Origin of the sequence: Niveispirillum irakense DSM 11586 (genome assembly GCF_000429645.1) — a bacterium.
In the GTDB taxonomy this organism is placed as follows: domain Bacteria; phylum Pseudomonadota; class Alphaproteobacteria; order Azospirillales; family Azospirillaceae; genus Niveispirillum; species Niveispirillum irakense.
This window is the reverse complement of sequence record NZ_KE386933.1, coordinates 688,552-731,361: the sequence shown is the minus strand read 5'-3', so window position 1 is coordinate 731,361 and position 42,810 is coordinate 688,552. Positions and strand designations below refer to the sequence as shown.

General features: G+C 62.7%; 42 protein-coding genes (1 of these 42 only partly in view). 17 read left to right on the top strand and 25 right to left on the bottom strand.

Going from position 1 to position 42,810, the window contains the following annotated elements:
• The 3 genes from G473_RS29990 to G473_RS0117455 form a co-directional block, all read right to left on the bottom strand.
• On the bottom strand, positions 1-2,342 hold a 2,342-nt coding region (locus G473_RS29990), incomplete at its 3' end, for an alpha/beta fold hydrolase (RefSeq protein WP_035707624.1).
• A gap of 248 nt (positions 2,343-2,590) precedes the next feature.
• Positions 2,591-4,321, bottom strand: a complete 1,731-nt coding sequence (locus G473_RS27520; RefSeq protein ID WP_051330386.1) for a DEAD/DEAH box helicase — start codon at positions 4,319-4,321, stop codon at positions 2,591-2,593.
• A 372-nt stretch (positions 4,322-4,693) separates the two neighbouring features.
• The gene (locus G473_RS0117455; RefSeq protein WP_029014170.1) at positions 4,694-7,177 is read right to left on the bottom strand and encodes a glycogen/starch/alpha-glucan phosphorylase; all 2,484 of its coding nucleotides are present in this window, start codon (positions 7,175-7,177) and stop codon (positions 4,694-4,696) included.
• A gap of 350 nt (positions 7,178-7,527) precedes the next feature.
• On the opposite strand from G473_RS0117455, the gene G473_RS0117450 reads away from it, so the two are divergent.
• A complete protein-coding gene (locus G473_RS0117450; RefSeq protein ID WP_029014169.1) occupies positions 7,528-7,764 on the top strand; it encodes an anti-sigma factor family protein in 237 nt (78 codons plus the stop codon).
• Between the two features lie 69 nt (positions 7,765-7,833).
• On the opposite strand, the gene G473_RS0117445 is transcribed toward G473_RS0117450, so the two are convergent.
• Both G473_RS0117445 and G473_RS0117440 read right to left on the bottom strand, forming a co-directional pair.
• On the bottom strand, positions 7,834-8,373 hold the full coding sequence (locus tag G473_RS0117445; RefSeq protein WP_029014168.1) for a thioesterase family protein: 540 nt from the start codon (positions 8,371-8,373) through the stop codon (positions 7,834-7,836).
• Positions 8,374-8,468: 95 nt separating this feature from the next.
• Positions 8,469-8,939: a MaoC family dehydratase gene (locus G473_RS0117440; RefSeq protein ID WP_051330469.1), complete on the bottom strand. Its 471-nt coding sequence runs from the start codon at positions 8,937-8,939 to the stop codon at positions 8,469-8,471.
• Positions 8,940-9,150: 211 nt separating this feature from the next.
• On the opposite strand from G473_RS0117440, the gene G473_RS27515 reads away from it, so the two are divergent.
• Entirely contained in the window at positions 9,151-10,101 is a 951-nt protein-coding gene (locus G473_RS27515; RefSeq protein ID WP_051330385.1) for an alpha/beta fold hydrolase, read from the top strand.
• Positions 10,102-10,142: 41 nt separating this feature from the next.
• Here the strand turns inward: G473_RS27515 and G473_RS0117430 are convergent, their stop codons facing one another.
• Positions 10,143-10,880: a PhoH family protein gene (locus G473_RS0117430; protein ID WP_029014166.1), complete on the bottom strand. Its 738-nt coding sequence runs from the start codon at positions 10,878-10,880 to the stop codon at positions 10,143-10,145.
• Between the two features lie 718 nt (positions 10,881-11,598).
• On the opposite strand from G473_RS0117430, the gene minC reads away from it, so the two are divergent.
• The 4 genes from minC (at position 11,599) to G473_RS0117405 (ending at position 14,717) form a co-directional block, all read left to right on the top strand.
• On the top strand, positions 11,599-12,405 hold the full coding sequence (gene minC / locus G473_RS0117420; RefSeq protein WP_029014164.1) for a septum site-determining protein MinC: 807 nt from the start codon (positions 11,599-11,601) through the stop codon (positions 12,403-12,405).
• Positions 12,406-12,464: 59 nt separating this feature from the next.
• Entirely contained in the window at positions 12,465-13,280 is an 816-nt protein-coding gene (gene minD / locus G473_RS0117415; RefSeq protein ID WP_029014163.1) for a septum site-determining protein MinD, read from the top strand.
• Complete coding sequence (gene minE / locus G473_RS0117410; RefSeq protein ID WP_029014162.1) at positions 13,277-13,585, top strand: cell division topological specificity factor MinE; 309 nt, start codon at positions 13,277-13,279, stop codon at positions 13,583-13,585. Before minD ends, minE begins: the two co-directional genes overlap by 4 nt.
• A gap of 172 nt (positions 13,586-13,757) precedes the next feature.
• A complete protein-coding gene (locus G473_RS0117405) occupies positions 13,758-14,717 on the top strand; it encodes a bifunctional riboflavin kinase/FAD synthetase (RefSeq protein ID WP_029014161.1) in 960 nt (319 codons plus the stop codon).
• A gap of 53 nt (positions 14,718-14,770) precedes the next feature.
• Here G473_RS0117405 and G473_RS27510 read toward each other — a convergent pair whose 3' ends face one another.
• The 8 genes from G473_RS27510 to G473_RS27500 all read right to left on the bottom strand — a co-directional run bounded on the left by G473_RS27510 (position 14,771) and on the right by G473_RS27500 (position 22,228).
• Positions 14,771-16,393 carry a tetratricopeptide repeat protein gene (locus G473_RS27510; protein WP_051330384.1) on the bottom strand — a complete coding sequence of 541 codons (1,623 nt, stop codon included), beginning with the start codon at positions 16,391-16,393 and terminating at the stop codon, positions 14,771-14,773.
• A 208-nt stretch (positions 16,394-16,601) separates the two neighbouring features.
• Complete coding sequence (locus tag G473_RS0117395; protein ID WP_035707620.1) at positions 16,602-17,771, bottom strand: GNAT family N-acetyltransferase; 1,170 nt, start codon at positions 17,769-17,771, stop codon at positions 16,602-16,604.
• A gap of 139 nt (positions 17,772-17,910) precedes the next feature.
• A complete protein-coding gene (locus tag G473_RS0117390; protein WP_029014159.1) occupies positions 17,911-18,378 on the bottom strand; it encodes a RidA family protein in 468 nt (155 codons plus the stop codon).
• 113 nt (positions 18,379-18,491) lie between these two features.
• Complete coding sequence (locus tag G473_RS29480; protein ID WP_051330383.1) at positions 18,492-18,965, bottom strand: DUF6265 family protein; 474 nt, start codon at positions 18,963-18,965, stop codon at positions 18,492-18,494.
• A 62-nt stretch (positions 18,966-19,027) separates the two neighbouring features.
• Positions 19,028-19,909 carry a sigma-70 family RNA polymerase sigma factor gene (locus G473_RS0117380; RefSeq protein ID WP_029014158.1) on the bottom strand — a complete coding sequence of 294 codons (882 nt, stop codon included), beginning with the start codon at positions 19,907-19,909 and terminating at the stop codon, positions 19,028-19,030.
• The gene (locus tag G473_RS0117375) at positions 19,896-20,357 is read right to left on the bottom strand and encodes a carboxymuconolactone decarboxylase family protein (protein ID WP_029014157.1); all 462 of its coding nucleotides are present in this window, start codon (positions 20,355-20,357) and stop codon (positions 19,896-19,898) included. Before G473_RS0117375 ends, G473_RS0117380 begins: the two co-directional genes overlap by 14 nt.
• A 114-nt stretch (positions 20,358-20,471) precedes the next feature.
• Positions 20,472-21,068 carry a glutathione S-transferase family protein gene (locus tag G473_RS0117370; protein WP_029014156.1) on the bottom strand — a complete coding sequence of 199 codons (597 nt, stop codon included), beginning with the start codon at positions 21,066-21,068 and terminating at the stop codon, positions 20,472-20,474.
• Complete coding sequence (locus G473_RS27500) at positions 21,065-22,228, bottom strand: YbfB/YjiJ family MFS transporter (RefSeq protein ID WP_161631003.1); 1,164 nt, start codon at positions 22,226-22,228, stop codon at positions 21,065-21,067. Before G473_RS27500 ends, G473_RS0117370 begins: the two co-directional genes overlap by 4 nt.
• Before the next feature lie 101 nt (positions 22,229-22,329).
• Between G473_RS27500 and G473_RS0117360 the strand changes: the two genes are divergently transcribed.
• Complete coding sequence (locus G473_RS0117360) at positions 22,330-23,199, top strand: LysR family transcriptional regulator (protein WP_029014155.1); 870 nt, start codon at positions 22,330-22,332, stop codon at positions 23,197-23,199.
• Positions 23,200-23,289: 90 nt separating this feature from the next.
• Here G473_RS0117360 and panB read toward each other — a convergent pair whose 3' ends face one another.
• The 3 genes from panB to G473_RS0117345 all read right to left on the bottom strand — a co-directional run bounded on the left by panB (position 23,290) and on the right by G473_RS0117345 (position 27,527).
• Positions 23,290-24,114: a 3-methyl-2-oxobutanoate hydroxymethyltransferase gene (gene panB, locus G473_RS0117355; protein ID WP_029014154.1), complete on the bottom strand. Its 825-nt coding sequence runs from the start codon at positions 24,112-24,114 to the stop codon at positions 23,290-23,292.
• A gap of 108 nt (positions 24,115-24,222) precedes the next feature.
• A complete protein-coding gene (locus G473_RS27495) occupies positions 24,223-25,137 on the bottom strand; it encodes an RNA polymerase factor sigma-32 (protein ID WP_035707617.1) in 915 nt (304 codons plus the stop codon).
• A gap of 251 nt (positions 25,138-25,388) precedes the next feature.
• Positions 25,389-27,527 (bottom strand): protein-disulfide reductase DsbD family protein, encoded by a 2,139-nt coding sequence (locus G473_RS0117345; protein ID WP_029014153.1) that lies wholly within the window; start codon positions 27,525-27,527, stop codon positions 25,389-25,391.
• A gap of 259 nt (positions 27,528-27,786) precedes the next feature.
• Here G473_RS0117345 and trxB point away from each other — a divergent pair, with 259 nt between their 5' ends.
• The 3 genes from trxB to G473_RS29985 all read left to right on the top strand — a co-directional run bounded on the left by trxB (position 27,787) and on the right by G473_RS29985 (position 30,668).
• Positions 27,787-28,740, top strand: coding sequence for a thioredoxin-disulfide reductase (trxB, locus tag G473_RS0117340; protein ID WP_029014152.1), 954 nt, complete (start codon positions 27,787-27,789; stop codon positions 28,738-28,740).
• Between the two features lie 315 nt (positions 28,741-29,055).
• Positions 29,056-29,967, top strand: a complete 912-nt coding sequence (locus tag G473_RS0117335; RefSeq protein WP_029014151.1) for a LysR family transcriptional regulator — start codon at positions 29,056-29,058, stop codon at positions 29,965-29,967.
• Between the two features lie 341 nt (positions 29,968-30,308).
• Positions 30,309-30,668: a hypothetical protein gene (locus G473_RS29985; protein ID WP_084438256.1), complete on the top strand. Its 360-nt coding sequence runs from the start codon at positions 30,309-30,311 to the stop codon at positions 30,666-30,668.
• A 170-nt stretch (positions 30,669-30,838) separates the two neighbouring features.
• On the opposite strand, the gene G473_RS31105 is transcribed toward G473_RS29985, so the two are convergent.
• The 3 genes from G473_RS31105 to G473_RS27490 all read right to left on the bottom strand — a co-directional run bounded on the left by G473_RS31105 (position 30,839) and on the right by G473_RS27490 (position 32,282).
• Positions 30,839-30,973 carry a hypothetical protein gene (locus G473_RS31105; RefSeq protein WP_281169933.1) on the bottom strand — a complete coding sequence of 45 codons (135 nt, stop codon included), beginning with the start codon at positions 30,971-30,973 and terminating at the stop codon, positions 30,839-30,841.
• Positions 30,974-31,098: 125 nt separating this feature from the next.
• On the bottom strand, positions 31,099-31,659 hold the full coding sequence (locus tag G473_RS0117320) for a hypothetical protein (protein WP_029014150.1): 561 nt from the start codon (positions 31,657-31,659) through the stop codon (positions 31,099-31,101).
• Entirely contained in the window at positions 31,656-32,282 is a 627-nt protein-coding gene (locus G473_RS27490; RefSeq protein WP_051330381.1) for a hypothetical protein, read from the bottom strand. Before G473_RS27490 ends, G473_RS0117320 begins: the two co-directional genes overlap by 4 nt.
• 299 nt (positions 32,283-32,581) lie before the next feature.
• Here G473_RS27490 and G473_RS0117310 point away from each other — a divergent pair, with 299 nt between their 5' ends.
• From G473_RS0117310 to plsY, 5 genes are all read left to right on the top strand, one after another.
• Positions 32,582-33,112 (top strand): Dps family protein, encoded by a 531-nt coding sequence (locus tag G473_RS0117310; protein ID WP_051330380.1) that lies wholly within the window; start codon positions 32,582-32,584, stop codon positions 33,110-33,112.
• A gap of 206 nt (positions 33,113-33,318) precedes the next feature.
• Positions 33,319-34,851: an alkaline phosphatase D family protein gene (locus G473_RS0117300; protein WP_035707615.1), complete on the top strand. Its 1,533-nt coding sequence runs from the start codon at positions 33,319-33,321 to the stop codon at positions 34,849-34,851.
• 85 nt (positions 34,852-34,936) lie between these two features.
• A complete protein-coding gene (locus tag G473_RS0117295; RefSeq protein WP_051330379.1) occupies positions 34,937-35,902 on the top strand; it encodes an aspartate carbamoyltransferase catalytic subunit in 966 nt (321 codons plus the stop codon).
• Positions 35,903-35,915: 13 nt separating this feature from the next.
• The gene (gene pyrC / locus G473_RS0117290; RefSeq protein ID WP_029014146.1) at positions 35,916-37,208 is read left to right on the top strand and encodes a dihydroorotase; all 1,293 of its coding nucleotides are present in this window, start codon (positions 35,916-35,918) and stop codon (positions 37,206-37,208) included.
• Positions 37,209-37,258: 50 nt separating this feature from the next.
• Positions 37,259-37,885: a glycerol-3-phosphate 1-O-acyltransferase PlsY gene (gene plsY / locus G473_RS0117285; RefSeq protein ID WP_035707613.1), complete on the top strand. Its 627-nt coding sequence runs from the start codon at positions 37,259-37,261 to the stop codon at positions 37,883-37,885.
• A gap of 136 nt (positions 37,886-38,021) precedes the next feature.
• Here the strand turns inward: plsY and G473_RS0117280 are convergent, their stop codons facing one another.
• Positions 38,022-38,423, bottom strand: coding sequence for an NUDIX domain-containing protein (locus G473_RS0117280; RefSeq protein WP_035707610.1), 402 nt, complete (start codon positions 38,421-38,423; stop codon positions 38,022-38,024).
• 149 nt (positions 38,424-38,572) lie between these two features.
• Here G473_RS0117280 and G473_RS29475 point away from each other — a divergent pair, with 149 nt between their 5' ends.
• Complete coding sequence (locus tag G473_RS29475; RefSeq protein WP_051330378.1) at positions 38,573-39,001, top strand: phage tail protein; 429 nt, start codon at positions 38,573-38,575, stop codon at positions 38,999-39,001.
• Positions 39,002-39,019: 18 nt separating this feature from the next.
• Here G473_RS29475 and G473_RS0117270 read toward each other — a convergent pair whose 3' ends face one another.
• Positions 39,020-39,490 carry an Lrp/AsnC family transcriptional regulator gene (locus G473_RS0117270; RefSeq protein ID WP_035707607.1) on the bottom strand — a complete coding sequence of 157 codons (471 nt, stop codon included), beginning with the start codon at positions 39,488-39,490 and terminating at the stop codon, positions 39,020-39,022.
• Positions 39,491-39,617: 127 nt separating this feature from the next.
• On the opposite strand from G473_RS0117270, the gene ald reads away from it, so the two are divergent.
• Entirely contained in the window at positions 39,618-40,727 is a 1,110-nt protein-coding gene (gene ald, locus G473_RS0117265; RefSeq protein WP_029014142.1) for an alanine dehydrogenase, read from the top strand.
• 78 nt (positions 40,728-40,805) lie between these two features.
• Here the strand turns inward: ald and G473_RS0117260 are convergent, their stop codons facing one another.
• The 3 genes in view from G473_RS0117260 to G473_RS0117250 are tightly spaced (each overlapping or abutting the next) and all read right to left on the bottom strand, a layout consistent with a single transcriptional unit that may run on beyond the window.
• Positions 40,806-41,579 carry a nucleotidyltransferase family protein gene (locus G473_RS0117260; protein WP_029014141.1) on the bottom strand — a complete coding sequence of 258 codons (774 nt, stop codon included), beginning with the start codon at positions 41,577-41,579 and terminating at the stop codon, positions 40,806-40,808.
• On the bottom strand, positions 41,579-42,730 hold the full coding sequence (locus G473_RS0117255) for a hypothetical protein (RefSeq protein ID WP_035707601.1): 1,152 nt from the start codon (positions 42,728-42,730) through the stop codon (positions 41,579-41,581). Before G473_RS0117255 ends, G473_RS0117260 begins: the two co-directional genes overlap by 1 nt.
• On the bottom strand, positions 42,727-42,810 hold the 3' portion of the coding sequence (locus G473_RS0117250) for a sterol desaturase family protein (RefSeq protein ID WP_035707598.1). Its footprint extends 699 nt past the window's final position; only the last 84 of its 783 coding nucleotides appear in the window; the start codon falls outside the window, past its right edge — the gene reads right to left on this strand; its stop codon occupies positions 42,727-42,729. Before G473_RS0117250 ends, G473_RS0117255 begins: the two co-directional genes overlap by 4 nt.

Below are 42,810 nucleotides of genomic sequence, written 5' to 3'. Positions count from 1 at the left end.
TGCCGAAAAAGCACCAGGGCGGCGTCATAGCGTTGGCGCGCCGCATCAACCTGCCCAAGCCGAAATTCCAGATCACCAAGGCACCGCAGCGTATTCGCCTCGCCAAGCCTGTCCTGCTCCTGCCGACAAAGCACCAGGGCGGCGTCATAGCGTCGGCGCGCCGCATCAACCTGCCCAAGCAGACGTTCCAGATCACCAAGGCTCTGAAACATATTCGCCTCGCCAAGCCCGGCATCAACTAACTTGCAGAGAAGGGGGTAGCTCAGGGCAATACGGAATTGGTATAAATTGGTTAGGCGCCGGTTTATCTGCAGTATCCAATTATTGTCCCTTGTTTGCGAATTAATTTCATGCGTAATCAGGTTTGCTACAGTTGAAAAATGCGAAATGATAAAACCTCTTGCATGCAGGTTTGCAGAATTCGATTTTATCGCACTTGCCTGTTCTGCCATTTCAATGAACAGATCCTGGGCTGGCTTGCGCGCCAGGGGCCAGGAAAAACCATCCTGATCTTTCTGCGCCGCACGCAGCGCGTACCGGGCCAGCGGCGGCAGGACATGCCAACGCCCATCACGTTGGAACAACACATTATGATCCGCTAAACGCTGCCGCGCAGCACGGGTCCACTCCCCGCGCGTTTCCAATTTTTCCAGGTCAGATTCCGACACACCATCATCAAACAGAGCCACCAGGGTCCAGAGATGCAGGGCACCCGGGATGCTGGCCAGGGCGTTTGCGGTCAGGCGAAGGCTGACATTCAGGCTCCCCTGCCGATCATCGGCGTCCAAACCATCATCAACAATATCGGTGCCCAGCGCCTCCCAATCGCGGACAAGGGCCGCATAAGATCGGCTATTTCCCAAACGGGCCATCAACGTAATGCTCAGGGCATGTGCCCCCAGTTTGCCGATCACGAAACGGGCCAACGCCTGATCATCGGGAAGCTGGCCACCCTCTCCCCCCCACAATTCCCGGAAAAGGCGCAGGGCGCTGCCCTCTGGCAACTGATTAATTTTAATCGGCGTCCCGAAAATATTGTTCAGCATGGTGCGGGAGGATGCCAGCAACCGCACCCCATCCTTATTACGCATGGCCCCCAACAGGCCACGCGCCGCCTTGTCATCGGCAATCCCTTCCAGATTGTCCAAATACCACAGACCCGGTGGTATGATGGCCAGAAGCTCTTGCGGCGTGGCGCAATCGGGTTTGCCAATGGCCCCGCCAATCTGTGCGATAAACACACCCAGCCCCGCCCCGTCGGGAACCTCCACATAAAAGGCCCTGGCATCCGAACGCTCGGCCAACCAGCTTTTCAGTGCGGCCTTGCAAACCTCTGTCTTGCCAGCCCCACCAACCCCACCGACAAGCGTGCTGACCATACTCGCTGATTCTGTCCCCCGCAGGAATGCCAGAACCTGTTTCACCTCATCGTCGCGGCCATAAAACCGGCCGTCGCGTGGTTGCAGCAGGTTATCGCCTGGACCGCTCAATTGACCGGGATACCGTTGTAATTCAACATTATCCGTAGGCGGCACATGGGGCCGCTCCACCGGTGCCGCTGCGATTGTCTTCACAAACGCACAGACGGAGGCATGTATCTGTGCATTTCTGTCTTTCGGCTTACAAATACTGAAATGATCTTCAGGCAGATTGATCGGCAGGCAATCCGGGACACCAGGATTAGCACTGTGGCGATCCACCACCAGAACCGACGGACCACGAAACCAGCGAAACCAGCGACGCTTTGACGTTACACCACGCTTTTCCGCAAAAATACGGACTTTTATCCCAAGTTCACTGACGCTATTCAAAAATCGTCTGTTAAGACTATCCAAATGATGATCATGCTTCGATAAATCACCGACTTGTGGATTAGCTCTTGATACAATTTTGATTGCTTCAAACAGGCTGGCTAACTGCGCCCCACCATGGGGGGTGGCAATAAATACAATCCCCTGTATGCGCCTTGCCAGTCCCTTAAAGCGAGGATCCTCATGTAATCCGTAGGTTAGCATCGTCTTGATGACGAGGCCACCCATACTATGGCCAACAAGAATTAAGCTCTTATTCTGCAGCTCATGGATAGTGGACAGCCTATCCATGATGTGGGAGCCCTGGTCGGGCAACGGCATTGCCTGTTCCGTCCATGCCGACAATGCTGCGTCATACGCCAGTGTCCAGACATCGCACCCTGTATCGCGCCCCACCCAATGCAGCCAGAAATCATCCGGCTGACATTCATCATACCGCCAGCTATCTTTGGGGTGGCCACCCAAACCATGGATGAATATCAGAGCGGGTGCATCCTTACGCCCCCCATGCAATCGCTCCAACTCTGCCACGCCGCACCCCATCAACGTTACCGATAGGACAGTAACACACGTCAATATTGTTGTGGATCAGGGAATAGCTTGACTTGACAGGCACCCGCCCCCTCGCCCTCCGCAACACAGCGGTCAAGGATGTTGGTGTGCTGAAACGGAAGAAGGGCTTGGAAATCATTGGCCCGTGACACGCCACCGCCCATAGAAAAAGCCCCGGACAACCGTCCGGGGCTTTTCTCACTCACACGGCAATATCTGCCTAAAAATCACCCCTGACGGAACGGACGGCGCGTCGGGGCAGCACCACCCTCGGCGCGGGCCTCGCCACGGCGTTCGCCGCGGAACTCCCGGCGGCCTTCGCCACCGCCGTTACCACCATTGTCACGGAAGTCGGCGCGGCCTTCGCCGCCATGGCCGTGCGGACGGCCCTTGCCAGCATGGGGCTTGTAGGGGTTGGTCTTGTGCGGGTGCGGGCCACGGGCCGGACGCTCGCCCCCGAACTCACCGCCCACCGGGGCAGCATCGGGGGTCCAGCCGCGCCGCTCGCCGCCACCCTGATAGGGGCGTTCGCCTTGCGGACGGTCACCGTACGGGCGCTCACCGTGCGGACGGTCGCCCTGGGGACGCTCGGCACGTTCGCCACCAGCGAAACGGTCCTCGCGGCGTTCACGGCGCTCGCCGTTCCAGCCACCCTGGCCGCCCTGCTCACCCTCACGGCGCGGGCCGCCGCGATAGCCACCGCCCTGGCCATAGCCGCCGCGGTTGCCACCAAAGGACTTGCCACCGCCATAGCCGCCCTTGCCAAACGGCTTGCCACCGGCACCGGCGGGGCGGAACTTGCGCTCCTGCTCCGGCATCGGCTCCAGGCCCGGCAGGGTGGTCTGCACATGCGGCTGACCGGTATATTGTTCAATGGCGCGGACCAGATTGCGGTCCTGGCGGGTGAACAGGCTGTAGGAAATGCCGGTGGCACCAGCGCGACCGGTACGACCGATGCGGTGGACATAATCTTCCGCCACGCGCGGCAGGTCGAAATTGATCACGTGGCTGATGTCGGAAATATCAATGCCGCGGGCGGCCACGTCAGTCGCAACCAGAACATTGATGCGGCCATCGCGCATCCACTGCACCACGCGGTTACGCTCCCGCTGCTGCATGTCGCCATGCAGCGGCATGGCGCGGTGGCCCTTGTCGGACAGCTGGTCGGCCATCACATCGCAATCGGCCTTGGTGGCCATGAACACGATGCCCTTGCCGAACGCTTCATCTTCCAGCAGGCGGGCCAGCAGCTTGTGCTTATGGTCCAGCCCGTCAGCGCGCAGCCAATGCTGGGTGATGGAAACGTTGGTCACGGCCTTGCCGGCCACATCCACGCGGACCGCATCCTTGGTCAGGCTGTTGGCCAGCTTTTCCGCCGTGCGGTCCAGCGTGGCGGTGAACAGCATGGTCTGGCGGCCTTCCGGGCAGGCGCCGGCAATCTGTTCCACCGCATCGCGGAAGCCCATGTCCAGCATGCGGTCGGCTTCGTCCAGCACCAGCATTTCAACGCAGGTCAGGTCGACCTTGCCATTTTCCAGATGGTCGATCAGGCGGCCCGGCGTGGCGACGATCAGGTCGGCGCGGCGGCGCAGCATTTCGATCTGGGCGCGATAGGGCATGCCGCCCAGCACCGAACCGGTCTGGATGCGACCAAACTTGGACAGGATGCGGACCTGATCCAGCACCTGGGTGGCCAGCTCACGGGTCGGCGTCAGCACCAGGACGCGGGGGCCCCAGGAGCCGGCGTCACGCGGGGTGGCGGCGATGCGGGCCAGGGCCGGCAACACGAAAGCCGCCGTCTTGCCGGTGCCGGTATTGGCCGAGGCAACAACGTCCTTGCCTTCCAGCGCTGCCGGAATGGCCTGGGCCTGAATGGGGGTGGGATTAACGTAACCGAGTTCTTCCACGGCCTGCAGCAGGGTGGACGGAAGGGCGAGTTCAGCGAACGTAATGGTCAAAGCAGTGCCTTCTCAAACAAACGAACCGACGCTCCGCCTGCCGGCGCAGTTGCGCGCCGGGGCCTGGACGAAGCGCAAGGGTGCCGACACGGAACCGAATTTCCGGTCCGGCGATTGCGCATGAGCGGCTCGACTTGTTCGGAGAGCGAAGGGCTGCACCATCCATCCTGGATGGGCTCCTTGGAACGACCCGACTTAAATCTCGGGGCGTTCAATGTGACGGCACAAAAGTCCGCCGGGGGCCCCTCAGCCACTCGGTGATGGGTGATAGATAGGGCTAACCGGCTTGCCGCACCAGCGAAATCGGCAGCAGGGCTGGGCAGCGCTTGGCGCAGGGCGCCAAAGCCGTCTTGCCCACCCTATCACAGGTCCTCAATCATCCCCGCCGGGCACCACCATCACCGGCGACACGTCCCAGATTTCATCGGCATAATCGCGGATGGTCCGGTCGGAGGAGAACCAGCCGAGGCCAGCCGTGTTCAGGATAGATTTCGCCGTCCATTCCGCCCGATCCCGATAGAGATCGGCGGCGGTTGCATGGGTATTGCAGTAATCCTCGAAATCAGCCGTAACCAGGAAATGGTCACCGTTCAGCAGACTGTCCACGATGGGGCGGAAGCGGCCGGGATCATCGGGAGAAAAGGTGCCGGAACCGATCATGTCCAGCGCCCGCTTCAGGCGCGGATTGGTCGCCACCACCTGACGGGGGTCGAAGGCGCCCCCCTCGCGCAGCTCCTGCACCTCCGCCGCATTCATCCCGAAGATGAAGATATTGTCCGCGCCCACATGGTCGCGCATCTCCACATTGGCCCCATCCAGGGTGCCAATGGTCAGCGCGCCATTCAGGCCCAGCTTCATATTGCCGGTGCCCGATGCCTCCATCCCGGCGGTGGAGATCTGTTCCGACAGGTCGGCTGCCGGCATGATCAATTCCGCCTGGGTGACATTGTAATTGGGCAGCATGATCAGGCGCAGCTTGTCGCGCACCAGCGGGTCCTGGTTGATATGGTGGCCGATATCATTGGCCAGCTTGATGATCAGCTTGGCCTGGGTATAGGCCGGCGCCGCCTTGCCAGCCAGAATCTTGGTGACGGGAGTGAAATCGCGGGTCGGGTTGTCGCGGATATCGTTATAGAGCGCCACCGTCTGCAACAGGTTCAGCAACTGGCGCTTATATTCATGAATGCGTTTGACCTGCACGTCGAACAGGCTGTCGACATTGATATCAACATGCAGATGGCGGGCGATGTACGCCGCCAGCCGCTTCTTGTTCTGGTGTTTGACGCGGCGGAACTCTTCCACGAAGGCCGGATCGTGCGCCTTCTCGGCCAGGGTGGACAGGCGCTCCAGATCGGTGACCCAGCCCTTGCCGATGCGGCTGGTGATCAAGGCGGCCAGACCCGGGTTGGCCTGCAACAGCCAGCGGCGCGGCGTAATGCCGTTAGTCTTGTTGGTGATCCGGTCAGGAAATTCCCGATGCAGGTCGGCAAACACCGTCTTGCGCATCAGGTCGGTATGCAGCGCTGACACGCCATTGACCTTATGGCTGCCCAGGAAGGCCAGATTGCCCATGCGCACGCGCCGGTCGCCATGCTCGTCAATCAGGGACAAACGCTGGATGGTGCCCAGATCGACACGGGTTTTCACCTGATTAAGGAAACGCGCATTGATCTCATAGATGATCTGCATGTGGCGGGGCAGCACCCGCTCCACCAGCCGCACCGGCCAGGTCTCCAAAGCTTCCGGCAACAGGGTATGGTTGGTATAGCTGAAGGTGCGGCGGGTCAGATCCCAGGCCTTGTCCCAGTCCAGCCCGTGTTGGTCGATCAGCAGGCGCATCAATTCCGCGATGCCGATGGCGGGATGGGTATCGTTGAGCTGAACGGCGGCCTTTTCCGGCAGCGCCTCGAAATCCCGGTGATGCTGCATATAGCGGCGCAGGATGTCCTGCAGGCTGGCGCTGGTGAAGAAATATTCCTGCTTGAAGCGCAGTTCCCGTCCCACTTCTGTCGCGTCATTGGGGTACAGCACGCGCGACAGGTTTTCCGACAGAACCTTGCTTTCCACCGCCTTCAGATAATCGCCATCGTTGAAATGGCCAAAATTGAAATCATGCGCTGACCGGGCCGACCAGAGCCGCAGCGTATTGATGGTCTCCCCGCCATAGCCGACGACCGGCGTATCAAAGGCCATGGCATGCACCATGTCGCCTTCCACCCAATGCGCCCGCTCCACCCCCGCGGCATCGCGCACCCGTTCCACCCTCCCGTAGAATTGGACAGGATACAGCACTTCCGGCCGGGCAAATTCCCACGGATTGCCAAAGCGCAGCCAGTTATCGGGCGTCTCCACCTGCCAGCCATGGTCGAACTCCTGTTCGAACAGGCCATATTCATAGCGGATGCCATAGCCATAGCCGGGCAGATTGCAGGTCGCCATGCTGTCCAGGAAGCACGCGGCCAGACGACCCAGGCCGCCATTGCCCAGTGCGGGATCCGGCTCCATCTCCAGCACTTCTTCCAGCCGCAGGCCCAGCCGGTCCAGCGCCTCACGCGCTTCGTCCACCAGTCCCAGATTGGACAGGTTGTTCAGCAGCAGCCGACCGATCAGAAATTCCATGGAGAAATAATAGATCCGCTTGGCATCGGCGGCGTAGACGGCGCGCGTCGTATCCATCCAGCGATCCGTCACCCGATCCCGCACGGACAGGGCCGCGCTGTTGAACCAGTCACGGCGGGTGGCGGCGCGGGCATCCTTGCCCACCGAATAGACCAGCCATTCCAGGAAGGAGCGCTTCAGCGCTTCCACATCCAGCGCCTTGCGGCCGATCTCGCGCGTCTTGACCCGGACATCCATTGATGTGGTTCTCTCAATAAAGGCAAAGGTGGAGGCGGCACCAGCAAGCCGTCGCGCCACCCAGACTGACTCTAAAGGGTTAATAATAATTTCACAGCCGTATGACGCAATAGGACAGTCCCAGCACCATGCGGTTCTATGCGTTTCATATTCGTGTTACGGGACCATGGCGATCCTGGGGCGGATTGCGATAGAGTGCTGCCTAAGGGGCTACCCCATGCGCGCTTATCCCTCCTGCCAGGGCGGGAACAAGGCGCGTTGCGGCATGTTGATGCTGTGGTTGGGTTTTAACCCAACCCACCCATGCGGGTCGCAGGGATGGCAAGTGCATTTGGGTTTGGACAAAGTTGATGAAGCAACTGACCATGAATGACATCAACGCCTATATGGATGGTGCGCTTTCCCCGTCCGCCCGCCGCGAGGTGGAGGCGGCGTTGGCCGCCGATCCCGCCGCCCGCGAGTTGCTGAACCGCTATCGTCGCAACGCGGATGCCCTGCACCAACTTTATGACCCCGTGCTGGAAGAACCCGTGCCGGAAAAGATGCTGTCCTTGCTGCGCCGGCATGGCAGCCCGCGCCCGCATTGAGCGTTACACGGCGCGAGGGTGATAGTGCCCGACCGCCCTTACCCAGCTTCTTTATCCTGATCCTGACCTTCACGCTTCTTTGGCGCGATCCGTAATCGCCTGCTCAGCCTCCTGCCATGCCCGGATATCGGCTGGCATGGGCGGGGAGACAAGATCAAGCCCCATGCCCCGCATCAATTCGCTGCTGTCGATGGAACGTCCCCGTTCCAGAAACACTGCTTTCACAACGATGATCGCCGCCAGATGGCCGTCCATCGTCTCAAACACCTGCTCCAGAAAAATCCAGCGCCCTTCCCAGCACAAAACGCGGGTTTTCAGATAATAAGGCTGGAAGGGCTTCAGTTCCCGGCGGAAGCGGATGGTAGCCCCGCCCAGCACCGGCATCCATTTGCGGGCCAGCAACAGTTTCAGCATGCCGCTGCGGATCATCAGATCCACACGCCCCAGGTCGGCTACCGTAAAGTAGCGGCCATTATTCATATGGATATTGGTATCCAGGTCGTTCAACCACACCCGGAAGGACAGGACGGATTGGCCCAGCGGTGCCAAGGGCTGGCGCGACAGCAGCGCCATGACCAGAACACGAAACAGACGGAAGAACAGGTTCATCGGCGCACCATCACAATCGGCGTCGCGACTGTGACAGGCGCACCGGGGCCGTCAAGCCCCGGCGACGTCTTTATCTACTGAAACCGGCACGGATACTAACCCGCCCGGCTGGGCACCATCACCATCGCCTCCCCTTCGATCACGACATGATCGGCAACCGTACAGATGGTGGACAGAAGCGCCCGGCGCTTTTCCGGCACCAGTTCGGTGACCGTCACCGTGGTGGTCACCGTTTCCCCGATACGCACCGGGGCGCGGAACCGCAGCGACTGTGACATGTAGATACAACCTGGCCCCGGCAACCGTGTGCCCAGCACCGTGGTGATGAAGCAGGCTGAAAGCATGCCATGGGCGATGCGGCCGCCGAACGGGGTCTGCCTTGCATATTCCTCGTTCAGGTGCATCGGGTTGGTATCACCGGAAATGCCGGCGAACATCACAATGTCCGTCTCGGTGATGGTGCGGGCATAGATACCCTTCATCCCGACATACAGGTCTTCCAGATAAAAACCAGTCAGATCAGCCGGGTCCAGCCCGGTCCGGCGCTGTATCGCCACATCATCCATCGGCATTCCCAAGGCTCCCCATCTGGCGGCAAGGGCGCTGTTCGCCTATGCTCAGCGCCTGCGCATCATACCAGCGGTCTTTATCCCGATCCTTCGGAATTAAAGGCTTCGGCGGCATGGGCCGCCGCCACGCCAGTCGGCGCGGATGGTATTAAGCAGCATAGGGCCGGCTGGACCCGATGGTCAAACCGGCCAATACAGGAGGGAGAATATGACGCGGACGGGCGGCACATGGCGCCATCAACGGCTGGACCGGCCGGGCGGGGCCTTTCTGCGCCTGTCCTTCTGGGAACCCTCCTCCCCCTCTCCTTCCGTCGCCGGCAACCTGCTCTTGCTGACCGGGCGCAGCGAATGTGTGGAAAAATATACGGAGATTGCCGGGGACATGGCCGCGCGTGGCCTGCGGGTCAGCGCCATGGACTGGCGCGGCCAGGGCGGCTCCTCCCGCCCCCTGCCCAACCCGCATAAAGGCCATATCGACCGGTTCGAGACATATCTGGACGATCTGGATGCCGCCCTGCCCTTGCTGCTGGCGGAAAAGGGAACAGAACCGGCCTTCGCGCTGGCCCATTCCATGGGCGGGCATCTGCTGCTGCGCCATGTCGCCGAACGGCAGCACCCGTTTAAGGCCGTGATGCTGAGCGCCCCGATGCTGGGAATCCATACCGGGGCCATACCGCAGGCGGCGGCCCGCTGGCTGGCATCAACCATGGCCCAGCGGGGCCGGGGAACGGATTATGCGCCCGGCCAGTTGGACTGGACGGCCCCCGATCCCGTCTTTGCCGGCAACCCGCTGACCTCCGACCCGGTTCGGTTTCTGGCCGGCCATCGCTGCTACGCTGACACCCCGGATCTGGCCCTGGGTGGCGCCACCTGGGGCTGGCTGGACGCGGCTTTCCGGTCCATGGCGCATCTGCTGGCCCCCGGTCGGCTGGAACAGGTATCTGTACCGATCCTGCTGATGTCAGCGCTGGCCGACCGCATCGTTCGGCCCGACAGGCATCGTCAGGTAGCCGCACGCCTGCCCCATTGCACCTTCAAGACCTATCCCGGCGCCCGGCATGAATTGCTGATGGAGGCGGACCCCATCCGCAATCAGGTGCTGTCTGATATTGACGGGTTTATCGCCGGCCACAGCAACCAGTCCTGGCAGGCTGCGTAAGTGGTGATGGCGGGTATCTATCCCGCCATCACCCTTTTGTGTCACAAGACCGTCAGCATGCTGGCGACCAGCGGGTGACGGACAATGTCGGTTTCCGCCAGCCGCACCACGGCGATTCCCTCCACCGGTTCCAGCCGACGGGCGATATCCGCCAGACCGGACATGCCTTCCAGCAGGTCGGACTGATCCGGGTCGCCGGTCAACACCATGGTGGAATGCCAGCCCAGGCGGGTCAGCAGCATCTTGATCTGGGCATAGGTGCAGTTCTGCGCCTCATCAATCACGATGAAGGCATTGTTCAGGGTGCGGCCCCGCATATAGCCGACGGGCGCAATTTCGATTGAGCCGTCGGCCATCATCGCCTTCAGCCGTTTGGCCCCCAGCCGGTCAGACAATGCGTCATATAGCGGCCGCAGGAACGGGGCCATCTTCTCATTCAGGTCACCGGGCAGATAGCCCAGGCTTTCCCCCGCCTCAATCGCCGGACGGGACAGGATGATGCGATCCACCTCGCCCTTCTCCAGGGCCGTCACGGCGGAAGATATGGCCAGATAGGTCTTGCCGGTACCCGCCGGGCCCAGGGCGAGCGCCAGATTATGATCCTCAATCGCCTGCATCAGCAGCGCCTGACCGGCGCTCATCGGTTTGACGGTGCGGACATAGCTCTGATCCCGCCGCTCCTCCCCCAATGGGTCCCAGCCCCCGCGTGTCGGGAACAGGGGATGGACCTTTGCATCATTTCCGGCAGACGCGGCTTTGGGCGAGGAACGCTTGGCCATCAGGCTCTCCCTTCAAGGTGATGATGAGGCGAATGGAACGCGACGGACGCCACCGGCCACGGGCAACAAAAAACCGCACCCTCATGCTGAGGCGTGCGGTTGATGAAACCCGGTTTCTCTAAGGCCGGTGCCGGCCATGCGTGCGGCGGTGCACAGGGGGTGGGGCGCCATACGATGCCTGCTGCACCGCAGAATGTCGGGTCGGATTCCTGGATCGACCTTGCCACCAACCGTCCCCCAATGGATGTGGGCCACACGCAGAACGGTAACGCAGAAAATCCGCCGCGTCACCAGTGATTGCGGGGTTTTCTGAAATGTCACACAACATATCGTGCGGTAACCCTTTCGAGTTCAAACGCCCGAGTCGCACCTTCGCAGACGCGAACGCCTCCAGCCCCGCTTAATCCTTTGCAGATGCAAAGTGGCCCCAGGCTTGGAACGCGCACGGGCATCTTAATCGCCAGGATGCGCAAGTGCTTGTCCTGCAAGCGGGAACGCAGTGGCGTCAACGGGCTGTAAGGGCAGCGTTTCACCCGCCGAGGGGATAGACCGTTCGGCGCAATCTACGTACACCCAATATATATTGTGGAAAGTCCCACCCTTGTCGCAAAATCTGGCTGATGAAATCCTTGACGCCAGCGACCAACTCCGCTTGAACGGCGGACCAGGGCGGGGCCCTATTGTTCAGTGACCGTATAAGGTGGGGTAGCAGTCGGCAATGAGCACGCAGGTCGCCTATCGGGACGCGCCGTTCCAGTTGCGCGGCAGCACCTTCACGATGATGGTGCTGAAGGTCAGCGACCCCCGGAACCCTAATTTCTTCCCCGTGCTGTCCGGCAAGATCGCACAGGCGCCGAATTTCTTCCGCAATGCGCCGGTGGTGCTGGACCTGGATGATCTGCCGGCGGGGGTGCCTTTCGATTTCGAGAGCTTTACCAAGCTGCTGCGCAATCTGGGCCTGATCGCTGTCGGCCTTCAGGGCGGCACCAAGGAGCAGCAGGATGCGGCCCTGGCCCATGGCCTGGCGCTTCTGCAGACCCCGCGCGGCAAGGTGGAAACGTTCGACCCGCTGGCCGGATCGGGCCGCAGCCCGGCCCAAGGCCTGGCGAATGTGCAGGGCGGCGGGCAACCGCCTGCTCCGGCCCAGGCCGCCCCCACCCCGGCCCCCGCGCCGGTGGCAGACCCGTCGGGCCGCCCTTCCATGATCGTGACGGAACCGATCCGGTCCGGCCGGCAGGTTTATGCCGCCGGTGGTGACCTGATCGTGGTCGGTCCGGTCAGCCCCGGCGCCGAATTGTTGGCGGATGGCAGTATCCATGTCTATGGTACGCTGCGCGGCCGGGCTTTGGCCGGTGTCTCCGGCGACCAGAATGCCCGTATCTTCTGCCAGAACCTGGAAGCGGAGCTGGTCTCCATTGCCGGGCTCTACCGCGTGTCAGAAGATATCGACAAAGATATCCGCCGTCGTCAGGTACAAATTTATCTGAATAACGGCTTTTTGCACATCGACCCTGTTTCCGCCTGAATTGGCGGCTAACGGACCTTTGTACGTAACGATTAACCTCTGACCTTGGGAGACGCCTCTTGGCCAAGATCATTACGATGACCTCCGGCAAGGGCGGCGTAGGCAAGACCACGTCGAGCGCCGCCTTCGGCACCGGGCTTGCCCTGCGCGGTTTCAAGACCTGCATCATCGATTTCGATGTGGGCCTGCGCAATCTGGACCTGATCATGGGATGCGAACGCCGCGTGGTGTTCGATTTCATCAATGTGGTCAATGGCGAAGCACGGTTGAGCCAGGCCCTGATCAAGGATAAGCGGGTGGAAAACCTGTATATCCTGCCGACCAGCCAGACCCGCGACAAGGATGCGCTGACGCTGGAAGGCGTGGGCAAGATCCTGGATGAGTTGAAGAAGGAATTCGACTACATCCTCTGCGACAGCCCGGCCGGCATCGAAAAGGGCGCCCTGATGGCGCTTTATTATGCCGATCACGCCATCATCGTGACCAACCCGGAAGTCTCCTCCGTCCGCGACAGCGACCGTATCCTGGGCGTGATACAGGCCAAGTCGCGCCGGGCCGAACAGGGGCTGGAACCGGTGCAGGAGCATCTGCTGGTCACCCGCTATGATGTGGAGCGGGTCGAGAAGGGCGAGATGCTCAAGGTCGATGATGTGCTGGAAATCCTGGCCATCCCGCTGCTGGGCATCGTGCCGGAAAGCCCGGCTGTCCTGAAGGCATCCAATGTCGGCATGCCCGTGGTACTGGACGACAAGTCCAATGCTGGCCAAGCCTATAGTGATGCTGTTGGCCGCTTCCTGGGCGAGAAGATCGAGCATCGCTTCATCAAGCCCGAGAAGAAGGGCCTGCTTGACCGACTGCTTCGGAGGTCCGCATGAGCCTGTTTGACCTTTTCAAGCGCTCCAAACCGCCCACCGTCGCGGCCCAGGCGAAGGAGCGTCTGCAGATCGTCCTGGCGCATGAGCGGTCCGATCGCAACAGCCCCGATTTCCTGCCCGCCTTGCAGCAGGAATTGCTGGCCGTCATCAAGAAATACGTCTCCATCGACGAAGACAAGGTGGCGGTGAAGCTGGAACGGGAAAGCGGCTGTTCCATGCTGGAAGTGAATGTGGAACTGCCCTCCCCGTCCAAGCGCGCCGCCGCAGCATCGGGGACCGGGGGCAAGCCGGTGACTGCCGGCTGACAGGCCAAGAAGGGGGAACGGGGCGATCATCGCCCCGCTTCCTTCCCCTGGCCCACCCTTCCCCCATGATACCCGGATATGGGGGGCGCGCCGGTTCTATGCGCAAAGGCTGGACCGTACAGGCCTATCGCGACTATATGCAGGGACCTGTCCCTCTCAGTCCCCCAGAGCCATGCAGATTTTCCGTCACGCCGCCGACCTGCCTCCCGCCCTTCGTGGCGGTGCCGTGGCGCTGGGTAATTTCGATGGCGTGCATCAAGGGCATCGCGCCGTCATCCGGCAAGCGATTCAGGCCGCCCAGGATTTGCAGGCCCCGTCCGGCGTCATCACGTTCGAGCCGCACCCCCGCAGCCTGTTCCGCCCCGATGATGCGCCCTATCGCCTGACCCCGCTGCGCATCAAGGCGCATTTGATTGAGGGGATGGGCGTGGATGCGCTGGTCGCCCTGCATTTCGACAAGTCCTTTTCCGAACTGACCGCCACGGATTTCGTCCGCCAGATTCTGGTGGAGGGTCTGGGCGTGCGCCATGTCGTGGCCGGCTATGATTTCGTGTTCGGCCATGGGCGCGGCGGCAATATCGATTTTCTGCGTCAGGCCGGCGCCCACTATGGTTTCGCGGTAACGGAAGTGCGGCCGGTCATGGCGGATGGCGGCATCGCCTATTCTTCCACCCGCATCCGCCAGCATCTCCAGGCCGGCGAAATGGCGGCGGCATCACTGCTGCTGGGCCATGCCTGGGAGATTGAAGGCCGGGTGGAACATGGCGACAAGCGGGGCCGTACCATCGGCTTCCCCACCGCCAATATTGAACTGGGTGATTATCTGCGCCCCCGCTTTGGCGTTTATGCCATCCAGGCCGGTATCGACCAGGGCGGACAGACGGTTTGGCATGATGGCGTGGCCAATCTGGGCCGCCGCCCCACCGTCGGCGGGCTGGTGGAACGGCTGGAAGTGCATCTGTTCGATTTCCATGGCGATCTTTATGGCAAGCATCTGAGGGTGCGGATGCTGGATTTCGTGCGCCCGGAAATGAAGTTCGAGAGCTTCGACGCCCTGAAAGCCCAGATCATCACCGATAGCGATGAGGCGCGGCGGCGGCTATCCACGGGCACCTTCCCCCCGCCGCCCTGACAGACAAAACGCCCGCCACCTTACCGGTGGCGGGCGTCGGGTACGATCCTCAATCAGATATAGAAGTGGATCTGGGTCCGGTCATAGCCGGTGCCGATCATTACCGGCTGGCCCTTCACCACATGCAGATCGTGGTTGAAGAAATAGACCGCCTGCTTCCAATGGTTCGTCCGGGCGGCGGACTTGGAATGGTAGGTCACCTTCTCGTCCATATGCAGGTCGAACCAGAAGGCCACGCCATGGGCGATACCGGTTTCGCTGGCCGTGACGTTCAGGATCTTGGCCTCGCTGTCCGCCATATTCTTGTAGAAATCGAAGAACCAGGCCTTTTCCGGTTCCGACAGCATGCGGTGCGGGTCGGCGGCAAGGTCGATGGTGCTGTAACCCGGCGTACGGAACTGGTCGAAGCGCGACATGTCGAAACCGCTGATGGTGCGGATCGGGCTGGTAAGGCGCAACTCATCGGCCTGGATCAGCGAACACCAGACGGTGGCAGCCGCCGGGATGATCTTGGCGCCGGGCTTCAGCAGGTTCTGACGGGCATGCTGAAGGATGGTCAGCATATCGGGCGCCAGCATGCCGACATTGATCAGTTCCGACACGAAGACATCGGCCTTTTCCGGCATGTCCTGGCCCATGACCAGATCGGTGGATTTCTTGCCGATCACGGTGACGCGCTTGTCATAACCGTTCAGGGCCACGGTTTCCCGCGCCACATCGACCAGCGGCTTGTGCATCTCGCAGGTGAAGACATGGCCGGCACCGGCGCGGGCCGCCATCATGGCCACCAGGGCAGAGCCGGTGCCGATCTCCAGCACCACATCGCCCGGTTCCACCGCGTTCAGCAGGGCCGCCTCATAAGCATCGTTCCGCTCATGATCATTGATCATGGGGATGTGCCAGGCCGGCACCTGGGTGGAGCGCAGAAGCTGAAGCGCGAACAGCACGGCGGCATTGTCGGGCATGCGGTTATGCACGCCGGTCAGCAGCGCCACCGCATCCTCAATCCGGCCCTGGCCCTGGAAGACCTGGGCCAGCCCGATGGCGGCTTCGGCCCGCGACGGGTCCCCTGCCAACACATTGGCGAACAGGCGGCCGGCTTCATCCAGGCGGTCGGTATAAAGCAGCAGGGCGGCCAGATTATAGCTGGCATCCAGGTTCTTCGGGCGCAGCGCCAGGGAATGGCGGAAGCAGAATTCCGCTTCCGACAGGTTGCCCAGTTCGCGCAGCGTGTTGCCCAGATTATTATGGGCCTCGGCATAGCCGGGACGCAGGGCAACGGCGCGACGGAAGCAGGGTTCCGCCTCAGCCAGCCGGCCCAGCGCCCGCAACGCATTGCCCAGATTATTGTGGGAAACGGGGTCCTGCTCATCCAGCAGCACGGCCTTGGCGAACTCGCCCCGCGCTTCCTCGAACCGGCGGCAACCATAGAACAGCACGCCCCGGCTGTTATGGAATTCGGCGCGGGCGCCATCCAGCTCAATCGCCTTGGAGAACAGCTCGTTCGCCTCCGCCGCGCGGTTGGACCGCAGCGCGATCACGCCCAGCAGGTGGGTGGCGTCGGAATGTTCCGGCTCTGCCTGCAACGCGGTACGGCAGCTCATCTCTGCCTCGGCGAGATAGCCGGCCATCAGATGCTGACGGGAAATGCTGACGCAATCCTGGACGAACGACATGGGTTGGCTCCTTGCTCTCTTCTGGGCCCTGCCCGGGCCGATCGGTTCGGGAACAGGAAAAGCAAAGGGTGTGCCAAGCCGAAAAAGGGGCTGTTTCCTTGGGGTTTGCGAAACCAGTGGCAGGAGATGCCTAGGTTAGATCAAGGGTGATGGGACGAAATTTCCCGGCGCTGGAGATGCCTGGGCAAAAATGCGCGAGGGCAGAGGCCTATTCCTGCCGATAGGGGCTCTCCGTGGCCAGCAATTCCATTTCGGCTGTCACGGCTGCGCTCTCCCGCTCCAGGAAATCCGCCACTGCTGCGCGCAGGCCGGGATGGGCCAGATAATGGGCGGAGAATGTGGGCACCGGCAGATAGCCGCGCTGGATCTTATGTTCGCCCTGGGCGCCTGCCTCCACCCGCTTCAGCCCCCGTTCAATAGCGAAATCGAGGGCGCGGTAATAGCAGGTCTCAAAATGCAGGAACGGATACTCCCCCACCCCGCCCCAGTTACGGCCATAAAGCGTATCACCGCCCAGCAGGTTCAAGGCCCCGCCGACATAGCGGTCGCCATCGCGGGCCATGACCAGTACGACCTGATCGGCCATCCTTTCCCCCAGCAGGGTGAAAAATTGCCGGGTCAGGTAAGGCCAGCCCCATTTGCGGTCGGATGTCGCGCGATAGAGCCTGTCAAACGCGGCCCAGTGTCGGGGTTCGATGGCATCGCCGGTCAGGGTTTCCAGCACCAGCCCGCTATCGGCCACGGTCTGCCGCTCCTTGCGCACCGCCTTGCGCTTGCGGGAGGAGAAGCGGGCCAGGAAATCCTCAAAACTGCCATAGCCCTGGTTGGTCCAGTGATATTGCATGCCGGTGCGACGCAGCCAGCCGCCCCCCTGGAACTGGTCGGCCTGGTCTGCCGTGGGGAAGGTGACATGGACACCGGACAGGCCATTATCCGCCACGATCCGTTCCAGCGCCTTTACCATGGTTGGCACCACCCCGGCCGGCGCATCGGCGCGCATCAACAGGCGCGGGCCGGTGACAGGGGTGAAGGGCACGGCGGAGAGCAGCTTGGGATAATAGCGCCCGCCCGCCTGTTCAAACGCATTGGCCCAGCCCTGGTCGAACACATATTCGCCATAGGAATGGGCCTTCACGTAAAGCGGCATTGCCGCCAGAAGCCGCCCATCCTCCCCCCGCAGGGTCAGATGCCGCGGCTGCCAGCCGCTGTCACCCCCGACGGAGCCGGACTGTTCCAGAATGTCCAGGAAATCATGGGAGATGAAAGGATTGTCGGCACCACCCGTCACGCCAGCGGCGCACGCAGCCCATTCGTCCGGGGTGATCCCTTCCATCCCATCCACAAGCTGAAGGGACAGGCGCCCCGCTTCTTCCTGCATTCATCAATCCCGGCATTGATACAGCGATGCTCAAGGATATGGGCCAGGAGAGCAGGCGGCCAAGATGTTTCATGCAAAGCAGACGCATGACAGGCGGATGGACCGGGAAAGCCCCTCCCATCCGCCTGCTGCTTGCCCGTTACGCCACTTCCAGCACGGCTTCCACTTCCACCGCCACGCCAAAGGGCAGCGATGCGGCAGAAACGGCGGAGCGGGCATGCTTGCCGGCATCGCCGAATATTTCCTGCATCAGTTCCGAGGCGCCGTTGATCACCTTGGGCTGATCGTTGAAATCGCCGGTGGAATTGACGAAGCCGACCAACTTCACCACGCGGACCACACGGTCCAGATCGCCATCCAGCGCCAGCCTGGCCTGGGCGATGATGTTCAGCGCGCAAAGGCGGGCGGCTTCCTTGCCATCCTCGATCGAATAGCCATCCCCCAGCTTGCCAACATGCTTCAACTGCCCATTCAGCATCGGCACCTGACCGGAGATGAAAAGCTGGTTGCCGGTGCGCACGGCCGGCACATAGGCAGCCAGGGGCACAGCGGCGACCGGCAGTTCGATATTCAGTTCAGCCAGACGCGCATCAATACGACCCGCCATGGTAATCCTCCTGTCAGCAGCGGAAATATTATTTGCGTAATAGCAGTCCCCCGGAAGCGGCGAAAGGGGCGAGGCGACGACGGCATTAACCTATGCACGAGAGACAAGCCCCGTCAGGGGGCGGCCCCCACCCGCTGCCAGCGCCATTGCGCCTGCCTTGTCCGCCCTTGTTTGTCGGGCCCTTCTATAGTGCAGGTAAGCCCGTCACCCTCCAGGCGGTAGGTGATCTTCTGCGGAAAATCATGCGCAGGATTGGCAAAGACGGCCAAACCCGGCCCCTGCGCGACCAGGGGGAAATCGGCTGGTGACTGACCTTCCGGGAAAGCGCGATAGACGATCTTCCCATCCATGAATTCGATACGGATGAATTCCGTCTGGGGCGGGCGGCCGGGGCGGTAGGTGCGGTGCATACCGGGCATGGTACCGGCGGCGGACCGCATATAATGTTCCTCCGTCACCCGCTCTCCGTCCACGCCGCGCCATTGCCCGGCCAGAAAGCTGACAGCAGCCAGGGGGTCGGCCTCTGACGCCGCAACATTGCCCCCTGTCAAAAACACCAGCAGCAGCAAAACCCAGCGCGACATCATGGCCCCGTTCAGGATGGGTGGCGCAACAGGGTAGCGCAAGCCGCGCGGGGCCGTCCTGCTTTTCAAGACAAGAGGGCCACGGACAGGTGATGCAGCTTGTCCGGGTTACGGGTGATGTAGATGGCGCGGATACGGTCGCCATCCAGCAGGAAAGCGGTTGTCTGGATCAACTGGTCATCTTCCATGGTCACCAGCCCCGGCAACCCGTCGATCAAGCAGCGGCGCAGCACAACGGGCATGGCGTTGCCATGCTTGGCGGCCACCCCGGCCAGGAAGCGGCTGACCTTATCCAGGCCATAGATGGGGTTGAGCGCCGCCGGCCGCCTTCCGCCGCCATCGGCATACAACACAACATCATCGGCCAGCATGGTGCGCAGCGCGCTGACATCGCCACTGCGCGAGGCGGCGAGGAAGGCATCCGCCATGGCCTGCCCCCGTTCCGGCGCCACTGGAAAGCGAGGCCGGCGGTCACGCAGATGGGTGCGGGCACGGCTGGCCAACTGGCGGCAGGCCGTGGCATCCCGGCCCAGTGCGGCCGCCACCTCCTCAAACGGATTGCCGAACACGTCATGCAGCAGGAACGCCGCCCGCTCGAGCGGTGACAGGCTCTCCAGGGCCAGCATCAGGGCCAGGGTCACCGCCTCATTCTCCGCGTCGGCGGCCGCATCACCGGGGTCCAGCACCGGCTCCGGCAGCCAGGTGCCGACATAGGTTTCACGCCGGATGCGGGCGGATTTCAACTGGTCCAGGCACAGGCGGGTCACCATGCGGACCAGGAAAGCCTCCGGCTCCCGGATGCCGGTGGTGTCGCTGCGGTGCCAGCGCAGCCACGCCTCCTGCACAATATCCTCCGCCTCCGCGACCGATCCCAGCATGCGATAGGCAATGCGGATCAGCCGCGGACGTACCCCCGTGAAGGGATCAGCCGGATCAGGCGGCGACACGGCCACGACCCGTCGGGTGGATATAGCGGAAGCCAACGGCAAACCGGTTCCAGCCATTGATGGTGGTGATCAGCAGGGTCAGCTTCACCTGTTCCTCCGAGGAGAACTGGGCGGCCAGGGCGGCATAATCGGCATCCGGCGCATGGGTGTCGGCGATGCGGGTCAGCGCCTCCGTCCAGGTCAGAGCCGCCCGCTCCCGATCCGTATAGAGCGGCGATTCCCGCCAGCCGTCCAGCAGATAGATCCGTTCTTCCGTCTCCCCCGCCTTACGGGCGTCGGCGGTGTGCATATGCAGGCAATAGGCGCAGCCATTGATCTGGGAAGCACGAATTTTCACCAGTTCGCACAGGCTGTGTTCCAGCCCGGATTGGCGAACGGCCATTTCCAGATCCATCATCGCCTTCATTGTGGCGGGCGCGATGTCGAAGGGCAGCAGGCGCGGGGTCATGTCTCTTCTCCTTAAATCCATCCTCACATCCCGGGATGAATGGTTGCATTCAGTCCCAAGACGAGCGGACGGGTGCCGGATGTGACATGACCCCACGAAAATTTTTGAAAATCGTCAGAGGCGCGGATCAGTGATCCGCATCGAGGGGCGCTGGTCAACCCCGGCGAACCAGTCCGCCCAGGCCGGCACCCTGTCCTTCCAGGCCAGATCGGGCAGGCGGAACAGCAGATAATCCAGCGCGCAGGCCAGGGAAAGCGCGCCCATGTCAAAGCGGGCCGGCATCGGTTCCGTTACCAGCAAAGCCAGGGACCGGTCGAGTGCCGCCTGCTGGCGGGCGATCCAGCCGGGGCAGCGTTCCCCCTCGGCGCGGCGGCCTTCCATCACCTTGGTGAAGGCTGCATCCAGCATGCCCTGGGCAATGGCGGCGAGCCGCAGCGCCTGCCATCGTTCCGGTCCCGCCGGGGGCAGCAGGCGGGGGCCGGGCAGCACCTCGTCCAGATAATCGGCAATGGCCCAGCTTTCCCCCAGCGACCAGCCCTCATCCGTCACCAAAGCCGGCACCTTGCCGGAGGGGACGGCCTGATGCAGCGCTGCCGGGTCGGTCCAGGGGTCGATCATTTCCACAGCCACCCGGTCGCCGGCCTGCTTTTCCTGCAGCAGGACGCGGATCTTGCGGGCATAGGGGGAGGCTTTGGAGAAATAGAGCTTCATGGCGAGGCTTCCTTGGCAAGAAGGCGGGTGGCGGCAAGGGCGGACAGGGCGCCCAGGCCCAGCACCACCCCGCCAATGGCGAACAGAAGGAGATAAGAGCCGGTAGCGGCGAACAGGGCTGACAGCCCATAGCCACCAGCGGCCTGGAACAGAGCGAACAGGGCCGTCATCCGCGCCCAGGCCGCCGTATGGAAGGCGGGGCCCACCACCCGCCCGGCGACGCCGGAAGCCAGCGTCACACTGCCTGGCGTCAGGGCGCCGACGATAAAGGCCGACAGGGCCAGGAGTGGGGGCGCCACACTGAGGAGCGGCAGCAGCACAGCCGCCGCCTTGACCGCCAGCACCAGGGTAAAGGCGACCGGGAAGCCACGGCGTCCGGCCAGCCGGGCCACTGCCATGGGACCAACCAGGGCGCCAATGCCGAACAAGGCCCAATAAAATCCGCCGGCGGCCACCCCCTGCCCCAGCCCCCGGGCAACGAAATCGGACAGGAACAGCGTATGCGGCACAAACCCCATGCCGTCGGCACCATAGGCCAGCGCGAACAGCAGCAATGGGCGTGACCCGCCGGTCAGTTTCGCCGGGGGAACCACCTGACCACGCGGCCAGCGCCCCCAGACCGTCCCCGTCATGGCCAGACCGATCAGGCCCAGCATTGCCCAAGTGAGCGGCAGGCCATAACCCGCCATTGCCGGCAGCAGAAACCCCGCCATCAGGACACCAGACCCGATGCCGGAAAAGACCACACCAGCCACCAGCGCCCGCTTTTCCGCCGGCACCGCCGCCATCACAACCGGTGCCGCCAGCACCACCAGGAAGGCCCCGGTAATGCCGGCCAGCAGCCGCCAGAAACCCAGCCAGATCAGCCCGCCATTCCAGGCGCAGGCCAGCAGCGACAGGGCCGTCAGCGCCATGGACAGGCGAAGCAGCCGGACGGAGCCGACATGCCGCGCCGCCATCGCCGCCGCCACGGCACCGATGAAATAGCCCAGCAGGTTGGTGGCCCCCAGCAAGGCCCCCTGCGGCCCCGTTACCCAGCCATCCCCCACCAGCGCCGGCAGCAGGGGCGTATAGGCGAAGCGGCCAAAGCCAAGCCCCAGCAAGGTTGCCGCCAGCCCGGCCAGTGCCAGCCCCCAGGGGGAAAAATTCCGCTCGCTCATGATCTGGTCCAACCGTTCCATGACCACAGCATGTCACCGGCTTGACATCATGAAAAATGAAACGTCAGGATAAAAGAAATCAAATTTAGTGATGATATGCGATGGACAGCACTGATCTGGCCTATTTCACCGCCGTGGTGGAGGAAGGCAGCGTCACAGCGGCAGCACGGCGGTTGAACTGCGTGCAGAGCAATGTGACCGCGCGTATCCGGTCGCTGGAAAAGGGGCTGGGTGTCAGCCTGTTCAACCGCAATGGCCGGGGTGTGGTGCCCACCCGCGCGGCGGAAACCTTGCTGCCGCATGCCAGGCAGGTTGCCGCCTCGCTGGCAGCGGCCCGGTCCAGCCTGGAAAAGCTGCTGAACCCGGACAACCCCTCCGGCGCCATTTCCATCGGATCGATGGAGACGACGGCAGCGGTCCGGCTGCCGCCAGTACTGGCTGCTTATCACCGCAGCTTTCCCGACGTCACCATCAGCCTGCGGACCGGCGGCACGAAAATGTTGATCCGGGAATTGCTGGCTTATCAGATGGATGCTGCGCTGGTGGCCGGGCCCATCGACCATCCCGATCTTGTTGCCGCCGATATCGGTCAGGAACGGATGGTGGTGGTGACAGCGGCTGGCAAGGGCTGGACGCCGGGCGCGGACCCGGTAACCGCGCTTTGTTTCCGGGCCAGTTGCGCATACCGGGAACGGCTGGAAGCGCTGCTGGCGGGCCTGGGGCATAGCCGCCCGCGCCTGCTGGAATTCGGCACGCTGGAGGGGATTATCGGTGGGGTTGCGGCCGGCATTGGCCTCTCCCTGCTGCCCCTGGCAGCGGTGGAACGGTCACCCCTGGCGGGCGCCCTCGCCACCCATGCCGTACCGCCCCCGTGGGATGTTGCCCCCACCCAGCTCATTTACCGGCGGGATGCCGTGATGACGGCAGCCCTTGCCCGGTTCATCGATCACACCCGGTTGGGCTGGGCCTGACCCAGCCCGCCACTCATGCGGCGGGAGCCAAGGGCAAGGATGCGCCCGCCCGGCGATTGAGGGAGATTGGACCGATAGGCCCGGCCCCTCTCAGTTCTTCTTCACCGGAAACACATGTTCCGGCCCAGGGAAGCTGCGCGCACGCACCTCTGCCGTATAGGCTTCTGCCGCCTGGGAGATGGTGTCGCCGATATCGGCATAGCGTTTGACGAATTTCGGCGTAAAGCCGCTGAACAGGCCCAGCATGTCATCGGTGACCAGCACCTGACCGTCACAGGCGGCGCTGGCGCCAATGCCGATGGTGACGGCGGGCACGCTTTCGGTGATCTGGCGGGCCAGCGGCTCAATCACCCCTTCCACGACGATGGAAAAGGCGCCGGCATCGGCAATGGCGCGGGCATCGCCGATGATCTTGCGCTGTTCAGCATCCGACCGGCCACGCGCCCGGTAGCCGCCCAGCGCATTGACCGCCTGCGGCGTCAGGCCGACATGCCCCATGACGGGGATGCCGCGACGGACCAGGAAGCCGACGGTTTCAGCCATCTCTTCCCCGCCCTCCAGCTTCACAGCCTGGGCGCCGCTTTCCGCCAGCACGCGGGCGGCGGAGCGGAAGGCCTGCTGCGGGCTTTCCTGATAGGTTGCCCAGGGCAGGTCAACCACCACGCAGGCCCGTTGCGAGCCACGCACCACAGCGGCACCGTGGGCAATCATCATGTCCAGCGTCACGGACAGGGTGCTGTCCATCCCATACAGCACCATCCCCAAACTGTCCCCGACCAGCAGGCAATCCGTATGCGGATCCAGCAGCCGGGCCATGGAGATGGAATAGGCCGTCAAGATGGAGACAGGTTCACCGCCCTTACGGGCAGCAATCTCAGGCACGCTGATGCGTTTGATCTGTCCGGTGGCGCTCATCCCCATCCCTCTTTCGCATTGCGGCAAAGCCGATGGCGGGACTGCTACACCAAAAAGGGGGGTGCTGCAAATGAACAGGCCGGCGGATCGGGACCCGCCGGCCTTGTATCACTGCACCATCCGCATCTCGCCACGGGCCCGTTTGGAGACCATGGGCGGGACTGGGCCGGCGGGCAGTTCAGCACTGCTCCGCACCCGGCGGGCCACCTTCTTGTAAGCGCCGCTCTCGATCTGGCGGATACGCTCCTTGCTGACGCCATACTGGCGGGCCAGCGTTTCCAGCGTCACCGGCTGTTCAGACAGGTTGCGCGACGCGAATATATGACGTTCCCGGTCACCCAGGACGGTCAACGCATCCTTCATCAACGCGCGCCGTGCCCTCAGCTCGCTCTTTTCCGCCAGCGTCTCTTCCACACTGTCCCGGTCATCGGCCAGCAGGTCGATGGCTTCATGATCACCCTCTTCCCCCACCGGCACGTTGAGGGAGGAGACGGGCGTGGAGAAGCGGTGCTCCATCTCCCGCACCTCCTCCACCGACGCGCCCAGCGTGGTGGCTACCAGCGCGGCATCGGCATCATTCATCACCCGATCCTCGATCCCCAGCTTACGCTGGGTCTGGCGCAGGTTGAAGAACAGGCGCTTCAGCGCCGCCGTATTGCCACCCTTGATCAAGGACCAGTTATGCAGCACGAAAGACTGCACCTCGGCTCGGATCCACCACAGCGCATAGGTGGACAGGCGGAAGCCGCGCGTCGGGTCGAAACGTTGCACAGCCTTCACCAGCCCGATATTCGCCTCTGAAATCAGGTCGGCGATCGGCAGGCCGGAACGGGCATATTTGGATGCGATCTTGACCGCCAGACGCATATGGCTTTTCACAAGCCGGTCGAAGGCGGAACGATCCTGTTTTTCCACCCAGGCGCGGGCAAGCTGCTGCTCTTGCTCGGGCGGCAGCATAGGAAAACGGTTGGCCTGCACCGTAAAGGTACGGAGCATGTCGCCAGTATCGGAATAGGTCGCCATAGCGTCGGTCCTCCTTTGGACGCGGCGCGATGCGCAAATCCGGCCCGGAATTGGCACCGGACGCATCGCCGGGGATGCCGCTCCTTTCTTGGAACCATTCTAAGATAAGGAGCGACCCCGACATCCGCAAGGCCCGGCAGGGTTATATCCGCATGGTTATAGCGTTCCCACCGCAGCAGGTTGAAAAAAGGGGCGACCGCCAGCGCGGTCACCCCTGTTCAACGCGGGTTGGTCGTACAGGTTCCGCCGGCTCAACCAGCAGGCACGGCGGATAGCGCATCCAGCACGGTGCCTTCGGTCAGCAGTTGCGGCAGGATTTCCGGTTCCGCCTTGCCCGGCACATACAGCAGGTACAGCGGCACACCGCTGCGGCCATGGCTTTCCAGGATGCGGGCGATATTGGCGTCACGGTTGGTCCAATCGCCCTTCAGATAGGTGATGCCCTTATCCTGCATCGCCGCCTTCACCGCGTCGGTAGAAAGCGAGGTGCGTTCATTGACCAGACAGGTCACGCACCAGGCGGCGGTGAAATTGACAAAGACCGGCTTGCCCTGGCCCGTCAGCTCCGCCAGCCGCGCCTCGGTGAACGGCTCAAAATGCCGGCTACCATCGGCGGCTGTGGCAGTGGACGCCATCGCAGGCGTGGCAACGGCGGCACTGCGGCCAGCGCCGATACCGGCCACCAGCACCAGGGCCAACGCCGCAACGGTGCCGCCCACCCGCCAGAAACCGCTGCCCGCATGCTGGGTGGCACCATAAAGCCAGGCGGCGAAAGCGATCAACACCAGACCCGCCAGCACCACCGCCACCGTATCCGGCCCGGCCTGAACCGACAGCACCCAGACCAGCCAGGCGACCGAGGCATAGAGCGGGAAGGCCAGCACCTGCTTCACCCGGTCCATCCACACGCCCGGACGCGGCATGTGGCGCAGCAGCCAGGGGCTGAAGGACAGTGCCAGGAAGGGCAGCGCCATGCCCAGGCCCAGGGCCATGAACACGCCGATGGCCACATACCAGGGCTGGGTAATGGCATACCCAAGCGCCGTCCCCATCAGCGGCGCCGTACAGGGCGTGGCGACCACCGTGGCCAGCACACCGGTGAAGAAGCTGCCGGCCAGCCCACCCCGCGTGGCCAACCCCTGCCCCACACCCATGACAGAAGACCCGATGGTGAAAACACCGGAAAGGGAAAGGCCCAGCAGCAGCATGACATAAGCCAGCAGCGCCACGACAAGCGGGTCCTGCAACTGGAAGCCCCAGCCAATGGCAGCGCCGCCGGCACGCAGCACCAGCAGCGCCCCGGCGACAATGGCAAAGCAGACCAGTACGCCCGCCGTATAGGCAAGCCCATGCTGGCGGGCATGGGACGGGCCATGGGCAATCAGCGCCATCGCCTTCATCGACAGGACGGGGAAGACACAGGGCATCAGGTTTAAGATCATGCCGCCCAGCAGGGCCAGCACCAGGGCGGACAGAAGCGTGGTGCCGCCCCCCTGCCCTGCGCCAACGGTTCCGGTGATCGTGGCACCGCCCGCACCAGCCGCCACCGGTTCCGCCCTAATGGCGAAGGCATGGCGCAGGGACTGGCCGTCCAGGTCCTCTGTGAAGGTCAGCACGCCTTCTACCGGCCCCGCGGGCAGCGCCCCGCCCGGCACCAGGTCCAGGCTCAGTTCCTGCCCGGTCAGGGTCAGCTTCTGGGCCGCGTTGGACGCGGCCGCCTGATAATCATGCGGGAAGAAAAAGACATCGCGGATTTTGCCCTGATCCAGCCCAGGTGCTGCCAGCACCAGCCGGTTGGCCTTCTCCTCCGTCGTGAAGCGCGCCTCATAGGGGCTGGGCACCGGCAGGCTGGCGCGGGCAGCCGTGAAAACGGGGGCGACCGCCGCTTCCGCACTGGCCTGGGCAGCAACGGGCAGGGTCAAGTCCAGATCGACCGATTCGGGAATGCAGATATCGTCGCAGACCAGATAATCGACCGTCGCCTTCACGGCCACCGGCTCGCCCACCACAGCCGTGGCCGGCACCGTCAACGGCACCAGCATATGCACCGTGTTGGCATAGCCGAAATTGACCAGCGGCCCGATGGGGAAGCGCTGCGGCGCCGGCCAGACGATCTCCCCCGCCTGCCACCCCTCTGGCAGGGTCCAGGTAATGGAGGTCGGGATGCCGCTATCGCCGGGATTGCGCCAGTACGTGTGCCAATGCTCCCTTATATCCTGCGTCAAGGCCAGCCAGACCTGCTGGCCGGGGGCCACCGCATCCGTCTCGAGTGTCAGCCGGGTGCTGACATTTTCCGTCACGCCGGGCTGGCTGGCGACCGGTGCCGCCAGGGCAGGTGTGGCGGTCAGCAGGGCCAGGGCGGTCAGCGACAGGGCGATCGGCTTGAACATGGGCAGCAATCCATCGTGTTTGGCCAATGATGTAATCATGCCGACGGCGAAGGGCTACCCCTTAGCGTACCTGTTTGCGTCTGCGGCCCCCGATCACATCGTCGCGGCGGTCCTGGGCAGTTGAATGGTGATGCTTCTACCGCTAGGGTCGCAACCCCGCCCCGCCAGCGGCGCACGCTTGTCGCGCCGTCCGGCCATGCCCATCTCCGCAACGGTTACCCCGAACAGCGACAGCCGGCTTCAAGGAAGCATTCCCGTCATGACGACCCACCGTTCCAAGGTTTTGATCATTGGTGCCGGCCCGGCCGGTTACACGGCCGCCATCTACGCCGCACGCGCCAGCCTGGAACCGGTGATGGTGCAGGGCATGACGCCGGGCGGCCAGCTTACCATCACCAAGGATGTGGAGAATTACCCCGGCTTTGCCGATCCGGTGGAAGGCCCGCACCTGATGGAACAGATGCGCGCCCAGGCGGAGCGCTATGGCACCAAGATGTTCTTCGACATCATCACCGATGTCGATTTCACCCAGCGGCCTTTCGTCTGCAAGGCTGACAGCGGTGACGAATTCATCGCCGACGCCGTGATCATCGCCACCGGTGCCCAGGCCCGCTGGCTGGGCATTCCGGGCGAACAGCATTACCAGGGGGCCGGCGTGTCGGCCTGCGCCACCTGCGATGGGTTCTTCTTCCGGGGCAAGGAAGTAGCGGTGGTCGGCGGCGGCAATACCGCGCTGGAGGAAGCCCTCTACCTGACCCACCACGCCTCCAAGGTGACGCTGATCCATCGCCGTGACAGCTTCCGGGGTGAGCGCATCCTGCAGGAGCGTGTCGCCACGAATCCGAAGATCGACGTGGTCTGGGACAGCGTGATTGAGGAAATCCTGGGCCAAGGCGGCAGCAGCTTCTCCGACCCCAAGCAGGTCACGGGCGTCCGCCTGCGCAATGTGAAGACAGAGGCCGTCACGGAACTGTCCCTTGACGGCGTGTTCGTCGCCATCGGCCACGATCCCGCGACCAGCGTCTTCAAGGGCAAGGTCCGGATGGATGATGAAGGCTATATCGTCACCGACCCGGACAGCACCCGCACCGACATTCCGGGCGTGTTTGCCGCAGGCGACGTAAAGGACAAGGTGTTCCGCCAGGCCGTCACCGCCGCCGGCATGGGCTGCATGGCCGCCTTGGAAGTAGAGAAGTTCCTGGCCGGGCATTAACCGGTCCTGATGCCGAATCGATGGTTGGAAGGTGGGGGGAAAGCGACCCTGAGTCGCCCCCGAACAGGGGTCTTCTCCCCCGCCTTAAGCCCATCGCTGTGGCTTAAAGGTAGCAACCTGTTGCAAGAACAATACGATACCTTGCGGCAAATGCATATTTTGGCGACAAGCCCTAGCATTGGCGAACGTCGCTGTATATCATCCATGCGTCGGGTGCATTCCGCATCCGGCCAAAGAGGCGTGCCCGGCACAGGCAGTTGAGGGGTGATCCCCTGACGTATGCTTGAGGTCGCCACTTTCTTTAGGGACGGGTCGATGGATTGGGACAAGCTTCGCGTCTTTCACGCTGTGGCGGAGGCGGGCAGCTTCACACATGCGGGGGAAACCCTGAATCTCAGCCAGTCTGCGGTTAGCCGGCAGATCAGCGCGCTGGAGGAAAGCCTCCATGTGCCGCTGTTCCACCGCCACGCACGCGGGCTAATCCTGACGGAACAGGGCGAACTGCTGTACCGCACCGCGCGGGAAGTCTTCGCCAAGCTCTCGATGACGGAGGCCATGCTCTCCGAATCGAAAGAGCATCCGAAGGGGCCGCTCAAGGTAACCACCACCATCGCGCTCGGCTCCACATGGCTGACGCCGCGGGTGAAGGATTTCCTCACACTTTATCCGGATGTGCAGCTCACCCTGCTGCTGGACGATAATGAGCTGGATCTGTCGATGCGTGAGGCGGATATCGCCATCCGTTTGTCGGCGCCGCGCCAGCCCGACCTGATCCAGCGCCATCTGATGACGGTGCGCGTCCATCTTTATGCCCACAAATCCTACGTGGAAAAGCGGGGCGTGCCGCAGACGGTGGCAGAGCTGGACCAGCATGACCTGATCGCCTATCCGACGGAAGCACGGGCACCGGTCAGCAACATCAACTGGGCCCTGCATGTGGGTGACCCGCCGGGTGGGGAGCGTCGTACCTCGCTGCGCGTCAACAGCCTCTATGCCATGTTCCGCGCCGTGCAGAGCGGCCTGGGTATTGCCTCGCTGCCGGATTATGTGGTGGATGGCCAGCCGGACATGGTCCGCGTACTGCCCGACATCAGCGGCCCGCGCATTGATGCCTATTTCGTCTATGCGGAGGAATTGCGCCATTCCAAGCGCATTGCCGTCTTCCGTGATTTCCTCGTAAAGAAGGTCGCCGAGACCTTCCCGTCGAGCCATGCGTCTGGCGCATAACTCAGGCTTTACATCAACCCTGGTGCAAAAAGCCTGAATGCTTAAATCTTAGGCCACCTGCTGCTGCAATGCAGCGCAGGTGTTTCACCCCGATTACCCGGTCGGGGTTGGGTCCTTGACCCAGCGTCTCCCAGACGTGAAGCCTCCCTGTTCAACTCGGCCGGAATCCTTGCGGATTTCCGGCCTTTCTTTTATGTGTCTTTAAGCTTGAGCTCTTTCAATCAGTTCGGGCAGGGCTGTCGAAAGAAGTACTTGCAGTTTCATCAGCATGAGGACATTATTACCTCCGAAGGCTGGAGGCCTCATGGTGCCGGCGTAACTCATTAATAGGGATCAACCCAATGCGTATCACCGCAACTTGCGTGGCCGCTCTTCTCGCTCTCTCTTTCCCGGTTCAGGCTTTGGCCCAGGCTGCTGGTGGCGGTGCTGGTGCTGGTGCTGGCACCCCCGCCGCTGGTGCACCGCAGAACACTGGCGCTGGCGCCGGTGGTAGCGGCGCTGCTTCCGGTTCGGCTGCTGGCGCCGCTGGCGCTGCTGGTGCCGCTGCTGGTACCCTGACCACCGTTGCCGTGGTTGGCGCTGTTGCTGTTGCTGGTGCTGTTGCTGCCGCCGCTGCTGGTGGTAACGACGACGAGCCGAGCACCCCGGGTGCAACGACCACCACGCCGGCGACCTCCACCGCTACCGCGACCTCTCGCTAATAGCGTCTGGCTTTAAAAGGCACTTCTTGTTCCTGTAAAAAGGAGCGCGAAGTGCCTTTTTTTGTTTAGGGCCTTCCCTGTCCCCTTACGATTCTCATCCTTCCTGATCGGAAGATTGATTTTGGCTGGCTGCTCTCCATGAGATAGTCCAGCCATGGCAATAAATGGCATCAATGGCAATGCGGGTTATACCGCACCAAGCCCGCCGCCTCCCCAAGGCGCGCCGGCACCGCGTGCGCCTGAGCCAGCCCCGGCTCCGCCCCCGCCAGAGCCCGCCCCAGCTCCCCAATTACCAGATCGCTCATTGCCCCCCGTTCCTCTGGACAGATTGGGGCCGGTACAGCCCATTACCTTGGCACCCCAGCAATTAACGCCAATGCCAAGGGGGACTTATATCAACCTGGTGGTTTGATTTTCTGCGTACGGAGAATCAAGGCTTTGCTTGTCGCTGACTAAGCATAGGCGGCTCTGCCAGATCGCCTTCATGGGGTTTAGCGTCAATAATCAAAAAGCCAGCATCTTCCGAGAACCGGAGCAACGCCTTTCGCCGGGCCCGCTGCATGTCAGCGGCAAAAAAGAAAACATAGCGCCCTTCGTCCCAAAGCGAAGTAATATGGACTGGCTCCAAAGGTGAAGCAGCGGCTGGTACCCGTCTTATACAAAGTATCCACCCGGTCTCCTGCAGCCCGCGCCGCTCATCTATCACAAGAATGCGCCGGTCTTCTGCCTCCAGCCTCTCCACTTCACGCTGCAACGCAGCAATGCGCTTTTCCGCCTGATCGGATTCATTGGCATCCTGCCCAGCCGTCAGCCTTTGTGACAGGCTCTCACGTGCAAGGATACGGATACGATTGCTCAAGGCACGTTGCCGCGCGTGCAGTTCCGTCATGGCACGACGCGTGGTGCGTATCATCCGGCTGGCCCGGGCCACCGAAGGCCGGATCGACAACAGAATGATCATAATCCCCAAGGCAACGGAATAGAGACTCACACCGCCTCCATCCGTTCCGCCGTTTCTACCTCAACCGCCGATATCTCCTCCTGCGGCAGCGCAGTCCCGGCGGGTCCACTGGCCAGGGGTTGGGAGAAAACGATTTTAAATCCGGATGCGCGTGGGAAGGCCCGCTCCAAATCCGCAACCGCATCTTCCGCGCTGCGTGCCCACACGTGAACGGGGCAAGGCCGCGCCCAGCTACTATCAAAAAAGGGATGCCGTTCCCCCCGCTTCACCTGATGCGAAACGGAACTGTTGAACACCAGAAATTCATAACCTTTGTTGGGAAATTGCTCCGCGCCGAGCATCCGCACGAATCGATAGGGGGCATTTTCCAGCTCGCGCAGGCGATTGCGCAATCCTTTCTCCTGCCGCTCTGTTCCAAACAGAACGGAGGCGGCACCGGCGGCCGTGGCTTTGCGGGCATCGACCCTGTTTTCCAAGCCGGTTGCGATCCGGGCATAGCGTGTCAGCCTGTCGCGAATCTTCCGCTCCCCCGCACGGGCGCGAAGATGGCGCGCATAAATATAAGCATATGCGCCGATAATAATATTGACCACCAGTGCCGCTACAAAGGTAGCCACAGCAAATCGGAACAGATCGACGATACTGCCAAGCATACCCTCGCCCTGCCGGCTGGATTAGTCGGCACACAATATAACGTAATTTTCACTTCAGTTTGAAGGGACTAAATCGCAGCGCATAACTCAACCCGCCCCCTATGCGCATTGGCTATACTATCTAGATATTGGGACAGTTCGCCCTGCCGCCCCATAGCCATGGGGGAGCCGTCTCTTTTTCATGCCGATGGCACAAAAGAAGGGGTGCAAGCGTTACCAAGCACACGCAAGGCCCAGGCTCTAAGGGCCCGCCGAATGTGTGCCTGCACGCGAAAAAATCCACAAACCGGAGATCCATCATGGCCAAGTCCAAGCCTGCCATCGCCACGGACACTGATCGCACCCCGGCTTCCACCGAAGCACTGCCGGTCATGACCGGCATCGAAACTGAGGATCGGAAGGCCTTGGCCGAAGGTTTGGCCCGTGTTCTGGCCGATAGCTATACGTTGCTGGGTAAAACCCACGGCTTCCATTGGAATGTCACCGGCGACCAGTTTCATTCCCTGCATGAGATGTTCCAGACGCAGTATGAAGATTTGACCGCCGCCGTCGATGAGATTGCTGAACGCATCCGCGCCCTTGGGCATTTCGCGCCGGGCAGCCTGTCCCAGTTCCTGAAGCTGACCAAGATCGAGGATGAGCATGGTGTGCCAACGGCCAAAGGCATGCTGGAACAGCTTGTCCGCGACAATGAACAGGTGACCCGCGCCTGCCGCGAGGTGGTGGAATTGGCCGATGAGGCTGGCGACACCGTGACCGAAGACCTGATGAACCAACGTATGGCGGCTCATGAAAAAGCGGCCTGGATGCTCCGTTCCAGCATCGGTTGATCAGGCAAGCTCAGATTGATCATTCCATTGACCGGCCAGCCCGAAATGGGCCGGCCGGGTGCGGGAGGGAAATACCGCCTTAATCGTGCCTTGCCATGCGGGCAGCCTGTCCGCATCATCCGCCTTCCGTCCCGCCAACCACCTTTGTGATGCAGCCAATTTCCCCGCGTCGGCGTAAGCCGCCCCCGCGTCCCCAAGCCATTTTATTGGGCCCTCTCCTTCATGCCCGTGGCGGTGGGGGGGCGACGGGTTCAACCAATCGCTGGCGGGTAGCCGCAACCTTCCTGCTGGAAGGGGATGCGGAGCCGCCCGACCTGTCGGTGGATGGGGTTGGTTTGTCGGTTCCCCCCCGCTTCCTGCATGAATGGGCCACATTGCCGCCCGTGGGGCCCGCAGCCGCCGGCCTGCCACCCACCCCTGCCCTTCGCCAGCCAGTACGGATGTGGCGTTATGATTTCGCCGTGCCCCGTGGCTTGCAGGATGGGCGCGCCGGTTATGGCTTCCAGGGGGAAGAGCGGCGATGGCATTTCACCGTTCCTGGCACCGCCATGCCGCCCCGCATCGCCTTTAATGCATGCGGCGGGTGCGAGGATGAGGGGGACATCGCCGCTGCCGGCCTGCAGCGCAATGGCCAATGGGGACATCTGCTGGGCCGCCATCGGGCCGATCCTTTTCATCTGATGTTGATGGGCGGTGATCAGGTCTATGCCGATGGCTTGTGGCAACAGGTGCCGGCCTTGCGACAGGCGGCCTCTGCGCCCTTGATGCGGCGAATCGACCTGCCAGCGCTGGCAGAACTGCCGGCGCAACTGGACGCCTGGTATCTGGCGACATATCGCCATGCCTGGAACCAGCCGGAACCAGCCGCCCTGCTGGCCAGCGTTCCGGGCCTGCGCATGTGGGATGACCACGACATCATTGATGGCTGGGGGTCGCATCCGGAAAAGTTACTGGGCAGCCCGATCTATCAGGCCATCTACGCGGCGGCCCGGCGCGCCTTCCGTCTGTATCAGATCGGCATGGCCGATGATGATCCGCCGGAAACGCTGATCGCCGGCGAGCCGCCGGGATTCACCCAGGGCATGATGCTGAACGGCGTGGGCATTCTCGCCCCCGACCTGCGCAGCGAGCGCCGGCCTGATCAGGTTCTCTCCCCTCGCAGCCTGCGTAACCTGCCCGCCTGGCTGGACCGGTTCAGCGGTTGCGCCCATCTTCTCTTCATGTCCAGCGTGCCGCTGATCTTTCCCTCTTTCGGGCTGATTGAACGCATGTTCAACCTGATCCCGGGACGCCAGAAGATGGAAGACGACCTGCGCGACCAATGGCGCAGCCCTGCCCATGCTGTGGAATGGCGGGAAGTGATTGGCCATCTGGCTGATTTCACCAAACGCAGCGGCTGCACCGTCACCATCCTGTCGGGCGAAGTGCATCTGGGGGCCTATGGTGCCATCACGGGCCCCGGCTTTACCCTGCGCCAATGCGTCAGTTCCGGTATCGTCCACCCGGCTCCCACCGGATTCGCCGTAGACATGATGGAACGGCTGGCTGGCAAGCGGGAAAAAATGGGCCGGAACATGCATCTGTCCATGGCGGAGATGCCGGGCCTGGGCCGCCACCTGCTGACAGCACGCAACTGGTTGTCCCTGATCGGTACAGATGAGGGTGAACTTACCGCACGCTGGCATGCAGAGGGGGTGGAGGCGCCGCTGACCCTGACCATCCCGGCGGGGCGGCACTGACATCCGCGCGGCGCACTTGTGTGGGGGGCCAGCCGGGGCCATAGTCCCGCCCCGTTCCAAGACCCCGGCCCGGAGACAGATGCCCATGGCGACCCATCCGCACGATATCGACGGCCGCGCCGAGACCTTCCATCACCGGCATCTGCTGGGAATCACAGGGCTTACGGCGCCGGAGATCAACCTGCTGCTGGATCTGGCCGACCGCTATGTCGACCAGAATCGGGCCGGTGGCAAATCCGACATTCTGGCCGGGCGCACCATCGTCAACCTGTTCTTCGAGAACTCCACCCGCACCCGCACCAGCTTCGAACTGGCGGCACGGCGGCTGGGGGCCGACTGTATCAACATGTCGGTCGATGGCAGTTCGGTGAAAAAGGGGGAGACGCTGATCGACACGGCGATGACCCTGAACGCCATGCACCTGGATGCGCTGGTGGTGCGCCACCAGGAATCGGGCGCGCCCAAGCTGCTGGCCGACAAGGTAAACTGCGCCGTGCTGAATGCCGGTGACGGCCAGCATGAACACCCGACTCAGGCCCTGCTGGATGCGCTGACCATCCGCCGCCGCCTGGGCACGCTGAAAGGCCTGACTGTCGCCATCTGCGGCGACATCCTGCATAGCCGCGTCGCCCGGTCGAACATCCACCTGCTGAACATCATGGGTGCGCAGGTGCGCGTCGTCGCGCCCCCCACCCTGCTGCCCAGTGCCATCGGGGAATTGAGCGTCGAGGTTCACCATTCGATGAAGACCGGGCTGAAGGATGCCGACATCGTGATGATGCTGCGCCTCCAGCTTGAGCGGATGCAGGGCCAGTTCCTGCCCAGCCAGCGGGAATATTTCCGCTTCTTCGGCCTGGATTACGACAAGCTGGCCGTAGCCAAGCCCGGCGCCCTGATCATGCATCCCGGCCCGATGAATCGCGGCGTGGAGATCGACAGTCTTGTGGCTGACGATATCCACCGCTCCGTCATTTTGCAGCAGGTGGAACTGGGTGTGGCCGTGCGCATGGCCTGCCTGGACCTGCTGGTCCGCAACGGCACCAACCGCTGAGGGAAGCCCTGTCATGACCCATCGTACCGCTTTCCTCAATGCCCGCCTGATCGACCCCGCCACCGGCATGGATGCCGTGGGTGACCTGCTGGTGGAAGGCAGCCGCATCGCCGATTTCGGCCCTGGCCTGCTGGCGAACGGCGCACCGGAAGGGGCCGAGCGCGTCGATTGTGCCGGCCTGACCCTCTCCCCCGGTCTGGTGGACCTGCGGGCCGCCGTGGGCGAGCCGGGTTTTGAGCATAATGAGACGATCCAGACCGCCAGCCGCAGTGCGGCCGCCGGTGGTATCACCGCCCTGGCCGCCTTGCCCAATACCGATCCGGTGATCGACGATCTGGCCGGCCTGGAATTCATCGCGCGGCGCGCGCGGGAAACCAAGCGGGTGAAAATCTTCGCCTATGCCGCCGCCACGCGGGAAACGGCGGGCAAGGAACTGACGGAAATCGGCCTGTTGGCTGAAGCCGGTGCCATCGGCTTCACCGATGGCGGGCCGATTGCCGATCCGGCGCTGATGCGCCGCCTGCTCGCCTATGCCAGCGCCTTCGGCCAGACGATTTTCCAGCATCCCAGCGAGCCACGTCTGGCCGGCGGGGTGATGAATGCAGGGGAAATGGCGACGCGCCTGGGCCTGGGCGGCATCCCCGGCATGGCCGAAGTGATCATGCTGGAACGTGACCTGCGTCTGGTGGAAATGACCGGCGGTCGTTATCACGCCGCCAATATTTCCACGGCCGAATCGGTCAATGTCATCCGCCGGGCCAAGGCACGCGGCATCCGCATCACCTGCGATACCGCCCCGCCCTATTTCGCCCTGACGGAACGGGATGTGGGCGATTACCGCACCTTCTTCAAGCTGTCGCCGCCGCTGCGCAGCGATAGCGACCGTCAGGCGATTGTCGAAGGTCTGGCCGATGGCACGATTGACGCCATCACGTCAGACCACCAGCCGCATGATCAGGACAGCAAGCGGGTGCCCTTCGCCCAGGCCGCCTTTGGCGCGGTCGGGTTTGAGACGCTGCTGCCACTGGCCCTGGAACTGGTCCATAAGGGCCAGTTGCCGCTGAGCCGCGCCCTGGCCGCCCTTACCCATATCCCGGCGGATATTCTGGGGCTGAAGTCCCTGGGTCGCCTGACCAAGGGCGGGCCGGCCGATCTGGTGCTGTTCGATGCGGACCGCCCCTGGTGCGTGGAAGCGGACAAGCTCGCGTCCAAATCGAAAAATTGCTGTTTTGATCGCCGCCCGGTTCAGGGCATGGTGATGCGTACTGTCGTGGATGGCCGCACCGTGTTCACCCACGCCGGCTGACCCCAGCGCCCGACAGAACCCGATAGAAGAAGAAAAGGATCGCCGCGACCATGGTTGAACCGGCCACCACGTCCCTGGCCTGGGGTCTGCTTCTTGCCGCCTTCGCAGGGGGCTATCTGTTGGGGTCCATCCCGTTCGGGCTGGTGCTGACCCGGTTGGCCGGCTATGGCGATATCCGCAAGATCGGCAGTGGTAATATCGGCGCCACCAATGTGCTGCGAACGGGCAACAAGCCCCTGGCCGCCGCCACCCTGATCCTGGATAGCGGCAAAGGCGGCATTGCTACCCTGCTGGCCCTGTGGCTGGGCGGTACGGAAGCCGCCATTGCCGCCGCCGCCGGCTCCATGCTGGGCCATTCCTTCCCCGTCTGGCTGGGCTTCAAGGGCGGCAAGGGGGTTGCCACGGCGCTGGGCGTGCTGCTGGCCATTTCCTGGCCGGTCGGCTTGGCTGCCTGCGGTACCTGGCTGCTGGCGGCAGCCCTGTTCCGCATTTCCTCCCTCTCTGCCCTGATTGCCATCGGGCTCAGCCCGGTGACAAGCTGGTTCCTGGCCGGACCGGCTGTGGCGGGCCTATGCGTTTTCATCACTTTGCTAGTGTTTGTCCGGCACAAGGACAATATCGCCCGCCTGCTGAAGGGCGAGGAGCCAAAGATCGGGGCGAAGAAAAAAGAATCCTGAACAAAGGGCGGGAACCCTTTCCCTCTCCCCTTGTTCTAAGGGCAGGCACGATCACCTGGCCTCCTGCAGCCCCAACCTGGATGGTCAGGTGCCTCCCTTTATCGCCCGCGGTGCCCCTGGCATCGCGGGCTTTTCTTTATCCAGGGGTCAAAGCCGCCAGCGCCGTGCGCGTGGAAAAGGTCAAAGGGGCCGGCAAATCCGCTAGATCAAACCAGCCCCAGTCGGCCAATGCGTCCGGTTCCATCACAGCCGGCTCGCCGCTGACGATTCTCGCGCGGTGAACCGGGTTGACCCAATGGGTCCCCGCTTGCGCATCGATCTGGTCCACAACGCAGAGCAGGCCGGTCAGGGCGATTTCCACCCCCAGTTCCTCCCGGATTTCGCGGACGATGGTCACCGGCACCGGCTCCAGGAAATCCACCTTGCCACCCGGCAAGCCCCAATGGTCGGCCTCCGGATGACGGCGGCGCTTAACCAGCAACAGACGCCCTTCGGCATCCTGGATGAAAGCGCCGCAACCGACGCGAATCATGGACATTTTGACGTTTCCTTTACGTATCCTTGTTTATCCCATGAATTTGGGCATTGAACCTTCAAAAACCGAACAGCCCCTCTTCACGATCTCCATTTACATAAGAAAAAATTGTGTTAAACCCGTCTTTACACAACCTTTAGATGGAGAGCGGAATGACGGATTTCTACATTGGACAGGTCTGCTTCTTTGCGTTCCAGCGACCGCCAGCCGGCTGGCTGCCGTGCGACGGTCGTCTCCTGCCGATCATGCAATATCAGGCCCTTTTCAGCCTGCTCGGGACGGCCTATGGCGGCGATGGCAGAACAAATTTCGCCCTGCCTGACCTGCGCGGCCGCGTCCCCGTCACGCCGGCAAATGGTGCAACAGGTCGTCTTTCCACAAACCGTCTGGGTGACGCGGGTGGCGCGACCAGCATCACCATTCCGTCGGGCAGCGGCGTTTCCGCAGCCAAGCCGGAAGGAAGTAGCCAAACGGAAACCGTACAGACGCCGCAAACGATCAGCACGGCACTGCCGCCGCCGCCCTACGTCACCCTCAATGCCTTCATCTGTCTTGATGGCATGTATCCGGTACCCGAATAAGCCAGGGCGCGTGCCCGCTTACCCCATCGGCACGGTGGTCCTTTTGGCCACCGTGCGCAGGGTAAAGCTGGATCGTATCCGTGCCACGCCCGGCAGGCGGGTTAATGTCTGGGTATGCAGCCGCTCATAATCGCTGCCATCCGCCACCACGACTCGGAGCAGGAAATCCGCTTCGCCAGCCATCAGATAACATTCCATCACCTCCGGGCATTCCATCACCCGCGCCTCAAACGCGCGCAGATCCTGGTCTTGCTGCCGATCCAAGGTGATCTGCACGAAAACCGACGTGCCCCGGCCCAAAGCCGCCGGACTGACCAGCCCGACATAGCCTTCAATGACCGCCTCCTCCTCCAGCCGTTTCAGGCGGCGATGGCAGGCAGACGGTGACAGGCCCACCTGTTCTGCCAGGTCGGCGACGCTGATCCGTCCATCTGCCTGGATGATGGTGAGAATCTTACGATCAATGGCGTCCAGGTCGATCGGCCGCATAATCCCCCGTCTCAGTCAGATTTAATGCACGAAACGCCGAAATCAGGCCATGGCGGCCCCTGTCTTTGCAAGGACCTTCACACCCCTTCAGGCGTATCGTTTTACACATAAGACAGGGAGAAAAATAATGCTGATCGGCGTTCCGAAAGAGATCAAGAATCACGAATATCGCGTCGGCCTGATCCCCGGCAATGTCCGCCAGTTGGTAGTGCACGGCCATCAGGTCATCGTGCAGAAGGATGCAGGCACCGCCATCGGGTTAAGCGATGACCTGTATGTGGCCGCCGGGGCCACCATCATCGATAATGCGGAAGAGATTTTCGCCAAGGCCGACATGATCGTGAAGGTGAAGGAGCCGCAGCCGCAGGAATGCCGCATGCTGCGCCCCGGCCAGATTCTGTTCACCTATCTGCATCTGGCGCCCGATCCGGAACAGACCAAGCTGTTGCAGGAATCCGGTGCCATCTGCATCGCCTATGAAACCGTGACCGACCGCAATGGCGGCCTGCCCTTGCTGGCGCCGATGTCGGAAGTGGCCGGGCGCATGTCCATCCAGGCTGGCGCCCATTGCCTGGAAAAATCCTATGGCGGGATCGGCATCCTGCTGGGCGGCGTTCCGGGTACGCCGCCGGCCAAGGTGGCCATCATCGGCGGTGGTGTGGTCGGGACCAATGCCGCCCGCATGGCCATGGGGCTGGAGGCCCACGTCACCGTGCTGGACAAGTCGCTGGACCGGCTGCGCGTGCTGGATCAGCAGTTCGGCCGTCGGCTGAACACGGTCTATGCCAATGTCGATACGATCGAACAGGCCGTGCTGGAAGCCGATCTGGTGATTGGCGCCGTACTGGTGCCGGGTGCAGAAGCCCCCAAGCTGGTCAGCCGCGATCTGGTTGGCCGCATGAAGAAAGGTGCCGTGCTGGTGGATGTGGCCATCGACCAGGGCGGCTGCTTTGAGACCAGCCACGCCACCACCCATGCGGACCCGACCTATGTTGTGGATGGCGTGATCCATTATTGCGTGGCCAACATGCCGGGTGCCGTTGCCCGCACCTCCACCTTCGCGCTGAACAATGCCACAGCCCCCTTCGTGCTGGCCCTGGCGGACAAGGGCTGGGTGCAGGCCTTGTCCGATGATGTGCATCTGCGCAACGGCCTGAACGTTGCCAAGGGCAAGCTGACCCACCCCGCCATTGCCCATCTGGGCCCGGTGGTCAGCCCGGAAAGCGTAATCGGTTAAGCTCACGCGATGGCTGAAACGAAAAGGGGGATGGCCCGCGCCATCCCCCTTTTCATGTCCTGCCGCCGGAAAAACCGGTCAGGACAGCAGCTTTTCCGCCAGCACCATGTCCGCTTCCTTGTCCACATCCACGGCGGCCAGCCCGAACGGCATTTCCACAATCGCCGCACGCGCGCCGGCAATGGTACCCAGGCGCTTCAGCGCCGCCCCCAGGGTCAGCCGCCCGAGCAGGAAGCGCAGCACCGAGAGCGGCCCCAGCAGGCGGATCATCCGCAGCGGATTTTTGCGCTGGGCTTCCACCTGCCGCCATAGATGGGCAACACCAACGGCTTGCGGGGTGCGGAAGGCGAACATGTTGCAGCCGGAAAAAGCCCCGTCCGCGAAGCGCAGATACGTGCGCTTGGTTTCCGGCACCGCCCCCTGCACCACATGATCCCGGGCCAGGGCGGCGCACACATCCGCACCATCCGGCAGGTTGTTCAGGAAATACTGCACCCATTCCGGTCGTAGCAGCGCATGGTCAGCCGTGGTGACGAACAGGGGTGACCCCAGGGTTTCCAGGGCGGCCCCCACGGTGCGGCTGGGGCTGCCTTCCGCCGGCAGCAGGGCCAGCCGACCGCCATCCAGCAACAGGCCCAGTTCCGGATGGTCGCGTACCAGGTCAGGCCGTTCAATGGCGATATGGATCGTGCCCACGGTAGGCGAGGCCGTCAGCGCCCGCACAACGCGGACCAGCATGGGAATACCGGCAATGGGGGCGAAGGCCTTGTGGCTGACCCCAGCCAGCCGCGCCACCGGATCGTCCGGCCCGCGCGACCCGGCCAGGATCAGGGTCGTCATCGGCTGGGACATCACAGATCCTTGGTATACAGCCGATAGGTTTTATAGTTGGTGGTGCCGAACGCTTCGATGATCCGGCGCATCGGCATATTGTCTTCCAAAATCCAGGACAGCTCGATCTTCTCGTATCCCAGCGCTTTGGCTTCCTTGCGCATCGCGTCAATCACCAGGAAAGGGAGCACCGCCACCAACCCTTTGGAGATATTGCGCTTCACACCCATCAGCGGCACGCGCGCCGTCTTCACGCCGGTCACTTTCAGCCGCCACAGCAATTTGGCCCAGCCAAAGGGCAACAGCTTGCCGCCCAGATCATGGATGGCAGCGTTCAGATTGGGCAGGCACACGCCAAATGCCACCGGCTCGCCCTTCACCTCGGCAATCTGCACCAGTCGGGGATTGATCAGGGGACGAAGGGACTTGGCCATATGGGCGATTTCCGCCTCGGTCAGCGGCACGAAGCCCCAGTTATTCAGCCACGCATCATTGAAGATGGCAGTGATGATCTTCAAATCCTCATCATACCGCTTCATGTCCAGCGGGCGGACCCGCAAGTCTGTCGGCCAGGGCCGGTCGATCACGCCGCGCACGGTGCGCGGCAAATCGCGTTCAATATTATAGAGATAGGCAAAAATATCCTTGGCCTTAGCATAGCCCGCCGCCTCAACCAATCCGCCCAGATAGTCCCGATCATGGCCCATCAGCAGCATCGGTGGCGTGTCCCAGCCCGATACCAGCAGCCCGGTCTCTTCATTGATGGACAGGTTGAAGGGACCGATAACGCGGGTAATCCCCCGCTCCCGCAGCCAGGTCTCCGCCGTTGCCAGCAGAAGCTGGACGATGGCCGGATCATTTTCCGCCGCCAGCAGGCCGAAATGGCCGGTGCCGTTCTGATGCGTTTCCAGCGCCAGCCGGTCAACTTGGGCGGAAATGCGCCCCACGACCTGATCCCCGCGCCGTGCCAGGAAAAACGCCACCTCGGCATGCTGGAAATAAGGATTCTTAGCGGGTGACAGCGCCTCCTGCCGTTCCAGCATCAGGGGCGGCACCCAGTTGGGATCGCCCTGATGCAACCGGTAAGGAAGGCGGATGAACTGATCCATGGCGGACGGATCGGCGACCTGCTCGATCCGGATGGCATCGCTATTGATGGAAGTGCCGGTCACGATGCCGCCTTCACCTTCTCGTTACCCGTCTGGGCCGGCGGGCGCGGCGGGCGGTCACGCGGCGGGGCGCCGGTTGCTTC

Excerpts from the sequence above, each read along its gene's own strand:
- pyrC (WP_029014146.1), top strand. The coding sequence starts at position 35,916 with ATGACCCATCGTACCGCTTTCCTCAATGCCCGCCTGATCGACCCCGCC.
- G473_RS0117405 (WP_029014161.1), top strand. The coding sequence starts at position 13,758 with ATGCAGATTTTCCGTCACGCCGCCGACCTGCCTCCCGCCCTTCGTGGC.
- G473_RS0117280 (WP_035707610.1), bottom strand. The coding sequence starts at position 38,423 with ATGTCCATGATTCGCGTCGGTTGCGGCGCTTTCATCCAGGATGCCGAA.
- G473_RS27500 (WP_161631003.1), bottom strand. The coding sequence starts at position 22,228 with ATGAGCGAGCGGAATTTTTCCCCCTGGGGGCTGGCACTGGCCGGGCTG.
- G473_RS29985 (WP_084438256.1), top strand. The coding sequence starts at position 30,309 with ATGCGTATCACCGCAACTTGCGTGGCCGCTCTTCTCGCTCTCTCTTTC.
- G473_RS0117360 (WP_029014155.1), top strand. The coding sequence starts at position 22,330 with ATGGACAGCACTGATCTGGCCTATTTCACCGCCGTGGTGGAGGAAGGC.
- G473_RS27510 (WP_051330384.1), bottom strand. The coding sequence starts at position 16,393 with ATGTCGTTCGTCCAGGATTGCGTCAGCATTTCCCGTCAGCATCTGATG.
- G473_RS27495 (WP_035707617.1), bottom strand. The coding sequence starts at position 25,137 with ATGGCGACCTATTCCGATACTGGCGACATGCTCCGTACCTTTACGGTG.
- ald (WP_029014142.1), top strand. The coding sequence starts at position 39,618 with ATGCTGATCGGCGTTCCGAAAGAGATCAAGAATCACGAATATCGCGTC.
- G473_RS29475 (WP_051330378.1), top strand. The coding sequence starts at position 38,573 with ATGACGGATTTCTACATTGGACAGGTCTGCTTCTTTGCGTTCCAGCGA.
- G473_RS0117310 (WP_051330380.1), top strand. The coding sequence starts at position 32,582 with ATGGCCAAGTCCAAGCCTGCCATCGCCACGGACACTGATCGCACCCCG.
- G473_RS0117445 (WP_029014168.1), bottom strand. The coding sequence starts at position 8,373 with ATGAACCTGTTCTTCCGTCTGTTTCGTGTTCTGGTCATGGCGCTGCTG.
- G473_RS31105 (WP_281169933.1), bottom strand. The coding sequence starts at position 30,973 with ATGAGCGATCTGGTAATTGGGGAGCTGGGGCGGGCTCTGGCGGGGGCG.
- minE (WP_029014162.1), top strand. The coding sequence starts at position 13,277 with ATGAGCCTGTTTGACCTTTTCAAGCGCTCCAAACCGCCCACCGTCGCG.
- trxB (WP_029014152.1), top strand. The coding sequence starts at position 27,787 with ATGACGACCCACCGTTCCAAGGTTTTGATCATTGGTGCCGGCCCGGCC.
- G473_RS0117450 (WP_029014169.1), top strand. The coding sequence starts at position 7,528 with ATGAAGCAACTGACCATGAATGACATCAACGCCTATATGGATGGTGCG.
- G473_RS29480 (WP_051330383.1), bottom strand. The coding sequence starts at position 18,965 with ATGATGTCGCGCTGGGTTTTGCTGCTGCTGGTGTTTTTGACAGGGGGC.
- minC (WP_029014164.1), top strand. The coding sequence starts at position 11,599 with ATGAGCACGCAGGTCGCCTATCGGGACGCGCCGTTCCAGTTGCGCGGC.
- panB (WP_029014154.1), bottom strand. The coding sequence starts at position 24,114 with ATGAGCGCCACCGGACAGATCAAACGCATCAGCGTGCCTGAGATTGCT.
- G473_RS0117430 (WP_029014166.1), bottom strand. The coding sequence starts at position 10,880 with ATGGCCAAGCGTTCCTCGCCCAAAGCCGCGTCTGCCGGAAATGATGCA.
- G473_RS0117375 (WP_029014157.1), bottom strand. The coding sequence starts at position 20,357 with ATGACCCCGCGCCTGCTGCCCTTCGACATCGCGCCCGCCACAATGAAG.
- G473_RS27515 (WP_051330385.1), top strand. The coding sequence starts at position 9,151 with ATGACGCGGACGGGCGGCACATGGCGCCATCAACGGCTGGACCGGCCG.
- G473_RS0117390 (WP_029014159.1), bottom strand. The coding sequence starts at position 18,378 with ATGGCGGGTCGTATTGATGCGCGTCTGGCTGAACTGAATATCGAACTG.
- plsY (WP_035707613.1), top strand. The coding sequence starts at position 37,259 with ATGGTTGAACCGGCCACCACGTCCCTGGCCTGGGGTCTGCTTCTTGCC.
- G473_RS0117440 (WP_051330469.1), bottom strand. The coding sequence starts at position 8,939 with ATGGATGATGTGGCGATACAGCGCCGGACCGGGCTGGACCCGGCTGAT.
- G473_RS0117370 (WP_029014156.1), bottom strand. The coding sequence starts at position 21,068 with ATGAAGCTCTATTTCTCCAAAGCCTCCCCCTATGCCCGCAAGATCCGC.
- G473_RS0117395 (WP_035707620.1), bottom strand. The coding sequence starts at position 17,771 with ATGCAGGAAGAAGCGGGGCGCCTGTCCCTTCAGCTTGTGGATGGGATG.
- G473_RS0117270 (WP_035707607.1), bottom strand. The coding sequence starts at position 39,490 with ATGCGGCCGATCGACCTGGACGCCATTGATCGTAAGATTCTCACCATC.
- G473_RS27490 (WP_051330381.1), bottom strand. The coding sequence starts at position 32,282 with ATGCTTGGCAGTATCGTCGATCTGTTCCGATTTGCTGTGGCTACCTTT.
- G473_RS0117335 (WP_029014151.1), top strand. The coding sequence starts at position 29,056 with ATGGATTGGGACAAGCTTCGCGTCTTTCACGCTGTGGCGGAGGCGGGC.
- G473_RS0117455 (WP_029014170.1), bottom strand. The coding sequence starts at position 7,177 with ATGGATGTCCGGGTCAAGACGCGCGAGATCGGCCGCAAGGCGCTGGAT.
- G473_RS0117260 (WP_029014141.1), bottom strand. The coding sequence starts at position 41,579 with ATGTCCCAGCCGATGACGACCCTGATCCTGGCCGGGTCGCGCGGGCCG.
- G473_RS0117345 (WP_029014153.1), bottom strand. The coding sequence starts at position 27,527 with ATGTTCAAGCCGATCGCCCTGTCGCTGACCGCCCTGGCCCTGCTGACC.
- G473_RS0117295 (WP_051330379.1), top strand. The coding sequence starts at position 34,937 with ATGGCGACCCATCCGCACGATATCGACGGCCGCGCCGAGACCTTCCAT.